This window comes from Streptomyces sp. Ru62, assembly GCF_002920615.1.
Lineage (GTDB): Bacteria > Actinomycetota > Actinomycetes > Streptomycetales > Streptomycetaceae > Streptomyces.
The window spans coordinates 344,037-394,770 of sequence record NZ_PQSU01000003.1; the positions used below are offsets into that span (position 1 = coordinate 344,037).

The 50,734-nt window shown below is 73.1% G+C and carries 45 protein-coding genes; 13 read left to right on the forward strand and 32 right to left on the reverse strand.

The genetic code is table 11. From position 1 onward, the window contains the following. The first annotated feature begins 65 nt into the window (after window positions 1–65). From C3492_RS05990 to C3492_RS06020, 7 genes are all read left to right on the forward strand, one after another. Entirely contained in the window at window positions 66–419 is a 354-nt protein-coding gene (locus C3492_RS05990; protein WP_258055518.1) for a hypothetical protein, read from the forward strand. A 116-nt stretch (window positions 420–535) separates the two neighbouring features. After that, on the forward strand, window positions 536–802 hold the full coding sequence (locus tag C3492_RS05995) for a DUF2630 family protein (protein ID WP_103810676.1): 267 nt from the start codon (window positions 536–538) through the stop codon (window positions 800–802). Between the two features lie 119 nt (window positions 803–921). Continuing rightward, window positions 922–2,817, forward strand: a complete 1,896-nt coding sequence (nhaA, locus tag C3492_RS06000; RefSeq protein ID WP_103810677.1) for a Na+/H+ antiporter NhaA — start codon at window positions 922–924, stop codon at window positions 2,815–2,817. Between the two features lie 93 nt (window positions 2,818–2,910). Then, on the forward strand, window positions 2,911–3,075 hold the full coding sequence (rpmG, locus tag C3492_RS06005) for a 50S ribosomal protein L33 (protein WP_103810678.1): 165 nt from the start codon (window positions 2,911–2,913) through the stop codon (window positions 3,073–3,075). Window positions 3,076–3,188: 113 nt separating this feature from the next. After that, entirely contained in the window at window positions 3,189–3,449 is a 261-nt protein-coding gene (locus tag C3492_RS06010) for a type B 50S ribosomal protein L31 (RefSeq protein ID WP_103810679.1), read from the forward strand. Between the two features lie 71 nt (window positions 3,450–3,520). Then, on the forward strand, window positions 3,521–3,643 hold the full coding sequence (gene ykgO / locus C3492_RS06015) for a type B 50S ribosomal protein L36 (protein ID WP_103810680.1): 123 nt from the start codon (window positions 3,521–3,523) through the stop codon (window positions 3,641–3,643). 107 nt (window positions 3,644–3,750) lie between these two features. Beyond that, window positions 3,751–4,209, forward strand: coding sequence for a GNAT family N-acetyltransferase (locus tag C3492_RS06020; RefSeq protein WP_103810681.1), 459 nt, complete (start codon window positions 3,751–3,753; stop codon window positions 4,207–4,209). Between the two features lie 319 nt (window positions 4,210–4,528). Here the strand turns inward: C3492_RS06020 and C3492_RS06025 are convergent, their stop codons facing one another. Next, the gene (locus tag C3492_RS06025) at window positions 4,529–5,173 is read right to left on the reverse strand and encodes a dihydrofolate reductase family protein (protein WP_103810739.1); all 645 of its coding nucleotides are present in this window, start codon (window positions 5,171–5,173) and stop codon (window positions 4,529–4,531) included. A gap of 206 nt (window positions 5,174–5,379) precedes the next feature. Here C3492_RS06025 and C3492_RS06030 point away from each other — a divergent pair, with 206 nt between their 5' ends. After that, window positions 5,380–5,601, forward strand: coding sequence for a phosphodiester glycosidase family protein (locus C3492_RS06030; protein ID WP_258055519.1), 222 nt, complete (start codon window positions 5,380–5,382; stop codon window positions 5,599–5,601). A 233-nt stretch (window positions 5,602–5,834) separates the two neighbouring features. On the opposite strand, the gene C3492_RS06035 is transcribed toward C3492_RS06030, so the two are convergent. After that, on the reverse strand, window positions 5,835–7,166 hold the full coding sequence (locus C3492_RS06035) for an MFS transporter (RefSeq protein ID WP_103810683.1): 1,332 nt from the start codon (window positions 7,164–7,166) through the stop codon (window positions 5,835–5,837). Window positions 7,167–7,273: 107 nt separating this feature from the next. Here C3492_RS06035 and C3492_RS06040 point away from each other — a divergent pair, with 107 nt between their 5' ends. Further along, window positions 7,274–7,768 (forward strand): helix-turn-helix domain-containing protein, encoded by a 495-nt coding sequence (locus C3492_RS06040; RefSeq protein ID WP_103810684.1) that lies wholly within the window; start codon window positions 7,274–7,276, stop codon window positions 7,766–7,768. A gap of 126 nt (window positions 7,769–7,894) precedes the next feature. On the opposite strand, the gene C3492_RS06045 is transcribed toward C3492_RS06040, so the two are convergent. Further along, window positions 7,895–9,583, reverse strand: coding sequence for a hypothetical protein (locus C3492_RS06045; RefSeq protein ID WP_103810685.1), 1,689 nt, complete (start codon window positions 9,581–9,583; stop codon window positions 7,895–7,897). Between the two features lie 413 nt (window positions 9,584–9,996). On the opposite strand from C3492_RS06045, the gene C3492_RS06055 reads away from it, so the two are divergent. Together C3492_RS06055 and C3492_RS06060 are read left to right on the forward strand one after the other, a co-directional pair. Then, window positions 9,997–10,410: a YciI family protein gene (locus C3492_RS06055; RefSeq protein ID WP_103810687.1), complete on the forward strand. Its 414-nt coding sequence runs from the start codon at window positions 9,997–9,999 to the stop codon at window positions 10,408–10,410. Further along, entirely contained in the window at window positions 10,410–11,555 is a 1,146-nt protein-coding gene (locus C3492_RS06060) for an RNA polymerase sigma factor (protein WP_103810688.1), read from the forward strand. Before C3492_RS06055 ends, C3492_RS06060 begins: the two co-directional genes overlap by 1 nt. Window positions 11,556–11,602: 47 nt before the next feature. On the opposite strand, the gene C3492_RS06065 is transcribed toward C3492_RS06060, so the two are convergent. Continuing rightward, window positions 11,603–12,667, reverse strand: coding sequence for a hypothetical protein (locus C3492_RS06065; protein ID WP_103810689.1), 1,065 nt, complete (start codon window positions 12,665–12,667; stop codon window positions 11,603–11,605). Between the two features lie 632 nt (window positions 12,668–13,299). On the opposite strand from C3492_RS06065, the gene C3492_RS06070 reads away from it, so the two are divergent. After that, window positions 13,300–14,133: a helix-turn-helix domain-containing protein gene (locus tag C3492_RS06070; protein WP_103810690.1), complete on the forward strand. Its 834-nt coding sequence runs from the start codon at window positions 13,300–13,302 to the stop codon at window positions 14,131–14,133. 117 nt (window positions 14,134–14,250) lie between these two features. Next, window positions 14,251–15,297 (forward strand): PhlD, encoded by a 1,047-nt coding sequence (locus C3492_RS06075; RefSeq protein WP_103810691.1) that lies wholly within the window; start codon window positions 14,251–14,253, stop codon window positions 15,295–15,297. 64 nt (window positions 15,298–15,361) lie between these two features. Here the strand turns inward: C3492_RS06075 and C3492_RS06080 are convergent, their stop codons facing one another. From C3492_RS06080 to C3492_RS06220, 28 genes are all read right to left on the reverse strand, one after another. Further along, on the reverse strand, window positions 15,362–16,513 hold the full coding sequence (locus C3492_RS06080; protein WP_103810692.1) for a sugar phosphate isomerase/epimerase: 1,152 nt from the start codon (window positions 16,511–16,513) through the stop codon (window positions 15,362–15,364). Continuing rightward, window positions 16,510–17,925, reverse strand: a complete 1,416-nt coding sequence (locus C3492_RS06085; RefSeq protein WP_103810693.1) for a nucleotide pyrophosphatase/phosphodiesterase family protein — start codon at window positions 17,923–17,925, stop codon at window positions 16,510–16,512. Before C3492_RS06085 ends, C3492_RS06080 begins: the two co-directional genes overlap by 4 nt. Next, on the reverse strand, window positions 17,922–19,091 hold the full coding sequence (gene eboE / locus C3492_RS06090) for a metabolite traffic protein EboE (RefSeq protein ID WP_103810694.1): 1,170 nt from the start codon (window positions 19,089–19,091) through the stop codon (window positions 17,922–17,924). The genes C3492_RS06085 and eboE overlap by 4 nt, the downstream gene beginning before the upstream one ends. A gap of 3 nt (window positions 19,092–19,094) precedes the next feature. Further along, the gene (locus C3492_RS06095) at window positions 19,095–19,943 is read right to left on the reverse strand and encodes a TatD family hydrolase (RefSeq protein ID WP_103810695.1); all 849 of its coding nucleotides are present in this window, start codon (window positions 19,941–19,943) and stop codon (window positions 19,095–19,097) included. Beyond that, on the reverse strand, window positions 19,943–20,587 hold the full coding sequence (locus C3492_RS06100) for an EboA domain-containing protein (RefSeq protein ID WP_103810696.1): 645 nt from the start codon (window positions 20,585–20,587) through the stop codon (window positions 19,943–19,945). The genes C3492_RS06095 and C3492_RS06100 overlap by 1 nt, the downstream gene beginning before the upstream one ends. Continuing rightward, window positions 20,584–21,468 carry a sugar phosphate isomerase/epimerase gene (locus C3492_RS06105; protein ID WP_103810697.1) on the reverse strand — a complete coding sequence of 295 codons (885 nt, stop codon included), beginning with the start codon at window positions 21,466–21,468 and terminating at the stop codon, window positions 20,584–20,586. Before C3492_RS06105 ends, C3492_RS06100 begins: the two co-directional genes overlap by 4 nt. Then, window positions 21,465–21,908, reverse strand: coding sequence for a hypothetical protein (locus C3492_RS06110; protein WP_103810698.1), 444 nt, complete (start codon window positions 21,906–21,908; stop codon window positions 21,465–21,467). Before C3492_RS06110 ends, C3492_RS06105 begins: the two co-directional genes overlap by 4 nt. Then, window positions 21,905–22,906, reverse strand: a complete 1,002-nt coding sequence (locus tag C3492_RS06115) for an SCO3242 family prenyltransferase (protein WP_103810699.1) — start codon at window positions 22,904–22,906, stop codon at window positions 21,905–21,907. Before C3492_RS06115 ends, C3492_RS06110 begins: the two co-directional genes overlap by 4 nt. Further along, window positions 22,903–24,027 carry an inositol-3-phosphate synthase gene (locus tag C3492_RS06120; protein ID WP_103810700.1) on the reverse strand — a complete coding sequence of 375 codons (1,125 nt, stop codon included), beginning with the start codon at window positions 24,025–24,027 and terminating at the stop codon, window positions 22,903–22,905. Before C3492_RS06120 ends, C3492_RS06115 begins: the two co-directional genes overlap by 4 nt. Before the next feature lie 123 nt (window positions 24,028–24,150). Then, a complete protein-coding gene (locus C3492_RS06125) occupies window positions 24,151–25,470 on the reverse strand; it encodes a ThuA domain-containing protein (RefSeq protein ID WP_103810701.1) in 1,320 nt (439 codons plus the stop codon). A gap of 12 nt (window positions 25,471–25,482) precedes the next feature. Continuing rightward, entirely contained in the window at window positions 25,483–27,969 is a 2,487-nt protein-coding gene (locus C3492_RS06130) for a PQQ-dependent sugar dehydrogenase (RefSeq protein WP_103810702.1), read from the reverse strand. A 94-nt stretch (window positions 27,970–28,063) separates the two neighbouring features. After that, complete coding sequence (locus C3492_RS06135) at window positions 28,064–29,062, reverse strand: sugar phosphate isomerase/epimerase (protein ID WP_103810703.1); 999 nt, start codon at window positions 29,060–29,062, stop codon at window positions 28,064–28,066. A gap of 13 nt (window positions 29,063–29,075) precedes the next feature. Then, a complete protein-coding gene (locus C3492_RS06140) occupies window positions 29,076–30,371 on the reverse strand; it encodes a Gfo/Idh/MocA family protein (protein WP_103810704.1) in 1,296 nt (431 codons plus the stop codon). Between the two features lie 67 nt (window positions 30,372–30,438). Then, on the reverse strand, window positions 30,439–31,479 hold the full coding sequence (locus C3492_RS06145; RefSeq protein WP_103810705.1) for a substrate-binding domain-containing protein: 1,041 nt from the start codon (window positions 31,477–31,479) through the stop codon (window positions 30,439–30,441). A gap of 17 nt (window positions 31,480–31,496) precedes the next feature. Beyond that, complete coding sequence (locus C3492_RS06150; protein ID WP_103810706.1) at window positions 31,497–32,513, reverse strand: ABC transporter permease; 1,017 nt, start codon at window positions 32,511–32,513, stop codon at window positions 31,497–31,499. Next, complete coding sequence (locus C3492_RS06155) at window positions 32,510–34,027, reverse strand: sugar ABC transporter ATP-binding protein (protein ID WP_103810707.1); 1,518 nt, start codon at window positions 34,025–34,027, stop codon at window positions 32,510–32,512. Before C3492_RS06155 ends, C3492_RS06150 begins: the two co-directional genes overlap by 4 nt. A 315-nt stretch (window positions 34,028–34,342) precedes the next feature. Further along, a complete protein-coding gene (locus C3492_RS06160) occupies window positions 34,343–35,524 on the reverse strand; it encodes an ROK family transcriptional regulator (protein ID WP_103810708.1) in 1,182 nt (393 codons plus the stop codon). Between the two features lie 265 nt (window positions 35,525–35,789). Beyond that, window positions 35,790–36,473: a TetR/AcrR family transcriptional regulator gene (locus C3492_RS06165; RefSeq protein WP_103810709.1), complete on the reverse strand. Its 684-nt coding sequence runs from the start codon at window positions 36,471–36,473 to the stop codon at window positions 35,790–35,792. Between the two features lie 36 nt (window positions 36,474–36,509). Further along, window positions 36,510–38,594, reverse strand: a complete 2,085-nt coding sequence (locus tag C3492_RS06175; RefSeq protein ID WP_258055521.1) for an allophanate hydrolase — start codon at window positions 38,592–38,594, stop codon at window positions 36,510–36,512. Beyond that, complete coding sequence (gene uca, locus C3492_RS06180) at window positions 38,591–42,247, reverse strand: urea carboxylase (protein ID WP_103810710.1); 3,657 nt, start codon at window positions 42,245–42,247, stop codon at window positions 38,591–38,593. Before uca ends, C3492_RS06175 begins: the two co-directional genes overlap by 4 nt. Beyond that, a complete protein-coding gene (locus C3492_RS06185) occupies window positions 42,244–43,119 on the reverse strand; it encodes an urea amidolyase associated protein UAAP2 (protein ID WP_308461125.1) in 876 nt (291 codons plus the stop codon). The genes uca and C3492_RS06185 overlap by 4 nt, the downstream gene beginning before the upstream one ends. Window position 43,120: 1 nt before the next feature. Continuing rightward, complete coding sequence (locus C3492_RS06190; protein WP_103810711.1) at window positions 43,121–44,032, reverse strand: urea amidolyase associated protein UAAP1; 912 nt, start codon at window positions 44,030–44,032, stop codon at window positions 43,121–43,123. 91 nt (window positions 44,033–44,123) lie between these two features. After that, window positions 44,124–45,728 carry an amino acid permease gene (locus C3492_RS06195; protein ID WP_103810712.1) on the reverse strand — a complete coding sequence of 535 codons (1,605 nt, stop codon included), beginning with the start codon at window positions 45,726–45,728 and terminating at the stop codon, window positions 44,124–44,126. A gap of 121 nt (window positions 45,729–45,849) precedes the next feature. Then, window positions 45,850–47,142: a phosphatase PAP2 family protein gene (locus tag C3492_RS06200; RefSeq protein ID WP_103810713.1), complete on the reverse strand. Its 1,293-nt coding sequence runs from the start codon at window positions 47,140–47,142 to the stop codon at window positions 45,850–45,852. A gap of 208 nt (window positions 47,143–47,350) precedes the next feature. Further along, a complete protein-coding gene (locus tag C3492_RS06205; RefSeq protein ID WP_103810714.1) occupies window positions 47,351–48,118 on the reverse strand; it encodes a restriction endonuclease in 768 nt (255 codons plus the stop codon). 190 nt (window positions 48,119–48,308) lie between these two features. Next, on the reverse strand, window positions 48,309–48,806 hold the full coding sequence (locus C3492_RS06210) for a MaoC family dehydratase (RefSeq protein ID WP_103810715.1): 498 nt from the start codon (window positions 48,804–48,806) through the stop codon (window positions 48,309–48,311). A gap of 47 nt (window positions 48,807–48,853) precedes the next feature. Next, on the reverse strand, window positions 48,854–49,858 hold the full coding sequence (locus tag C3492_RS06215; protein WP_103810716.1) for a hypothetical protein: 1,005 nt from the start codon (window positions 49,856–49,858) through the stop codon (window positions 48,854–48,856). Window positions 49,859–50,026: 168 nt separating this feature from the next. After that, window positions 50,027–50,617: an FMN reductase gene (locus C3492_RS06220; protein WP_181140223.1), complete on the reverse strand. Its 591-nt coding sequence runs from the start codon at window positions 50,615–50,617 to the stop codon at window positions 50,027–50,029. Between the last annotated feature and the right edge of the window lie 117 nt (window positions 50,618–50,734).

The window sequence follows — 50,734 nt, forward strand, 5'->3', positions numbered from 1 at the left end:
CCTCACAGGGCGTATGTGCCTGACATGTCCCGGCCTCGTTCGTCACCGCAAGGGAGACACCTGTGATGCGCTCGATCATGACGGGGACGGCGGCGGGCCTGCTGGGCGCCGCCGCGCTGTGCCTCGGAACCCCGGCCCCCTCGTTCGCCGGTACCGAGGGCGCCGCCCGGTCGTCGGTCACGTACTGCGGCGCGGACAAGGCGACCGGGCTGGCGGTCTGGGCCGAATCCGCCGGGTCCTGCGCCGCCGCCCTGGAGGTCGCGAGCGCCTACACCAAGGCCGCGTCCAGCAAGTCGGGCGCGCCCGCCACGATCAGTGTCGGGGAGACCACCTGGACGTGCCAGGAGCGTCAGGGCGACCCGAACCCCTACCGGGAGTGCGTCACCGACAGCGGAGGCCGGGTCGTTCTCACGTCGTGAGGCCGGCGCCCGGCAAGAACGATCACCGCTCACCCCGCCGTGGCGGACGGCTCGAACCTGCTGTTCAATACATGAATCGACCGATTGAGGTCGCATCACGGCTTGGGGAGAGAGACATGACGACGGGACCCGGCGCCGAGGCCGAGAAGCAGATCCTCGGACGCATCACGGAGATGATCAACCAGGAGAAGGACCTGCGGGACCGTCTGGCGGACCACGACATCGACCAGCCGACCGAGCAGGAACGCCTGGCGCGGCTGGAGACCGAGCTCGACCAGTGCTGGGACCTCCTCCGGCAGCGCCGGGCCCGCGTCGCCGCCGGTCAGGACCCCGAGGAGGCCCAGGTGCGCCCGGCGTCGCAGGTGGAGCGGTACCTGTCCTGACGACCGGCGTGTGCTCGTCCGCCCATGCCCTCACCCTGGAATGAACGCCCCACCCGCCGCTGTTGCCCCGGCAGTGCCGGCACGGCACGAAACCCTGCGCGAGGTGGAGATGAGCACGGATGAGCATGGCGTTCGCACCCGACGACCTCTCGGGCCAGACCGCCTGTTCTGGATCCCGCTCACCGCTGCGCCACTTCCTGCGGACCGAGACCGGTAGCGCCGCCGTCCTGGTGACGGCGGCGCTCGCCGCGTTGCTGTGGGCCAACGCGGCTCCCGCGGGCTACGCGTCGTTCTGGGAGACGCACCTGTCCGTCGGGATCGGCACCCACGGTCTGTCCCTCTCACTGCGGGAGTGGATCAACAGCGGACTGATGGCGCTGTTCTTCTTCGTCGTCGGACTGGAGGCGCGCCGCGAGTTCGACATGGGCGAGCTGCGCGACCGCCGGCGTCTGGCCCTGCCGCTCGCCGCCGGGATCAGCGGCATGGTCGTACCGGTCGCCCTCTTCCTCGCGGTCAACGCGGGGCACTCCTCCGCGCACGGCTGGGGCGCGGCGATGTCCACCGACACCGCCTTCGCCCTCGGCATGCTCGCCGTCGTCGGGCACCGGTTGCCGAGCGGACTGCGGATCTTCCTCCTGTCGATCACGGTGGTCGACGACTTCGTCGCCCTGGGCGTCATCGCCGTCGCCTACAGCGAGCACGTCGACGTAGCGGCGCTGCTGGTCGCGGTGGCGGTGTTCGGCGTCGTCCTGCTCGTCCGCGCGCTCGGGGTGCGCCGGGGCCTGGTCTACGCGCTGCTGGCGCTCGTCGCCTGGGTCGCGCTGCTGGAGTCGGGTGTCGATCCCGTGGTCATCGGCCTCGCCATGGGCCTGATCACCTACGCGTACCCGGCGGCACGCGCCGACCTGGAACACGCCACGGGCCTGTTCCGGATGTTCCGCGAGCAGCCGACGCCCGAGCTGGCACGCTCGGCGCAGGCCGGCCTGGCGTCCGCGATCTCGCCCAACGACCGGCTGCAGGGCCTGTACCACCCGTGGACCAGCTATCTCGTCGTCCCGCTGTTCGCCCTGGCCAACGCCGGTATCCCGCTGGATGCCGACCAGCTCGCGCGGGCGTTCACCTCGCCGGTCACGCTCGGCATCCTGCTCGCGTTCGTCGTCGGCAAGCCGCTGGGCATCCTCGGGGCGTCCGCGCTGGCGTACGGGGTCAGCCGGGGGCGGGTCCGGCCGCCGGTCGGCTGGGGAGCCGTCGCGGCGGGCGGGGCCCTGGCCGGGACGGGCTTCACCGTCTCGCTGCTCATCGCGACCCTCGCCTTCCGGGGGACACAGCTGGCGGACGCCAAGATCGGCATCCTCAGCGCGCTGGTCGGCTCCTTCCTGATCAGCCGGCTCCTCACCGCGGTCCTCGCGGTGCTGCCGGGCCGGCTGCGGCAGCGGGCGCTGCTCGGCGACGCCGAGACGCTCGTCGACCTGGCGGTGCCGGTCGATCCCGACCGCGACCACGTGCGGGGTCCGCGGCACGCGCCGGTGACCGTCGTGGAGTACGGCGACTACGAATGCCCGTACTGCGGACAGGCCGAACCGGTCGTCCGTGAGCTGCTCGGTGACTTCGGCGACGTGCGGTACGTGTGGCGGCACCTCCCCCTGACGGACGTGCACGTGCACGCCCAGCTGGCGGCCGAGGCGGCGGAGGCCGCGGCCGCGCAGGGCCGCTACTGGGAGATGCACGATCTGCTGCTCAGCCACCAGGGCGAGCTGCGCCTCGGGCATCTGCGCACGTACGCCGACGCCCTCGGGCTGGACGCCGAGCGCTTCGACCGGGATCTGCGGTCCCACCGGGGCGCGGCACGGATCGCCGAGGACGTGGAGTCGGCGGACCTGAGCCAGGTGGCGGGCACGCCGACGTTCTTCGTGAACGGGCGCCGGCACCACGGGGCGTACGACATCGGCAGCCTGTCGGCGGCGGTGCGGGCGGCCCGGGAGCGGGCGGCGATCGGGGCCCGCGGGGGGCGGTGAGGGCCGGGAATGCATCGCGGGGTGGTGGTGTTGAGAGAACCGTCTGACATGTTCGAGTCAACGGGCTCGGACGGTCGGCGGAAGGAGTCCCTCATGGCACGCAGCACCACACGCCCGGTCGTCAAGCTGAGGTCGACGGCCGGAACCGGAGTCACCTACGTGACCCGCAAGAACCGTCTGAACGACCCCGACCGGCTGGTCCTGCGCAAGTACGACCCGGTGGCCGGCGCGCACGTCCTGTTCCGCGAGGAGCGCTGACCCTCGCGGGGAGCGCTGACCCCCGCGGTGAGCGCTGACTCCCGCGGTGAGCGCTGACCCGCGCGCAACCCCGCCCTCCTGAAGAACGCACTTCCCCCGAGGAGGAACACCCCATGAGGAACGGCATCCACCCCGTCTCCCGTCCCGTCGTCTTCCGCGACCGCGCGGCAGGCTTCCAGCTGCTGACCCGCTCCACCATCGAGTCCCGGCGGACGGTCGAGTGGGAGGACGGCACCACGTACCCGGTCGTCGACGTCGAGATCTCGTCGGCGAGCCACCCGTTCTACACCGGCACCTCGCGCGTCGTGGACACCGCGGGCCGGGTGGAACGCTTCCAGCGGCGCTACGGCCGTACCACCGCCGACCGCCACTGACCTCACAACCCGTTCGACGGCACGACCCGCTTGACGGCACAACCCGTTCGACCTCCCGGGAGGAGACCGCGATGAAGGTACGCAAGTCCCTGCGCTCGTTGAAGGCCAAGCCGGGCGCCCAGGTGGTGCGCCGGCGGGGCAAGACCTTCGTGATCAACAAGAAGGACCCCCGCTTCAAGGCCCGCCAGGGCTGACGCCCCGCAACGCCGAGCATTCCACGGCCCGGCACCGCACACGCGGTGCCGGGCCGTTCCCGTTCCCGGCACCGTGAGGAGAGCCCCGCGGCGGTAATCTGGCGATCATGGGGGAGTGGAGGATCCGGCCGGCGTCGGGGACGGACGCCGAGGCGGTGGCGGAGTTGCGGGCCGTGGTGCTGCGGGCGGACCTGGAGCGGCTCGGGCGCTACGACGAGCGGCGGGTGCGGCAGCGACTGCGGGACGGGTTCGTCCCGGCGCACACCTGGGTGATCGAGGTGGGCGGCGCCTTCGCCGGCTGCGTGGCGCTGCGGCCGGCCGAGGACGCCCACTGGCTGGAGCACTTCTACCTGGCCCCGCACCTCCAGGGCAACGGCATCGGCGCGGCCGTGCTGCGCGGACTGCTGGAGCGGTGCGACCGCGACGGCATCCCGGTCCGGCTGAACGTGCTGCGGGGCAGCCCGGCCCGGCGCCTGTACGAGCGGCACGGATTCATCCTCCAAACCGAGGATCCCGTGGACGTCTTCATGGTGCGCGAGCCGGCCCCGGCCGCGCGTGACAGGTGATCACCCGCCGCTGTCGCACCGAGGCGGGCGGACGGCGGTAGACGCTGGCCAGGGCCGCGACCGTCCGCGCCCTCCGCGCCCGCGGCTCGGAGGGCGCCACCACCTCGGCCTCCGGGCCGAGCCGTAGCAGCGTGCCGACGGCGTGTCCGACGGACCCGGCGGGTGTCCGACGGACCCGACGGGGATGACGATCCGGACGCTGCCGTCGGGGCCCGGTGGCCCGGCGCTGTCCTGGGCGGCGGGCGCCACCGCGGGCTCCATGAGGTCGGGCAGCCGTGCCGCGAGCGCGGGTGACAGCCGAACTCGGGTGGCCCTCGCCTCACCTGCGCCAGAACAGGTGGTGCGTCACGCCGCTCGGGCTGGGCACGACTTCCAGGTGGAACCGGTCGAGCAGCTCATCGGGAGACTCCCAAAGACGTAGTCCGGACCCGAGCCTCACCGGCGAGACCGCCACATGCATGGTGTCGACGAGGCCGGCGTCGAGGAACTGCCGGATGGTGGTGACCCCGCCGCCGAGCCGGACGTCCTGGCCTTGCGCCGCTTCCCGCGCACGTTCGAGGACCGTGGCCGGGTCGCCGTCGACGAAGTGGAACGTGGTGTCGGAGAGCGTGAACGACGGACGTTCGTGGTGAGTCATGACGAACACCGGAGTGCGGAACGGGGGCTCCTCCCCCCACCAGCCGCGCCACTCATGGTCCTGCCAGGGCCCGCGCTGGGGGCCGAACTTGTTGCGGCCCATGATCTCGGCACCGATGCCGCGTGCGAAGTCCCGCGTGAAGTAGTCGTCGAGGCCACGGCTCCCACCGGGGTCCGTGCGCATGGGCCAACTCGCCGTGGCTCCGGCCCAGGCGAACAGCCTCTCGGGATGCTCGAAGCCGAACGGCCGCTCGAAACTCTGGTGCTCACCGGCACCGATTCCATCACTTGAGACATTGAAGTTCATGACTCTCAGCAACTGATCCACGTCTGTCCTCGTCAGGTCCTGTCGCGTCATCGTGCGGCGAGGCGCCGCACATCATGACGTCGAACGGGACGCGGCCGGATCGACAGCGGCCCGCAACTTTTTTCAGGGGCGCGTCAGGAAGCGGTCCCACCGCGGTCTGGCCGTGGCGGACACGGTGACCGCCGGGGACCACTCACATGAGCACTCCCTCAGTTCACACGGCCGTTGTGACGACGTGCATCCGCGAGGCGGTGGTTGTCGGACGACTCTTCACCCTCTACGAGGCCGCCGCCTTCATGAAGTCGCTCGGCGCCGTCCGGGCGATGAACCTCGACGACGGCGGCTCCACCGCGATGGCCGTGGCCGGCACGCTGGTCGACACCCCGTCCGACGTCACCGGCGAACGCCCGGTCGGGGACACCGTCCAGGTCGTGCCGGCGGCTCACTGACCGGGGGCACGGCTCTGCAACCGGCTGCGTCGGGCAGCCGGCCGGCCGCGAGGCGGTCCCCGAGGTCCGGCAGATCGGTCAGCGGCGGCACCCGCCCGCCGCACCCTGGCAGGGGACCTGAAACGGCCCGGTCCCGGCCGATGTCCCCCGGCCCGGCCGCCCGAACGCGGAGGGCATCCGGCGCGTCCCCCGCCGCCGGCCCCACGGCGGCCGCGAGGCGTGGTTCACGGGCTTCAGCCGCGCAGGCTCTCCGCGTCACGCGGAGGCGCCCCCGTGCGCCGGGTCGTCGCCCACAGGAGCAGGGCGGCGAGGCTGAAGGACGCGCCGAGGGCCGATACGGCCGGCCAGCCCGCCGTCGCGTAGGCGAGGGAGGAGCCGAGGGCGCCGAGGCTGCTCCCCGCCGAGTAGAAGACCATGTAGCCGCCGATGATCCTGCTGCCCGCGTCGGGCCGGACGGCGTGGATCAGGGTCTGGTTGGTGACGTGGACGGCCTGCACGGCGAAGTCCAGCACCACGGCGCCGATCGCCGGCGCCCACAGCGACCGCGGGGTCAGCGCGATCGGGAGCCAGGAGAGCGTCAGCAGGACCAGGCCGGCCCCGGTCGTGCGCTGGGCGAACCCCCGGTCGTTCCAGCGCCCGGCCGCCTGCGCGGCGACGGCCCCGGCAGCCCCGGCCAGCCCGAACGCGCCGATCGCGGTGTGCGACAGCGACCACGGCGGACCGCTCAGGGGCTGCGTCACACCGCTCCACAGGGTGCTGAAGGCGGCGAACACCAGCAGGGCGAGCCCGCCCCGGACCCGCAGCAGCGGATGGCGGACGAACAGGGTGACGGTCGAGGCCACCAGCCGTCCGTACGACACCGCGCGCACCCTCGGGGACGGCGCGCCCGGGGGCAGTACCCGGAGCAGCAGCAGGGCGAGGACGGCGGTGGCGCCCGCGGACGCCAGGTACACCGCCCGCCAGCCGGCGAGGTCGGCGAGGAGACCGGCGGCGGCGCGGGCCAGCAGAATGCCGGTGACGATGCCGCCCGTGACGGTGCCGACGGCGCGGCCACGCCGGGCGGGCGGGGTCAGGGCGGCGGCCGCCGCGACCATCGTCTGGGCGACTACGGCGAGCAGCCCGACCGCGGCGAGCGCACCGAGGAGCGCCGCCACGTCCGGCGCCAGCCCGGCGGCCAGCAGGGCGAGTGCCAGCAGGCCGAGCTGGCCGGTGACCAGCCGCCGATGGCCGAGCAGGTCGCCGAGCGGCACGAGCGTCAACAGGCCCAATGCGTATCCGAGTTGGGTCACGGTGACGATCGCGCCGAGCAGCCCCGCGCCGAGCGCGAACCGCTCGCCCAGGGTCACCAGCAGGGGCTGGGCGAAGTAGACGGTGGCGACGGAGCTGCCGCAGGCCAGTGCGAGCAGGGGGATGAGCCGGGTGGGTGGCGCGGTCTCGGACGCCGGAGCCGTGGGCGGCGCCGCGCCCGGCACCGTACCCGCGGTATGCGCCCCGTGGCCGCCGGTCCCCGTGGTTTCCCCGGTCCCGCCGCACCCGCCGGCCGTACCGGAGCACTGGATCGCCATGTCCTACACCCCTCCCGATCGGTTGCATCTTGCTACCTGTGTGACCGTAGCCGGGCGCGGTAGCATGTTGCAACCACGCCGCCCGGGGTGGAGGAGAGGAGCCACGGATGGTCGCCCGCACCCGTTTCGACGCCGACCCCTGTCCCGTCGCCCGGTCGGTGAACGCCATCGGCGACTGGTGGTCGCTGCTGATCGTGCGGGACGCCTTCGACGGCAGCCGCCGCTTCGGCGAGTTCCAGCGCAGCCTCGGCATCGCCAAGAACATCCTCGCGGCCCGACTGCGCGCGCTGGAGCAGGCCGGGGTGCTGCGCGGCGAGACCGCGCCGGACGCCGGATCCCGCCGCGAGTACGTCCTGACCGAGAAGGGCCGCGCCCTGTTCCCGGTGATCGTCGCCCTGCGCCAGTGGGGCGAGGACCAGTGCTTCACCTCCGGTGAGGACCACTCCCGGCTGCTGGACCGCCGGACCGGCCGCCCGCTGCGCCCTTTGCAGATCCGGGCGGCGGACGGACGGCTGGTGGGGCCGGAGGACACGGTCGTGCAGAAGGTGCGGGAGGCGGAGGGGGACGGGAAGGAGTCGGGGGAGGCCGACGAGGTGAGCTGAGCGCGGCCGTGGCGCGGTGCGGCCGGAACGGTGGCCTTGTCGTCGCAGCGGGTGTGTCAGCCGCGTCGTGGCGGGCGTGTCAGCGTGGGATCACCCAGCCCGGCGTCCATGTCCCGGCGGGGGTGATCACCCGCAGCAGCCGTCCTGGGGCGCGGAGCCCGCGGCGGCGGTCCGGAGGCGGCAGAAGCAGGACGCCTCGACCGGTACGTCCGCCAGCGCGGCGGCGATCTTGAGCTGCTGGGCCACGATCCGTGCCTCCCCCTCCTTGCCGAGCCGCACCAGGCACTCGTGGAGACCGTGCAACGCCCAGACGTTTCCCGGGTGTTGCAGCGGGCGGGGGAGCGTGTCGTCGAGTCCGAGGTCGGCACGGTAGACGGCCTCGGCCTCCGCGACCAGGCCCCGTTCGAGGAGCAGGGCGCCGTAGGCGTGGCGGGTGGGCTGCATCCAGCCCCACGGCTCGTCGTACGGCAGACCGTCGTCCAGCTCGATCGACCGGCGCAGCGCCGCGAACGCCGCCTCGTACCTCCCCTTGCGGAATTCCAGTTCGCCGTCCAGCATCTGTGCGGCGATCGCCAGGATGTCCGTACAGGTGTTGTTGAACAGCATCCGTGTCTCCGGCACCCGGGCGACGGCCTCGTGGAACAGCGCGCGTTCCGTGCCGGCCTCGCCGGTCCGGCCCGTGGCCGAGAGGGCGACCCCGCGCGCGTAGCGCAGCATCGCGGTCGTGACGCAGTAGAGGTGGGCGTCGGCGGGCAGCGGCAGGCGCAGGACGTCGTCCCAGCGGCCGAAGCGGATGAGCACGTGCACCCGCATCGCGAGGAAGCCCTCCAGCCAGTCCGCCATGGGCGGGCTCTCCACGCGCAGCAGCTCCTCGGGTACGGCGGCCTCCAGCCGGTCCGCCGTCTCGATCGCGTCCTGGAAGCGGCCGAGGAACATCGCACCGTAGATCTTGAAGTGGAGGTTGTGGCACCGGTACAGGGTGTAGAAGTTCATCTCGCCCGCCCTGGCACGGAACCTCTCGTCGGCAGCGATCGCCCCGGTGTTGTCGGAGACCACCCGGCGGTAGTCGCCGCAGAGCACTTCCAGGTGGGACGGCATGTGCTGGAGATGGCCCGCGTCCGGCACCAGACCGCGCAGCCGGTCACCCGCCGGCAGGGCGGCCTCGGGCGTCGGGGACATCTCCATCAGGTGGATGTACAGGTGGAGCAGCCCCGGGTGCCGTGCCCCGGCCCGGGTGGCGAGGGCCTTCTCCAGGACCGCCTTGGCCTCGGTGGTGCGCGCGTCCAGGGCCGGCCGGCCCGAGCGGATGTCCCAGAGCCGCCAGGGCGTGAGGTTCATCAGGGCGTCGGCGTACAGGGTGGCCACGTCGAGGTCGCCCTCGGCCAGTCGGTGGACGGCTCGCATGCGGTCGGCATAGGCGGCGTTCCACACGGAACAGTCTTCGGCGTCCGGGGCCCGGGACCGTGGATAACGGGCGCCCAGCGCACCGACGAGGGCCTGCTCGACCGGGGTGGCGCCGGCCGCCTTCGCGTGAGCGCGCCGTACGGCGGCGTGCGCCCGCTCCACGGTCCGCTCCAGGTCCTGTTCGTCGAAGAACTCCCAGGGCTTGTTGTAGTTCGGGCCGAGCGCGTAGGCCAGGCCCCAGTCGGCCATGGCACAGTCCGGGTCCGCCGCGGCGGCGGCCTCGAAGCAGCGGACGGCCTCCTCGTGGTTGAAGGCGTACGTCCAGTTCAGCCCGCGGTCGAACCAGGTCTGCGCCTCGTCGGACGACGTGGTCACGCGCCGGCGGTGGCTGCCGAGGTCGTAGTACTCCATGCCCGCGCCTCCCTCATAGGGGTTGTCAACGGGTCGCGCAGCGAAGGCTATCTTCCAGCGAACCGCATGTCGTCAACCACCGGCGGCCCGGGTGTTCGGGTTCAGCCGATCCACCCGCCTGGGAGCCGGAACGGCCGCCACCGCACAGGCCCGGTCGTGGTCGTCCCAAGCGGTCCCGGCTCCCGCCATGACCCCGGTCCGCCCGCATCCGCGCCATGCGCCCGACGCGGAGACCGTGTGACCGGGAGCCACCTGACGCGGCAGGGCCCCGCAGGCTCCTCGCGGGCTCGCTCAGGTTCCTCCACGAGAGCGTGGAAGAAACTTCGGGCGGCGATGTCGAGAACCCGTGACCGGCTCCGTCCCAGGGGTGAACGCGGCCACAATGGGTCGCACCAGCACCGAGGAGAACCACGATGGCCAAGTACCTGCTGCTCAAGCACTACCGCGGCGCTCCGGCAGCGGTCAACGACATCCCCATGGACCAGTGGACGCCGGAGGAGATCTCGGCGCACATCCAGTACATGCGGGACTTCGCGGCCCGGCTGGAGGAGACCGGCGAGTTCGTCGACGGTCAGGCGCTCGCCCCCGAGGGGACGTGGGTCCGGTACGACGGTGAGGGGCGCCCGCCGGTCACCGACGGCCCCTTCGCCGAGACCAAGGACCTCATCGCCGGCTGGATGGTGATCGACGTCGACACCTACGAGCGCGCCGTCGAGCTGGCCGGGGAGCTGTCGGCCGCCCCGGGCGCGGGCGGCAGGCCGATCCACGAGTGGCTGGAGCTGCGCCCGTTCCTGACCGCGACGCCCGACGTCACCGAGTGCCATTGATGGACGAGGCCCTGCTGAGGAGCCTCACGCCGAGCGTGCTCGCCCTCCTCGTCCGCCGCGGAGCAGACTTCGCGGCGGCCGAGGACGCCGTCCAGGAGGCGCTGGTCGAGGCGGTCCGCGTCTGGCCGGCCGACCCGCCGCGGGACCCGAAGGGCTGGCTGGTCACCGTGGCCTGGCGCAAGTTCCTCGACCAGACCCGGGCGGACACCGCGCGCCGCCGGCGCGAGGACCGTCTCGACGAGGAACCGGCCCCCGGACCGACATCCGCGGTGGACGACACGCTCCAGCTCTACTTCCTGTGCGCCCACCCGTCGCTGACGCCCTCGTCGGCGGTCGCGCTCACGCTGCGCGCCGTCGGCGGGCTCACCACCCGGCAGATCGCCCAGGCGTACCTGGTGCCCGAGGCGACCATGGCGCAGCGCATCAGCCGGGCCAAGCGCACCGTCTCCCAGGTGCGGTTCGACCAGCCCGGCGACGTCGCCACCGTGCTGCGCGTCCTCTACCTGGTCTTCAACGAGGGCTACTCCGGCGATGTCGACCTCGCCGCCGAGGCCATCCGGCTCACCCGGCAGCTCGCGGCCGGGATCGACCATCCCGAGGTGGCGGGGCTGCTCGCCCTGATGCTGCTCCACCATGCCCGGCGCGCCGGCCGGACGGCGCCCGACGGCAGCCTGGTGCCGCTCGCCGAGCAGGACCGCGCCCGCTGGGACACGCGCCTGATCGCCGAGGGCGTCGCGATCCTCCAGGCCGCCCTCGCCCGGGACCGGCTCGGCGAGTTCCAGGCGCAGGCCGCCATCGCCGCCCTCCACGCCGACGCGCCCACCGCCGAGGAGACCGACTGGGTGCAGATCGTGGAGTGGTACGACGAACTCCTGCGCCTGACCGACAATCCGGTCGTGCGGCTCAACCGTGCCGTGGCCGTCGGCGAGGCCGACGGCCCGCGCGCCGGCCTCGCGGCACTCGCCGAGCTGGACGACTCACTGCCCCGCCACACCGCCGTAGCGGCCTACCTGCACGAACGCGACGGCGACCTGGCGACGGCGGCGCGGCTGTACGCCGAAGCGGCCCACCAGGCCCTCAACCTCGCCGAACGCGACCACCTCACACGCCAGGCCGCCCGCCTCAACACCCGCCTGCGCCACTGAGGGGCCGCGCCCCAGCCTGCGTCCCGCCCCGGGGCCGGGCCGGGTCGCTACTGGATGCTCCAGCGGTGCGGATGCTCCGGATGCTCCGGGCAGGCGAACACGTTGAGTTCACCCCAGCGGCCCACGACGACCTCGGTGGGGGTGGCGGAGCGGCGGCCGGACCGGTCCTCCAGGGGGCGCCAGCTCCCGCTGCCGCCGTCCCACTCCGAGCTGTCGACGGTCAGGAGCAGGTGCATCGGGGCGCCGCACGCCGGGCAGTCCATGGGGTACGGGTCGGTGGCGTGCCAGGAGGCGAAGCCGCCGACGCGCCAGCCGGGCGGGATGGACAGGTCGTACTGGTAGCTCGGTGGCTCCACCGTGTCCCCGTCCTCTGTCTCCCCTGCCTGCCCGGTTCCCGCCTGCTCGCCTTCCGCCCGCTCGGCTTCGGCCTCGACGGCGTCCTCCCAGGCGTCGATCCGGGCGCACAGCTCCTCGGGGAGGAGGTCGGCGTACGGGTAGGTGAGCACCTGCTCCGGGTGCAGCACACAGGGTTCGGGCAGGAACCCGTCGGACCCGATGACCGGCGGCTGCGGCGGCGCGGTCAGCACCCGGCCGACCTCCCACGACCGACGCCAGCGCAGGTGCAGCTCCAGGCCGTGGCCGGTGGGGCCGTGTGCGCTGAAGGGGCACCAGAACGCCTGGAGCAGATCGCAGTCGTCCGGCCCCGCCGGGAGATCGGGGACATCGCGCCGGTAGAGCTGCGCCAGACCGATCATGGGCAGCGGGTCCGTCTCCGCGACCCCGGGCAGCCGGTGCTCGCGGTCCAGCTCGGCGAGCAGCTCCCGTTCCTCGTCCGTGGGGCCCGGGGCGTGTTCCCGGGCCCATGCGGCAGCCAGCACCCGCCGCCGACGGTGGATGTCCGCCGGACGCCGGCCGCGCCCGCGGGCATGGGCCTCGCCGCACACCGGCCAGGGCTCGTCCGCCGGCCACAGCAGGGGGCCACCGACGGAACTGTCCGCAGGGCCGGGGCTGCCCGGCCGGGGATGCAGCCGTGTCGTCGTCCCCCGGTGTGCGGCCAGTTCGGGAAAGAGCGTCTCGACATCGGGCGGGCGCGGCGGCGTGGTCCTCGGCATGGACGCGACCTTAGACGCGGGACGGCTCCGGCCGTCGGGAACCCCGGCGCACGGCGGCACCGAGGGGAGGCAGCCGCCCTTACGACTGGTGCCGCGGCCGTACTCGGGGATCGACCGCGGCACCAGCCGTCCAGGGCACTTCCGCGCACGGCACGAATGCCCCGCGCCGGCGTGCGTATGCGGCGCCGAACGGGTGAACCGCCAGGAATCCAGGGGCCGGTCGAGGGCTTCCGCGGCCGCCGGCCGGACGGCCGGTGCCGAGGCCCCTGGGGTGGGGCGAGGGGGCACCGGCCGTGGCCTGGCAGCCGGGCGCCGTACCGTGGAGTGCCGCGTCTCGGGCGCCGCACGTCTTCCCGCCGACGGGAAACGGCACCCGAAAACCGGTCGCCCTCCCGGTCCGTCCCGGTCCCCGCTCACGGACACCGGCCGGCGACGCGAGCGATGCCGATCGGTACCCGCGAGGGTGTCACCACGCGGTCACTGATCACCGCATCCGCAGGCCAGCGACCCCGCGCCACTGAGCATGCAGCACGCAACCAGTCGATATCTACGGTGAATCTTTTACATCAATACCGCGTGACACTAATTAAACTGAGCGGCAGTCAACGCCAGCCCCGGGGGACAAGCCACCAGTGAACCGCCAAGCATTGAAGAAACTCCTCAAAGACCGCCGCGCGCTCATATCCCCCGAAACGCACGGACTGACCCGCCCCACCGGCCGGGGGCGCCGCGCCCCCGGTCTGTCACAGGGTCAGGTCGACGAACTCCTCGGCTACTCCGAGCGCACCTATCAGCGTCTGGAATCCGGCAACTACCACCACCCCCCGGTCGACCTCCTCCGCGACGTCGCGCGCCTGTACGGCATGAACGAGCAGGAATGGATCAGCCTCTGCCGGTACGCCCGCGGCGAGGACCCGCCCGGCCCGCTGTACGACACCTCCGGCCACGCCCTGCCCGCCGCCTGGGCCGACGCCGTCGCCGGCATCACCCACCCCGCGTACGTCACCGACGCCTCCTGGAACCTCGTCACCTGCAACGACCGCTTCCACGCCCTGTTCGACAGCGGCCGGGCGCCGGCCAACACCATGCGGTGGATGCTCCTGGACGGGCGTGACCAACTCATCGACTGGGCCACGGCCTGGGCCCCGCTGGTGATGCCCCAGTTGCAGGCCGCGCTCGCCCAGCGCTCCGACGACAAGGTCTTGAGGCAGATCGAGGCCGACATCCTCGCCGACCCGCTCGCCCAGCCCCTGTACGAGAAGGGCGGGGCCTCCATCCACCCCGACGGCGACGAGCGGCCGATCCGTCACGCGGTCGAGGGGCCGGGGTGGGTGACGATGTGTGTGGCGCAGCCGCTCGCGGCGCCCGGGTCCCGGTGCATGATCCTCGTTTTCCGGCCTGGCCCGCGACGGACCGTCAGCCGACCGCGTATGTTGAAAGCCCAGGAGAACGGCATGAACGCCTGAATTTGCCCGTCTTTGGTGCGCGGCCAGGCAGTATTTCAGGGACGGCGAAGGAAACAAACCAGCCAATTTTGCCGTACCTTGACCTAATCAGGTCGCAGCGCCTTCAGGGGGGAACCCATGCCTGCTCATATCGCCCGCCCCACGACCGTCCTCGCCGCACACAAAATCACCACAACCGAGATAGCCGACGACATTCGCGCCCACCATCCGCACCATCCCCGGCTCGGCGCGATCCTCCGTGTCCTCGGCAACTGCGGCGTCGAGACCCGCTATTTCACCCAGCCCCTGGACTCGCCCACCATCAACGGCACGGCGGAGGTGGGCGACCGCGCCGCCCGCGCCTTCGCGGACGGCCTCACCATGGCCGAACAGGCCGCCCGCGCCACCCTCGACCGCTACGGGCTCCAGCCCGGCGACATCACCGGCCTCATCACCACCCACGCCACCGGCTGGGCCGTCCCGAACCTCGACGTCCACCTGGTGGAACGGCTCGGGCTGCGGCCCACCATCCGCCGCACCGCCCTGACGACCACCGCCTGCGCCGGGGGAGCCCACGCCCTGGTCCGAGCCGTGGAACAGGCCCTGCTGCACCCCGGGTCCCGCGTCCTGGTCGTCGCCGCCGAAGTGCTGTCCACCGCCTACAACCACGCCGACACCAAGATCGAGCACATGATCTACAAAGCGCTGTTCGGCGACAGCGCAGCCGCCACCGTCGTCTCCAGCGACCCCCTCGGCCCCGGACTCGCCGTCGACGCCGACGGGCTGTTCGAGTACGTCCTCCCGGACAGCCTCGCCCTGTACGCCGGCCGGATCGACAGCACGGGTCTGCACTTCGACAGCACCAAACAGGCGACCGGCGGCGCGAGACACGTCATGCCCGCCGTCACCGACTGGCTCGCCGGCCGCTCGGTCGACGTGCCCGTCATCCACCCCGGATCGAAGCCCATCATCCTCGACACGGCCGACGCCCTCGGTCTCACCGCGACCGACGCCCGCCACTCCCTCGACACCCTCTCCGAAGAGGGCAACCTCGGTGGCGTATCGGTTCTCCGGGTCCTCGAACGCACCCATGGCGAGCCCCCGGCCGACGGCGAGAGCGCGCTGGTGGTCGCCTACGGCCCGGGATTCTCCGTCTCCGCCCTCCGCGGCACCTGGCAGGACTAGCCGGCCGCCGGCGGCGCCGGCCGGGGCCCCACAGCGGGCCCCGGCCGGTGCGGGAGGGCGGGCATCAGCGGCGCAGTGCCGCCAGGTTGCGGTAGCCGATGGCCGCGTGCTCCAGGGACTGGGCCGGGTTGGCCGCGCTCGGGGCGTTGTCCTGCTCGACCATCGGGTTGTGGTAATTGCGGTGGCCCACGCGGGAGAAGAACGTCGTGTAGTCGATGACCCCGGTGCCGAACGGGACCATGTCGTACCCCATGCCGTTCGTGGTGTTCACGACGCCGTCCTTGGCGTGGAAGAGCGGGTACCGCTTGTCGTGGCAGGTGACCAGGCCCGCCGGGTCGAAGACGTCCGTGCGCGTGGAGCCGTCGTGGGCGGTGTAGGTGCGGAACTTGTACTGGGCGACGTGCGCCCAGAAGACGTCCATCTCCAGCCAGACCAGCTTCGGGTCGGTGACCGACAGGAAGTACTCCAGCTTGCGGATGCCGGAGCTGCGGGTCGGCCTGCCCTGGGCGTCCAGCGGGCCGCCGTCCAGCAAGAAGTCGTAGGCCGCGTCGTGATTGTGGGTGTACAGCTTCAGGCCGGCACGGCGGGCGATCTCCCCGAGGGCGTTCCACTTGTCGGCGGCCACGTCCCAGTCCGCCTTGTACCGGCTGTTGGTGGGGTCGGCGCCGGTGCCCATGTGCGCCATGCCGAGGATGTTCGCGATCTCCAGGTGCTTCTTGAAGGTGTCCAGATCGCCGCTGGTCAGCGGCCAGGAACCCGGGATGAAGCCGTGGTTGCCCTGGGCGCGCAGGCCGTTGTCGTCCAGCCAGCGGCGCAGCAGCTTCGCGCCCTGAACGGACTCCAGGCTCGCCCCGCCGGGCGCGTTCGCGTGCTGGCCGTAACCGGCGAACTCGACCTGGCGGTAGCCGAAGCGGGCGAGCTGCTCGAACACGGCGCGGAAGCCGGACGGCAGCGAGGTCGACAGCGGGTCCCGGCCGATGGCGTCACGGACGGTGTAGAGGATGATGCCGCGCTTGTCCGCGGGCACCAGGGCATGGCCCTCGCCGCCGGCCGCGGCCCGGGGAGCGGCCTGGGGGGCCGCCTGGACGGGGGCGGCGCCGAGGACCGGTGCGGCGACGGCGCCGGCCGCGACGGCGGTGCAGGTGCTCAGGAAGCGGCGGCGGCCGATGCCGAGGCTGCGGCGCAGGTCTTCGTCGGTGTGCTGGCTGATGTTCACGGGTGCCTCTCTCTGGACGGGTCGTCGGCGGTGAGACCGGCGAGGTGCAGCAGGAGCGGTTTCACGTCGGTGGCCGCGATGCGGTCGCCGACGGCGCGGGGGGTGGAGCACAACAGGAGCGGACCGTCGTCGTCGCTCGCGGGGAGGCGGCCGTGGCTGCCCCGGATCGGTGAGGGGTCGAGGGGGACGACCGCCATGCGGTAGCGCAGCCCGAGCTTCTTGCGGGCCAGCGCCGTCGCCGCCCTGACCTTCACATAGGGGTCCTCGGGGTCCATGAACAGCTCGACCGGGTCGTAGCCGGGCTTGCGGTGGATCTCCACGAGGCGCGCGAAGTCGGGGGCGCGGGCGTCGTCCAGCCAGTAGTAGTACGTGAACCAGGCGTCCGGTTCCGCGACGGCGACGAGTTCGCCGGAGCGCGGATGGTCCAGGCCGTTGGCCTTCTTGCCCTGGTCGTCCAGGAGTCGCTCGATCCCGGGCAGGCCGTCGAGGGCGGCGCGGGTGGCCGCCAGGTCCTCCGGGCGGCGGACGTACACATGGGCGATCTGGTGGTCGGCCACGGCGAAGGCGCGGGACGCCATCGGGTCCAGGTACTCCATGCCGTCCTGGGTGTGGACCTCCAGCAGGCCGGCGCGGCGCAGGGCGCGGTTGATGTCGACGGGCCGGCTCACCGGGGTGATGCCGTACTCGGACAGCACCACCACGGTACGGCCCTCCGCGCGGGCATCGTCCAGCAGCGGCGCCAGGGCCGCGTCGAGGTCGGCGGCGGCCTTCAGGGAGCGCGGGTCGTCCGGGCCGTGGCGCTGCAGGTCGTAGTCGAGATGCGGCAGGTAACAGAGGGTCAGGTCGGGCCGGCGGGTGCGCAGGACGTGCCGGGTGGCGTCGATGATCCACTGGCTGGAGACCAGGTCGGCGCCCGGACCCCAGAAGCGGAACAGCGGGAACGTGCCGAACCTGTCGGTGAGTTCGTCGTGCAGGGCCGGTGGCCGGGTGTAGCAGTCGGGTTCCTTGCGGCCGTCGGCGTAGTAGACGGGTCGCGGGGTGACGGTGATGTCGGTGTCGGCGCCCATGGCGTACCACCAGCAGATGTTGGCGACCGTGTAGCCGGGGTGGGCGCGGCGGGCGGCGTCCCACAGCTTGTCCCCGGCGACCAGGCCGTTGTGCTGGCGCCACAGCAGGACCTCGCCGAGCTCCCGGAAGTACCAGCCGTTGCCGACGATGCCGTGCTCGGCGGGGAGCGTGCCGGTGAGGAAGGTGGACTGGGCGGCACAGGTGACGGCCGGCAGCACGGTACCGAGGTGCGCCCGGGAACCCGCGGCGGCGAGGGCCTCCAGGTGGGGCATGTGGACGAGGAGACGGGGGGTGAGACCGACCACGTCGAGGACGAGCAGCGGGGTGGGGGTCCGCTCGGTCATGGCAGCTCCTTCAGGCCCAGATCGGTCAACAGGTCGCGGGCGAGGGCGAGTTCGGCGGCGATGCCGTCGGCGAGCCGGTCCCGGCCGCGCGGGCGCAGGCCGGGCGGGAGCGCCTGCCAGGTGTACGTCTCGACCTCCAGGTGCCGGGTGAGCGGGCGCGGCGCGCCGACGAGCCGGGCGAGGGCCGCGCGGAGCACGGGGAGCGTGCTGGTCAGCGGCGCGGTGGGGGACGCGTGCAGGGGGACGTGGAAGTGGGCGCGCCAGGGTGCGTCCGCCGGCAGCGGGCCGCCGGCCAGGGCCTCGGGCAGGTCGTCGGTGCCGCGCACCCCGGCGTCGGTGAGCGCGCGGGTCTGGTGCAGGAAGCGCGGCTCCGCGAAGGCGGCCAGGGCGGTGCGCACCTCCGGCCGGCCGGGGTGCTCGGCGTGCAGCGCGGCCGACAGCTGCGCCTTCACCACCGGTACCGGGGAGGCGGCCAGGGCGTCCAGCGCGGCCGTCGGGTCCTCGAACGAGGTCGCGAGATGGCAGGTGTCGACGCAGACGCCGACGCGGGGATGGCCGACGGAGCCGAGCGGTGCCAGGGCGTCCGCCGTGGTCTCCACGATGCAGCCCGGCTCCGGTTCCAGGCCGACGCGGACCGAGCGGCCGGTCAGCTCCGCCAGCGAGTCCAGGCGCTGCCCGAGCGTGCGCAGTGCCGCCCGGCCCGCTTCGGCGCGGTCGGCGGTCCAGGTGGTGCGCCAGCCGAGCGGCAGCGTGGAGACGCTGCCCTCGGTGACGTCGTCGGGCAGCAGCGCGGCCAGGATCCGGGCGAGCGCCGTGGTGTACTCCAGGCGCTCCCGGTCCGCCCAGTCGGGCTTGTAGACGCGGTACTTGACCTCGTCCGCGCCGAAGCCCTCGTACGGGAACCCGTTGAGGGTGACGACCTCCAGGCCGCGCCGGTCGAGTTCCCGCCGCAGGGCGCGCAGCGCGGCCGGGTCGGTGTCCACCGCGCGGGCCGCGTCATGGGCGAGCCACAGGCCGATGCCGAGCCGGTCGCGGCCGAGCCGGCGCCGGACGGGCTCGCAGTGGTCGCGCAGCTGGGCGAGGACGCCGTCGAGGGTCTCGGCGGGGTGGACGTTGGTGCAGTAGGCGAGGTGGACGGTCGTACCGTCCGGGTGGCGGAAGCGCATCGCTCACTCCCCGCCGCGCAGCAGGGAGTTGCCCTCGTGGGTGGCCTCGGGCGGTAGGACCTCCAGCTCCAGCCGGCCGCTCATGCCGTAGAACGCGACCGGGTTGCGCCACAGCACCCGGTCGACGTCGTCCTCGGTGAAGCCCTCGGCCAGCATCAGGTCGGCCACCCGGCGGGTCTTCAGCGGGTCGCTGCGGCCCCAGTCGGCGGCCGAGTTCACCAGCACCTTCTCGGGGCCGTAGGCGCGCAGGATCGCCACCATCCGGCGCTCGTCCATCTTGGTGTCGGGGTAGACGGAGAAACCGAGCCAGCAGCCGCTGTCCTTGGCGTCCCGCACGGTCGTCTCGTTGAGGTGGTCGACCAGGACCCGGTCGACGGGCAGCGCGGACTCGCGGACGACGTCGAGCGTGCGGTGCAGACCGGCGAGCTTGTCGCGGTGCGGGGTGTGCACGAGCGCGGGCAGGCCGTGGTCCGCGGCGAGCTGGAGCTGCGCGGCGAGGGCCTTGTCCTCGGCCGGGGTCATCGCGTCGTACCCGATCTCGCCCACCGCCACGACCTGGTCCTTGACGAGGTAGCGCGGCAGCTCGTCCAGGACGGGGGCGCAGCGCGGGTCGTTGGCCTCCTTCGGGTTGAGGGCGAGCGTGCAGTGGTGGGCGATGCCGTACTGGGCCGCGCGGAACGGCTCCCAGCCCAGGAGCGAGTCGAAGTAGTCCAGGAACGAGGCGGGGGAGGTGCGGGGCTGGCCCAGCCAGAACGACGGCTCGACCACCGCGCGGACGCCCGCGTCGCGCATGGCCTCGTAGTCGTCCGTGGTCCGGGACGTCATGTGGATGTGCGGGTCGAACAGACGCATCAGGTGGCCTCCTTGCCGGACTCCGCGCGGGCGAGGGCGAGCACGCGGTACAGACCGTCGGGGACGGGGCGGCCGGCGGCGGTGCGCTCGGCCGCGAAGTCGGTGAGCATCCGGGCGAGTTCGGCATCGTCGCGGGCCCGCTCGGCGAGACCGGCCACCGCTTCGACGGGGACGCCGGTGAACAGGCACTTCAGTACGGCCTGCCGCCAGCCGTGGGCGTCGAGGTGGCGTGCGGTGTAGGGGCCCACGGCGGCGGCGAGCAGCCGGGTGTCGTTCGTGCGCAGGGCGTCCTCGACGAGGGGGACCGCGTCGGGGCCGCGGACGAGGTGGGGCAGGGCGAGCAGCACGGCCCGGCGTTCGGCGGCGGTGCCCTGCCGGTAGACGCGGGTGAGGGCGGCGAGGTCGGCGCGGGCCGTGTGCAGGATCAGGACACGGGCGGCGTCCGCGTGCCGGCTGCCGCAGCGCCGGCCGGCCTCGGCCAGCCGCAGCTCCCAGGCGGAGATCGGGCCGTGTCCGCCCGGGTGGTCGGCGGCCTCGGCCAGTGCCCCTCGCAGCCAGGCGCGCGCGGGCGGGTCGAGGTGCGCGTCGAGATGCTCGCGCAGCGCGTCGGGCGAGGGCGCCGCGGCGGCGGTCGAACGGGTCACGGAGTACTCCCTTCGGGCACGGGGGCGGCCGGGGTACGGGTGGTGGCTCGGCGGAGGAACGGCAGGGAGGTGGCGGCGTGGTGGGGGCCGGCGTGGGAGTGGCGGGGCAGCTCCACGACCGTCAGGCCCCGGTAACCGGTGGCCGCGAGCGCCGCGAGGACGGGCGGGAAGTCGATCTCGCCCTCGCCGAACGGGAGGTGGTCGTGCACGCCCCGCCGCATGTCCTCGATCTGCACGTGCCGCAGCCAGGGCGCGGCGGCGCGTACGCAGTCGGCGGGCGGCAGCGGCTCCAGACACTGGCAGTGGCCGATGTCGAGGGTGAGGCCGAGCGCGGGCGGGTCGCCGAGGAGGCGGCGCAGGTGGTGGAAGTCGGCGAGGGTCGCGAGGAGGTGGCCGGGTTCGGGCTCGACGGCGAGGGGGACGCCGGCGGACTCGGCGGCGTCGAGGACGGGGGAGAGGGAGGCGGCGAGCCGATCCCACGCCGGCGCCGGGCCGGTATCGGTCGGCGGAACGATTCCGCTGAAGCAGTGCACGGCCGTGGCACCGAGGTCGGCGGCCACCCGCACCGCCCGCAGCAGCAGGTCCACGCGGCGGGCGCGGGCCTCGGGGTCGGGGTCGAGCAGCGAGGGACCGTGTTTGCGCCGCGGATCGAGGACATACCGCGCGCCGGTCTCCACGGCCACGTCGAGCCCCAGCCCGGCCAGGCGCCGGGCCACCCGCCGGGTACGGCCGGCGAGACCGGGGGCGAGCGGGTCGAGGTGCATGTGGTCGAGCGTCAGCCCGACACCGTCGTACCCGAGGTCGGCGAGCAGGGCGAGGGCGTCGTCCAGCCGGAGATCGGCGAGACCGTTGGTGCCGTAGCCGAAGCGCGGGGGGTTCACGCGGGGCTCCCTTCCCTGACGACCGGTTCCACGCGCCGCGCTCCTTCCTGACCGAGCGGGCCGGGGGTGGCGGTGAGCGCGGCGGTGGTTTCGGCTGCGGGCGTGTTGCCGGTCGAGCCGACGGCCGGTGGGCTGAGGGGTGCCGTCACCGGCGCGGTGGTGTGGGCTCGGGCGTGGGTGGTGGGCGTGTTGCGGGTCGAGTGGGTGGCTGGTGGGCCGGCGGATGCCGCGGTCGGGGCGGGGGCGTCGGTTCGGGTGCGGGCGTCGGTCACCGCGCGGGTGGTGGGCGGGCCGGGAGTTGCCGTGACCGGGACGGTGGAGGTGCTTGGGGCCGCGTGGGTGGTCGGCGAGCCGAGTGCTGCCGTGGCCGGGGCGGCGGTGCCGGTTCGGGTGTGGGCGGTGACGGCGTTGTCGCCGTGGCGGGCGCGGACCGGGTTCATGTGACGCTCACCCTTCTCGCCGCACGGGCGGCCAGTGGGCCGAGGGCCGCTGTGATCAGGGCGGTCGCACCGGCTCCGGCGCGCGCGGCGAGGGCGGCCTGGAGAGGGATGGTGGCGCGGATGCCGGCGCCGACCGCGCGCTGGGTGAGCGGGGGCGACGGGTTGAGGGACGCGTGGAGGTAGGGGCGGGCCGTGGTCCGGGCGTAGCCGAGGGCGAGCGCGGTGGTGAGCGGACGGTCGGGCAGCAGCCGGGTCACCGCACCGGTGGCGGCCAGCGCGGCGAGCGGGGCGAGCGGAGAGCCGCCGCGGGTCTCCTGGCGCGAGACGGCCGTGACCGCGAGCGTGTGGGTGCCGAGCAGGGCCGCCGACGACAGGGCCGGCCGGACCCGCCCGGCACCGGCGGCGGCGCCGAGCAGCAGGTCCAGGGCGCGGGCGGCGGCCATCGCGGCGGGGCCGGCCGGGGTCCGCTTGAGCAGGAGGTCGTACGACCACACCGTGGCCGCGAGCGGGGTGGCGACCGCCAGCGCCGGCCGCCCCGCGCGGGCGGCCAGGGCGAGCCCGGCGGCCGTGAGGGCACAGGCCGCGGTGAGGGCGGCGGCGGGCCGGATCCTGCCGGACGGCAGGGGCCGGTGCGGGCGCTCCACGGCGTCCTCGGCGCGGTCGGCCCAGTCGTTCAGCGCCATCCCGGCCTCGTACAGGCACACCGACGCACCGATGGCGAGCAGGCTCCCGCGCCCCGGCCGGGCGCCCACGGCCGCCGCTCCGGCGAGCGCGTCCCCGGGAACGGTGAACAGGGCGGGCAACCGCAGCAGTTCGGCCCACGCCCGTACCCGACCGCCGGGCCGCGAGCGACCGGGGGAGCACGCCACCCGGCTGCGCGACCTGCTCGGCGCCGGTCCGCCGGGTCCGTGGGGCGTGTGGCCGTGGGGTGCGCTCGGTGCCGGTCCGCCGGGCTTGTGCGGGACGTGGCTGTAGGTGTCGCTCGGTGCCGCGCTCACTCGGCGTCTCCCAGTTCGTGGGCGAAGTGCAGGAGCGCGGTGTACTGGTCGGCGAGGGCCGCCGGGGCGGTGCCCATCGGGTCCTTGAAGTAGAAGGACAGGGCGGTGAGCGGGCCGGTGCGGCCGGTCTCGTGGGCGCGGGCCGTCAGCCGGGCCAGGTCCAGGACCAGCGGTGCCGCCAGGGCAGAGTCGCAGCCCTGCCAGATGGTCTGCAGCACCATGCGGGTGCCGAGGAAGCCGTCGAAGGCGATGTGGTCCCACGCGGTCTTCCAGTCGCCGAGCGCCGGTACGTCGTCGATGTGGACCTCGCCCTCGGGGACCGTGCCGAGGGTGTCGGCGAGGACGCGCTCCTTGCCGGCGTTCTTCGCCGCCGCGGCGGCCGGGTCGGCGAGGGCGGCGCCGTCCCCGCCGCCGAGGAGATTCGTTCCGGACCAGGCCCGTACGTCCAGCGCCCGCTGGGCGAACATCGGCCCGAGGGCGGAACGCAGCAGCGTCTGCCCGGTCTTGCCGTCACGGCCGGCGTACGGCAGCCCGCTGGAGGCCGCGGGGCCGGCGAGCGCGGGGTGGTGCAGCCCGGTCGAGGGGGTGAAGTTGACGTACGGGCAGCCGGCGCGCAGGGCGGCCGCCGCGTAGAGGGAGCTGGGCGGGAGGTCCGTACCGGTCGCGGCCGGTTCCGTGGAGGCGACGTTCACCACCACCGCGCGGGCCAGACCGTGCCGTCGGACGAAGCCGCGCAGGTCCTCGGTGAAGGCGGCGATCAGTTCCTCGACGGTGCGGGTGTCGCCGGGGAGGGGACCACCGGTCCTGATCTCCCGGTCCGCGGCGGCGAGTTCGGCGGCGACGGCCGTGGGGAGGCCGGGCGGGAGGACCCCGCCGGCGGCGAGTTGTTCGGCGCGCTTGGGCAGCGGGCAGTCCGTGGTGTCATGGCCGCCGAAGACCAGGGACGACAACGCGGGCAGGCCGCTGCCGGCGAACGCCGGGCCCTCGGTGACCAGGCCCGTCGGCCGGTGCAGGCCCGCCGTCAGCGCGGCGCAGCCCGCGACCACGGTGGTGGCGACGGAGCCGCGGGCCCCGATCAGCCAGACGCCGACACGCGGGGAACGGGCGGGGGGCGCGGACATGGGCAGCCTCCTTGACGAGCGCGGACACCGGGAGCGGTGGGGGATGACGCCGTACGTGGGGGGTTCGGGCGTGCGGAGGTGGTGACGGCGGGCGGGAGTCCGGCGTCTCCCGCCCGCCGCCGTTCAGTGGCCCTTGGCGGGCAGTTCCCTGATCCGGATGTCGCGGAAGGACACCTCGTCACCGGCTCCGTGGTTCTGGATGCCGATGTGTCCGTCGGTGAGGCTCCGGGCCGGATCGGTGTTGGTGAAATCGTTGATCTTCACGCCGTTGAGCCAGATGCGGAGGCGTTCGCCCTCGACCCGGATCTCGTACGTGTTCCACTCCCCCGGCGGGTTCAGCGCACGGTCGCGCTTCTTCAGGTCGGCGGAGCGGAAGCCGTAGACGGACCCGGTGGTCTTCTCCGGGACGTCGGTGGCGTCGATCTGGATCTCGTAGCCGTTGTCCACGGCCGACCACGGGTCGTCCGAGGGCGGGAAGCCCACGAACACGCCCGAGTTGTCGTCACCGGACATCTTCCAGTCGAGCTTCAGGGAGTACGACCCGAAGCTCCGGCCGGCGTACCAGAGCAGGCCCATCCCGCCGGACGAGGTGAGCGTGCCGTCGTCGGACAGGGTGAAGGAGCCGGGGCCCGCCTGCCGCCAGCCGTCGAGCGAGTCACCGTCGAACAGGCTGGTGTATCCGCTCTCCGGCCGGCAGTCGGCCTGGACGGCGCCGATCGCGTACCGGATCCCGCCCAGCAGGTGCCGGCGGAACTCCGGGTCGGCGTACGACTCCTTGGTGTGGCCGCCGCCGGTGTAGAAGGCCCGGCCGCCCTGGTACTCCTGGCACCAGGCGATCGGATGGTCGCCGTTCATGGTGCCGCCGGTGTACGACGACTCGTCGAGCGAGGCGAGGACGTGGGCCCGGTCCCGGGGGTTGGAGCGGTAGTTGTACCACTCGTCGGTCCGGTTCCAGGTCCGCGCCAGCCCGGACGTCGCCGGGTGGGCGCGGTCCTCGACCCGCACGGTGGCCGGCTGGATCGCCGGGTGCGACTGGAAGTACGCGCCGGCGAGGCCGCCGTAGAACGCCCAGTCGTACTCGGTGTCTGCCGCCGCGTGGATGCCGACGTAGCCGCCGCCGTGGTGGACGTAGTCCTCGAACGCCGCCTGCTGGGCGCTGTCCAGGACGTCCCCGGTGGTCGACAGGAACACCACGGCGTCGTAGCGCCGCAGGGTGGACAGGGTGAACGCGCCCGCGTCCTCGGTGGCGTCGACCGCGAAGCCGCCGCTCTCGCCGAGCTGCCGTACCGCGGCGACGCCCTCGGGGATCGAGTCGTGCCGGAAGCCGGCCGTCTTGGAGAAGACCAGCACCCGCTTGCCGTCGTCCGTGTCGTGCGACGCGGCCGGTGCCGAGGCGCAGCCGAGGAGCAGCGCGGCCGTCGCGACGGCGGTCACTGTGCGCATGTGCCTCTCCTCTCAGCCGGTGGTGAAGGTGAAGTCGTCGACGTCGAACAGGGCTCCGCTGCCGCCCTTGAACACCAGGTAGAGGGTGGTGGTGCCGCGCGGGGCGCGGGACAGGTCGGCCTGGACGTCCTGGAAGGTCTCCCAGCCGCCGGTCACCGGCACGGTCGCCTTGCCGAGCAGGGTGCCGCTCGCCGAGCCGGCCCGGACCTCCAGGGTGCCGCCCGCGCCGCCGGAGGAGACGCGCGCGGTGATCTTCTTGGCGTTCTCCAGGACGTACGGCGTGAAGGAGATCCAGTCGCCGTTGTCGATGTCGCCGACGGTCCTGCCGCCGTGTGCCGTGTCCTTGGCGATCACCGAGACGCCGGAGCTGTTGCCGAAGTGCTCGGCCTGGCGGTGGCGGGGCTGGAGGACGCTCTGGTCGTGCGAGGTGAGCGCGGCCTGGCCGCCGCCCCCGTTGTCGGTGTACTCGGCGTTCAGCACGCCGAAGATGTTGGCGTCCTCGTCGTGGCCGCCGTCGGCGCTGGTCTGGATGGTGCCGGAGCAGCCGGTGGCCGAGGTGAGCGGGTGGCCGTGGGTGTCGTGGCCGAGGACGAAGGTGACCTTGACCTTGGCGCAGTCGATCCGGCGGCCGTCCTCGGGGTCGGTCACCTTCACCGTGAAGGGGACGGCGTCACCGAAGCTGAACAGCTGCCCGTCCTTCGGGGTCTGGAGCACCACGGTGGGCGCGGTGTTGCCGACGACGATCTGCACGCTGGCGCCGCCGGTGCGGCCCGAGGGGTCCTTCGCGGTCACGGTCGCCGTGTAGGTGCCGTTCTTGCGGTAGGTGTGCGCGGGGTTCGCGTCGGTCGACCGCGTCCCGTCGCCGAAGTCCCAGCTGTAGGTGAGAGCGTCGCCGTCCTGGTCGCTCGTGCCCGCCGAGGAGAACTGGACCTTCAGCGGCGCCTGGCCGGAGGTGCGGCTCGCCGCGGCCTGGGCGACGGGCGAGTGGCCGTCGGTGGCGTTCTCGATGCGGTACAGCGCCGAGTTCTCGTCGCCGCCGAACCAGGAGACGCCGTAGTCGAGGACGTACAGCGCGCCGTCGGGGCCGAACGCCATGTCCATCACCTGGGTGCCGGTCCAGGGCACGTCGTTGATGGACTGCACGGTGCCGTCCGCGTCGCTGCTGATGCGCTTGATCCAGCGGCGGCCGAACTCACCGGCGAAGAAATCGCCGTCGTAGGCCTCGGGGAACTTGACCGGCGAGTCGAGCGCGGGGTCGTAGTGGTAGACCGGGCCGCCCATCGGGGACTCGGAGCCGTCACCGAACTCGGGCACGGAGGGACCGTTGTACGGGATCCAGGCGGGCTGGGCCGGCGGCAGGTCGGTCAGGCCGGTGTTGTGCGGGGAGGTGTTCTTCGGAGCCGAGCAGTCGAAGGAGGCACCGGACGTCTTGGTCGCGAAGTCGTAGTCGACGTAGGCGTCGTTGGCGCCGGTGCAGTACGGCCAGCCGAAGTTGCCCGGCTTGGTCACCCGGGCGAACTCGACCTGTCCGGCCGGGCCGCGCCCCGGGTCGGCGGCGCCGGCGTCGGGGCCGTAGTCGCCGACGTAGAGGATGCCGGTCTCCTTGTCGACGCTGAACCGGAACGGGTTGCGGAAGCCCATCGCGTAGATCTCGGGCCGGGTCTTGTCCGTGCCGGGCGGGAAGAGGTTGCCGTCGGGGATGGAGTAGGAGCCGTCGGCGTCGACCTTGATGCGCAGGATCTTGCCGCGCAGGTCGTTGGTGTTGCCGGAGGTGCGCTGGGCGTCGAAGCCCGGGTTGCGGTCCGCGCGCTCGTCGATCGGGGTGTAGCCGTCCGACTGGAAGGGGTTGGTGTCGTCGCCCGTCGACAGGTAGAGGTTGCCGGCCGCGTCGAAGTCGATGTCACCGCCGACGTGGCAGCACAGGCCGCGGGTGGTGGGCACGTCCAGGATCTTCTTCTCGCTGGCCGTGTCCAGGGTGCCGTCGGTGTTGAGCACGAACCGGGAGAGGCGGTTGACGCCGTCGAAGGGGGCGAAGTCGGCGGCGGTGCCGGTCTCGGGCGCGTCACCCGCCGGGGTGTTCAGCGGGGGCGCGTAGTAGAGGTAGATGAACCGGTTCGTCGCGAAGTCGGGGTCGACGCCGACGCCTTGCAGGCCCTCCTCGTCGTGGGAGTACACGGCGAGCTTGCCGGCGATCTTGGTGTTGCCGGCCGCGTCCGTCAGACGCAGCTCGCCGTCGCGGGAGGTGTGCAGGACCGAGCGGTCCGGGAGGACGGCGAGCGACATCGGCTCCCCGGTCTCCGCCTCGCCCTTGGCGAGGGTGACCTGCTGGAAGTCCTCGGCCGCCGCGGCCGGGTCCTGGTCGGCGACGGCTGCGCCGGCCTGGGGAGAGGTGAGGGTGAGGGTGGCGCCCGCGAGGAGGGCGCCGCCGAACAGGGCGAGCGCCTTGCGCAGGCGTGGTCTGCGGGTTCCGATGCGGGTGGTGCGGTCGTTCCCGTGCACGAAAGGCCTCCAGAGTGGGGCTGGTTGTACGGGGCGGGTGGGTACGCCGGGACGCGCCGTCGTCCCGGAGTGGTGAACCGACCGGTGTGAGAGGTCAGTTGGAGAACGCCGCGTCGAACGAGGCCGACGGCGGCTCGAAGTCGTAGGTCTTCAGGCGGGCCAGGGCCTCGGGTGCGCCCTGGAGCCGGTCCATGCCGGCGTCCTCCCACTCCACGGAGACGGGTCCGCCGTAGTCGATGAAGCGCAGCATCCGGAAGACGTCCTCCCAGGGCACGTCACCGTGTCCGGCGGAGACGAAGTCCCAGCCGCGGCGGGGGTCCCCCCAGGGCAGGTGGGAGCCGAGGCGCCCGTTGCGGCCGTCGAGCCGCTTGCGGGCCTCCTTGCAGTCCACGTGGTAGATCCGGTCGCGGAAGTCCCACAGGAAGCCGACCGGGTCGAGGTCCTGCCACACGAAGTGGGAGGGGTCGAAGTTCAGCCCGAAGGCGGGGCGGTGGCCGACCGCCTCCAGGGCGCGGTGGGTGGTCCAGTAGTCGTAGGCGATCTCGCTGGGGTGGACCTCGTGCGCGAACCGTACGCCCTCGGCGTCGAAGACGTCGAGGATCGGGTTCCAGCGGTCGGCGAAGTCCTGGTAGCCGCGCTCGATCATCGATTCGGGCGCGGGCGGGAACATGGCGACCAGGTGCCAGATCGCCGACCCGGTGAAGCCGATGACGGTGTCGACGCCGAAGGCCGCCGCGGCACGCGCGGTGTCCTTCATCCGGTCGGCCGCGCGCCGCCGTACGCCCTCCGGGTCGCCGTCGGCCCAGACCGCGTCCGGCAGGATGGCCCGGTGCCGCTCGTCGATGATGGCGTCGCAGACCGCCTGGCCGACGAGGTGGTTGGAGATCGCCCAGCACTTCAGGCCGTAGGAGTCGAGGAGCTGGTGCCGGGACTTCACGTACCCGGGGTCGGCGAGGGCCTTGTCGACCTCGAAGTGGTCGCCCCAGCAGGCGAGTTCGAGGCCGTCGTAGCCGAAGTCCCGGGCGAGCCGGCAGACCTCCTCCAGGGGCAGGTCGGCCCACTGGCCGGTGAACAACGTGAACGGGCGCGGCATGGGGCGGCCTCCTTCAGCCCGCGACGGGCGTGTAGACGGAGTTCTTCTCGGCGCTCTCCTCCACCGCCGCCAGGACGCGCTGCACCTGCAGTCCGTCGGCGAAGGAGGGGTCGGGGCGGGTGCCCGCGGCGATGGCGTGGACCAGGTCGCGGGCCTGGTGGACGAAGGTGTGCTCGTAGCCGAGGCCGTGGCCCGGCGGCCACCAGGCGTCCAGGTACGGGTGCTCCGGCTCGGTGACGAGGACGCGGCGGAAGCCCGCCTCGGCGCCGGGCCCGGTGGCGTCGTGGAACCACAGCTCGTTCAGCCGCTCCAGGTCGAAGGCGAGCGAACCGCGCTCCCCGTTGAGCTCGATGCGCAGGGCGTTCTTGCGGCCGGTGGCGTACCGGGTGGCCTCGAAGGCGGCGAGGGCACCGGAGGCGAACCGGCCGGTGAACACGGCGGCGTCGTCCACGGTGACCGTGCCGGTGCTCACGCCGGGGGTGCCCGTCGCGGACCCCGCCGCCAGACCGCGGCTCGGGCCGCCGGGCAGCGGGCGCTCCCGGACGAAGGTCTCCGTGAGCGCCGACACCCCGGCCAGCGGCTCGCCCGCCAGGTACTGGGCGAGGTCCACGATGTGCGCGCCCAGGTCCCCGAGCGCACCGGAACCGGCGTGTTCCCTGCGCAGCCGCCAGGTCAGCGGGAAGGCGGGGTCGGCCAGCCAGTCCTGGAGGTACGTGACCCGGACGTGCCGCAGGGTGCCGAGCCGGCCGTCGGCGATCACCCGGCGCGCGAGCGCGGTCGCGGGCACCCGGCGGTAGTTGAAGCCGACCATCGCCACCTGCCCGCGCCCGTACGCCTCCTCGGCGGCGCGCGTCATGGCCTCCGCCTCGGCGACGGTGTTCGCGAGGGGCTTCTCGCACAGCACGTGCTTGCCGGCGGCGAGCGCGGCGACGGCGATCTCGGCATGGCTGTCACCAGGGGTGCAGATGTCCACGAGGTCGATGTCGTCCCGGGCGATCAGCGCGCGCCAGTCGGTCTCCACGGCGCCCCAGCCGTGCCGCTCGGCCGCCGCCCGGACGGCGGCGCCGTCCCGTCCGCAGAGCACGGCCAGCACCGGCCTGCGGGGCAGCTCGAAGACGTGGCCCACGGTACGCCAGCCCTGGGAGTGGGCGGCGCCCATGAAGGCGTAACCGACCATGCCGACGCGCAGCGGTGGTCTCCCGGCTCCGGGTGCCGCGTCCGGTGCCGTCCCCGGTGCCGCGTCCGGTGCGGCCCCGGGTGCCGTCTCCGGTGCGGCCTCGGGGCCGGCTGACTGCTGCGGCTGTTCCATGCGCTCGTCCTCCTCGTCGTCGGGGCGCGTTCGTCGTGGCGCGGTGGGGGGTGCGGGCGGGGCCGGCTCAGCGGAAGCCGGTGGACATGTACCGGTCGACGTTGGTCTTGTCGACCACGGCCGAGTAGAGGGTGAGGGACGCCGGGATCTCGAACTCGGCGAGACCGCCGATGCCCTTGCCCTGGCCCAGGGCGCGGGCCAGGTCGATGGCGGAGGCCGCCATCGTCGGCGGGTACAGGACGGTCGCCTTGAGCACGCCGTCGTCCTGCTTGATGGCCTGGAACGCGGAGAGGGCGCCCGCGCCGCCGACCATCAGGAAGTCGTCCCGCCCGGCCTGCTGGATGGCGCGCAGCGCGCCCACGCCCTGGTCGTCGTCGTGGTTCCACAGGGCGTCGAACTTCCGCTGCGCCTGCAGCAGTTGAGCCATCTTGGCCTGGCCGGACTCGACGGTGAACTCGGCCGCCTGCCGGGCCACCTTCTTGATGTTCGGGTAGTTCTTCAAGGCGTCGTCGAAGCCCTGGGTGCGCTGCTTGGTCAGCTCCAGGTTGTCCAGGCCGGCGAGTTCGACGACCCGGGCGTCCGGCTTGTCCTTGAGCTTCTCGCCGATGTAGTGCCCGGCGTTGAGGCCCATGCCGTAGTTGTCGCCGCCGATCCAGCAGCGGTAGGCCTGCGCCGAGTCGAAGATGCGGTCCAGGTTGACGACCGGGATGCCGGCGCGCATCGCCTTGAGACCGACCTGGGTGAGGGCCTTGCCGTCGGCGGGCAGCACGACCAGGACGTCGACCTTCTTGTTGATCAGGGTCTCGATCTGGCCGATCTGCTGGGCGGTGTCGTTGGAGCCCTCGGTGATCTCCAGGGTGACGTCGGAGTACTTCTTCGCCCGGTTCTTGGCGTTGTCGTTGATGGCGTTCAGCCAGCCGTGGTCGGCCTGCGGTCCGGCGAAGCCGATGGTGACGTGCTTGCCGGGCTTGTCGTCGGCGGCCGGCTGCTCGTTCGCGGCCGTCTTCTCGTCCTTCGTCTCGTTGCTCGTGCAACCTGCGAGGAAGGCACCGGCGGAGACGGCGGCGGTCCCGAAGAGCAGTCCTCTGCGGCTCGTCAGCTGTGACATGGTGGTGAACCCTTTCCTCAGGTCGTGCTCGCGGTACGGCGCTGGACCAGGACGGCGGCGACGATGATCGCGCCCTTGGCGATCTGCTGGACGTCGCTCTGGAGGTTGTTCAGGGCGAAGATGTTCGTGATCGTCGTGAAGATCAGCACGCCGAGCACGGAGCCGGTGACGGTGCCGCGGCCGCCGCTGAGCAGGGTCCCGCCGATGATGGCGGCCGCGATGGCGTCGAGTTCGTACAGGTTGCCGTTGGTGTTCTGGCCGGAGCCGGAGAGCACGATCAGCAGGAAGGCGGCGATGCCGCAGCACAGCCCGGACAGCAGGTACAGGTAGAGCCGCTGGCGGCGGACGTCGATGCCGGCGAGCCGGGCGGCCTCGGCGTTGCCGCCGACGGCGACGGTGCGCCTGCCGAAGGTGGTGCGGTTGAGCAGCAGCCAACCGAGGACCGTCACACTCGCGAACACCAGGACCAGCGGCGGGATGCCGAGCACATAGGAGTCGCGCTCACCGAGGTTCAGGATGCCGTCGACGGTCACGATCTGCGTCTTGCCGTCGGTGAGCTGCAGGGCGAGTCCGCGCGCCGACGCCAGCATGGCGAGGGTGGCGATGAAGGGGACCATCCCGCCGTACGCGATGAGCAGGCCGTTGACGAGCCCGCAGCCGAGGCCGACGACCACCGCCGTGAAGAGGATCCCCGCGAAGCCGTACTCCTGCGTGGCGACGGTGGTCGCCCACACGGAGGCGAGGGCGACGATGGCGCCGACCGACAGGTCGATGCCGCCCGAGGTGATGACGAAGGTCATGCCGACGGTGACCACGCCGATCACCGACGCCTGGGTCAGCACCAGTTGGAGGTTGCGGGTGTCGAGGAACTCGTCGGGCTTGGTGACGCCGCCGATGACGACCAGCGCGGCGAGCACCCCGAGCAGGGAGAGGGTACGGAGGTCGGCGCGGGCCGGCAGGCCGCGCCAGACGGGGAGCCGGGCCGGCGGTGTCGGGCCGGCGGTGTCCCGGGGCGGGGAGACGTGCTGCGTCATGACGCCGGGCTTCCTTCCATGACGAGGTCGAGGACTCGGTGTTCATCCAGCTCCTGGGCGGGCGCCGTGTGCACGACACGGCCCTCGCGGAGCACCAGTACGCGGTCGGCGAGGCCCAGCACCTCGGGCACCTCGCTGGAGACCAGCAGGACGGCGAGGCCCTCGTCCGCCAGCCGGCGCACCACCGCGTACAGTTCGGCGCGGGCGCCGACGTCGACGCCGCGGGTGGGCTCGTCCAGCAGCAGCACCCGGCAGCCGCGCAGCAGCCAGCGGGCGAGCACGGCCTTCTGCTGGTTGCCGCCGGACAGGGTGCGCACGGGCACGTCCGGGTTGTCGGGGCGCAGCGACAGCTCCCGGGTCGCGGCCCGGGCGGCGCCGCGCTCGCCACGCCGGTCGATCCAGCCGCCCCGGGAGAAGCGGGACAGGGAGGACACCGACACGTTCCGCGTGACGGACTCCAGCATCAGCAGGGCCTGCGCCTTGCGCTCCTCGGGCGCGAGCCCTATCCCGGCGCGCACGGCGGCACGGACGCTCCCGGTGCGCAACCGGCGGCCGTCGACGACGACATGGCCCGCGGTGGGCCGGCGCGCCCCGTAGACGGTCTCCAGGATCTCCGAGCGCCCGGAGCCGACCAGTCCGGCGAGCCCCACGATCTCACCCGGGCGCAGATCGAGGTCGAGCGGCGCGAACTCACCGTCCCGGGCGAGGCCCCGCACCTGGAGGACGGGCTCGGCCTGAGGCGTCCGGGCGGGCCGCTCGGGGAAGACGTACTCCACGTTGCGGCCCGTCATCAGGGCGACGACGTCCCGGGTCGGGGTGGTCTTCGCGGGCAGTCCGCCGGCGACGGCCCGGCCGTCCTTGAGCACGGTCACCCGGTCGCCGATGCGCCGGATCTCCTCCAGCCGGTGCGAGATGTAGACGACGGCGACCCCGTCGGCGGTGAGATCGCCGACGATCCGGAAGAGGTTGTCGACCTCGTCGGGGTCGAGCGCGGCGGACGGCTCGTCCATCACGATGAGCCGTACGTCGTGGGAGAGGGCCCGCGCCATGGACACGATCTGCTGCTGCGCCGCCGACAACTCCCCGACCAGGCGGGCCGGATCGATCTCGGGATGCCCGAGCCGCTTCAGCAGCGCGGCCGTCGCGGCGCGGGCGGCCTTCCCGCGGACGACGAACCCGGCGGCCGTCGGCTCGTGGCCGAGGTGGACGTTCTCCGCCACCGACAGGTGTTCCACCAGGTCGAGTTCCTGGTAGATGGTGGCGATGCCCAGGCGCATGGCGGCGATCGGGGAGCGCAGGGTGACCGGCTCGCCGCGCCAGTGGATGCTGCCGCCGTCCGGCTGGTGGGCGCCGGCCAGCACCTTGATGAGCGTGGACTTACCGGCGCCGTTCTGGCCGAGCAGGCAGTGCACCTCCCCGGCCTGGACGTCGAGGTCGACGCCGTCCAGAGCGCGGACTCCGGGGAACGACTTGGTGATTCCGGACATGCTGAGCAGCGGTGGTTCTGGTGCCATGTGAGTCCCCTCGGCGGGCGTGCGGACCGGTGTCAGGGCGTAGCGGGGCGAGCGCCCTGCGGCCAGGGAGCGGCGTTACACGAGTAAGCGGGGTGGTGCGGGAAAGGTCGCTGATGAGGATGGGGGCGCGTGGGCGGGCGGAACGGTGGTCGCTTGCGCGGGCGGAACGGTGACGGCTTCCGCGGCAGGGCGGTGGTCGCTTGCGCGGGTGGGACGGGTGTGGACTTGCGCCGGCGGACGGGGGTTCGCTTGCGCGGGCGGGGCGGGCGGTTCGCTTGCGCGGGTGGAACGGGTTTGCTTGTGCGGGCGGTGCGTCTACGCGGGTGAGAAGAGGTGGTCGCTGATCAGCCGGGCGGCGCCGATGACACCGGCGCTCGGTCCCAACTCCCCGAGGACGATGGGCAGGTTGCCGGTGGCCAGCGGCAGTGACTGGCGGTAGACCTGGGTGCGGATCGCGGCGAGCAGGGTGTGGCCGAGGCCGGTCACCCCGCCGCCGATCACCACCAGGCCCGGGTTGAAGAAGGACACGAGTCCGGCGATGACCTGGCCGACCCGGGTGCCGCCCTCACGGATCAGTTCGAGCGCGGTGGCGTCACCCGCGGCGGCAGCGGCGGCGACGTCCACGGCGGTGAGGGTGCCGTTCGCCTCCAGCCGGGCCGCGAGTTCGGCGGACAGGCCCTGCCCGGCCGCCTGCAGCGCGTCCCGGGCCAGGGCCGCGCCGCTGAAGTGGGCTTCCAGGCAGCCCCGGTTGCCGCAGGCACAGGGCCGGCCGTCGGGCACCGCCTGGATGTGGCCGATGTCGCCGGCGCTCCCGGTGGTGCCCCGGTGCACCCGGCCGCCCGCGACGATGCCGCAGCCGATCCCGGTGCCGATCTTGACGCAGAGGAAGTCGGCCGTGGTACGGGCGACTCCCGCGTGCTGCTCTCCCATCGCCATGAGGTTCACGTCGTTGTCGACCATGACCGGGCAGCCGAGTTCCTGGCTGAGCGCCTCCCGGACGGGGAAGCCGTCCCAGCCGGGCATGATCGGCGGAGCGACCGGTACGCCCTCGGGGAAGCGGACCGGTCCGGGGACGCCGATGCCGGCGCCGTCGAAGCCCTCGGCGAGTCCCGCGGCCTTCAACTTGCCGGCCAGGTCCAGGACTTGCTCGAAGACGGCGACGGGCCCCTCGCGCACGTCCATGGGCTGGTTGAGATGGCCGAGGATCTCCAGTTCCGGGGTGGTGACGGCGACGTCGACCGAGGTCGCGCCGATGTCGACACCGAGGAACCTGAGGTCCGGATTGAGCCGGACGTTGTGGGAGCGCCGGCCGCCGCGCGAGGCGGCGAGTCCGTCGGCCACCACCAGGCCCGTCTCCAGGAGCCGGTCCACCTCCACGGCCAGCTTGGACCGGGACAGGTCGACCTGGTCGCCGAGCTGGGCCCGGGAGTTGGGGCCCCCGTCACGCAGCAGCTTCAGCAGGCGGGCCTGGTGCGCGTTAGCCGGTCGAGCCGTCATGCGTCTCACGTGCCCCTCCCCGCCATTTTCGGCCACCAGTGTCGGGCTTTCGACAGGGAACGTAGCAGTGGCCGCCGGGCCTGGGAAGAAGTTGTGCATGGATTCCTGTGAACTTCTTCCACTGAGAGGACAAAGATCGGGGCCGGTCACCGCTCGCGCGGTGCGTTCAACCGGGGCGGACATCCTCGGCGTTGACATCCTGGAGCCGGATGTCGGGCAAGTGTCCGGCAAGCGCCGGTGTCGCGAGCCGGCGGAGCTCCGGTGGTCACGCCAGGAGGCTCATCAGGCTCCGGGCCTCGTCACGGGCGGCGGTCACCGCCGACTCGTCCAGCCCGCACAACCGTAGGCACGAGGACGCGATGGCCTCCGTGTCGGCCGCCTCCGGCTCACGGGAGCGGCGGATCTGGATGACGACCTCGACCAGCTGGATCAGCAGTTCGCCGAGCTGCTCGGCGGTCATGCCGCGGGCGACGCCCTCGCTCGCGGCCAGCGCGCCGAGGGCGCCGTAACTCGCCTGCAAGCGGCCCCGCTCGGCGCGGAAGGCGTCGAACCGCTCGGCCCGCACCTCCGGCAGCAGATAGAGCGTGCCGATGTTGTACGGGGTGCGGGAGAGGGTGTCCACGTCCATGGCGGCCACCGCGTAGAGCGCGGCGGCCGGACGAGCCCGCTCGGGCACCAGCTCCCGGACGCGGTCCACCATGTGCAGGCTGGGCCGCACCGAGGTGGCCAGCAGCTCGGCGAGGATCTCCTCCTTGGTGGGGAAGTGGTAGTACAGCGAGGCCTGTCTGATGCCCACCCGCTCCGCGATCATCCGGGTGCTGGTGCCGGCGATCCCGCGTTCGACGAAGAGGGCCCCGGCTGCGTCCAGGATCTGGTCCCGGGCGGACGTACCCGGGTCGGACGGCGGTGTGTGCCGGGGCCTGCCTTGGCGGGGACGCGTCATGCTCATGGTCCCATGCTGCCACCTCTCGTCCCTCGCCCGCTCTCACCCGGACGCCAGGTACGCCCGCCAGCCGCCGAAGCGTGTGATGTCGGGCGCGCCCTCGACGGCGTACGGCTCCACCAGGAAACCGCTGACGTGCCGCCCGTCGGCGAGTTCGACGGTGCCGATGGCCATCGGCGCGGGAACGCCCGCGACGAACACCCCGAACCCGGCGGCCGACAGCCGCCAGACCTCACCTTCGATACCGGCTCCGGCAGGGTTGCCGGCTTCGGCGGGGGCGGGGGCTTCGGCGGGGGCGTCGGCTTCGGTTGGGTTGACCGGTTCGGCAGGGACGCCGGCTTCGACAGGAACGCCGGCTTCGGCAGGAACGCCGGCTTCGGCAGGGGCGCCGGCTCCAGTTGGGCTGACCGCTCTGGCAGGGGCGCCGGCCTCGGCAAGGTTGCTCGCTCGCGCGGGGTTGGTTGCCGCCACGGCGTCGCAGCCCCGGGCGGGGTTGCCCGCCTGCGCAGGTCGGCTCGCTCCCGAGTCCCGGCCCACTCCCGCAAGGCCGCCCACTCCCGCAAGGCCGCCCACTCCCGCAAGGCCGCCCGCTCCCGCGGCACCGCCCACTCCCGCGCCCCGGTCCGTCCCCGCGTCAGCGCCCGGTCCGCCCCCGGTGGCCCGCCGTAGGCCCGGTCCGCCTCCGGTGGTTCGCAGCAGGCCCGGTTTGGGTGGGGTGGTGTCCAGGGCGTACAGGCGGTAGTCGGGGGTGGTGTGTGCCGGGCCCAGCAGGGTGCCGCCCGCCTGTACGAGCTGGGCGTTGAGCGGTTGCCCGGTGAGGTGGGCGCCGACCACGAACAGGTCGAGGGGCGGGGCGGCCAGCCGTTCGGCCAGGGCGGCCAGGGCGCGGTCGGAGAAGGCCGGGCCGGTGAGCATCACACCGAAGGGCAGGCCGTCCACGAACCCGGCCGGGACGGCGAGCGAAGCGCAGTCCAGCAGGTTGGCGAAGTTGGTGAAGCGGCCCATCCGGGCGTTGGCACCGACGGGGTCGGCCGCCACTTCCGCGAGGGTGGGGTGCCAGGTGGTGGTCGGGGTCAGGAGCGCCGCGCAGCCGTCGAGCGCGGCGCGTCCGGCGGCGCCCAGCGCGGCGAGCCGGGCGGTGTCGGCGGCCCAGTCGGCGGCGGTCTTCTCCCGGCCGGCCAGCACGATGGAGGCCACGGTGGCGTCGAGTCCCGTACCGATCAGGTCGCGGTGTTCTTCCACGTGGCGGCCCACGGCGGCGTACCGCTCGGCGACGAAGGCCCCGCCGTACAGCAGGTCCGCGGCCTCCAGCAGCGGGGTGACGTCGACCCGGACGATCTCCGCGCCGGTGCCGGCCAGGCGGGCGACCACGGCGTCGAAGGCCGCGCGCCAGCCGTCGGCCATGCCGTCCAGGTGCTCCGGGGCCGGTACGGCGATCCGGGGGCGCGCGGGCGGCGGCGGGAGCTGGGTGCCGGTGCGGGAGAGCGGGTCGGCCGGGTCGGGGCCCTCGACGATCTCCGCCGCGGTACGGGCGAGCCACAGGTCGCGGGCGAAGACGGTGACGCAGTCGAGGGTGTAGCAGGCGGGGACCACCCCGGTCACGGGCACCAGGCCCTTGGTGGGCTTGACCCCGACGATGCCGTTGAGGGCGGCGGGCACCCGCCCGGAGCCGGCCGTGTCGGTGCCGAGCGCGATGTCGGCGATGCCGAGGGCGACCGCGACGGCCGAACCGGAGGACGACCCACCCGAGACGCGGGCCGGGTCCCAGGCGTTGCGCACCGCGCCGTAGGGACTGCGGGTGCCGACCAGGCCGGTGGCGAACTGGTCCAGGTTCGTCTTCCCGAGCACCACCGCGCCGGCCGCGCGCAGCCGCGCCACCGCGGGCGCGTCGGCGCGCGGCCGGTAGGCGTACGACGGGGCGCCCGCGGTCGTGGGCAGGCCGGCCACGTCGATGTTGTCCTTGACGGCCAGGACCAGACCGGCCAGGGGCAGCGCCGGGTCGATGCCGGCGGCCTCGGTGAGCACCTCCTCACGGGGGCGGAGGTGGATCCAGATCTCGGGCCGGCCGGCGCTGCGGAGACGGTCGTAGGCGGCCTCGACGCGGGCGACCGGCGTGCCGGCGTTCATGCCCGTACCGCCGCGAGGACCTGGCCGGGGGCGACCTGTTCGCCGGGCCTGACGTAGATCTCCAGCAGTGTCCCGGCGGCGGGGGCGCTCACCCTGGACTCCATCTTCATCGCCTCCAGGGAGAGGATCGGGTCGCCCTCGGCGACGGCGGTGCCGGGCTCGGCGACGGTCTGCCAGACGGTCGCGGTGAACGGCGCGGTGACCGGCACCGCTCCGTCCGGGACGGTGACGCCACCCGGACCGGCGCCGGTGACCGCCGGCTGGTGAGCGTCGTCCCGGTCGAACTCGCCCGCCGCCCGCCAGCGTTCCTTCTCCGCCTCGAACGCGGCGTTCTGCCGATCGCGGAAGGCGGCGATCGAGTCGGCTTCGGCGGCCAGGAAGGCCTGGTGCTCGGCGATCGAGAAGGTGCCCTCCTCGGTCGCGAAGTCACCACGGCCGGCGTCCGTCTCGGCGCGCAGTTCCAGCAGTTCCTCCGCCGTGACGGGGTACCACTCGATGCGGTCGAAGAAGCGCAGCGCCCAGGGCGAGTCCCGGAACAGACCGCCGGTGCGGAAGCGGTTCCAGATCTGCACGGTGCGGCCGACGAACTGGTAACCGCCGGGGCCCTCCATGCCGTAGACGCACAGGTAGGCGCCGCCGATGCCGACGGAGTTCTCCGCGGTCCAGGTGCGGGCCGGGTTGTACTTGGTGGTCACCAGGCGGTGGCGTGGGTCGAGGGGGGTGGCGACGGGCGCGCCGAGGTAGACGTCGCCGAGGCCGAGCACCAGGTAGGAGGCGTCGAAGACGGTGCGGTAGACGTCGTCGGCGGTCTCCAGGCCGTTGACCCGGCGGATGAACTCGATGTTCGAGGGGCACCACGGGGCGTCGTCGCGCACCCCGGCCATGTACCGCTCGATCGCCAGACGGGTCGCCGGATCGTCCCAGCTGAGCGGCAGGCGCACGGTGCGGGAGGGGACCACCAGCTCGTCGGTGGGCGGCACCTCGTCCTCCAGCTCGCGCAGCAGGACGGCGAGGTCACGGGGTTTCAGCCGGCGGGCGTCGGTGTGGATCTGCAGGGAGCGGATGCCCGGGGTGACGTCGAGGATGCCGGCGGGTGCGTGCGCGGCGAGGGTCTCCTGGAGCGCGTGCACCCGCATCCGCAGGCCGAGGTCGAGCGTCATGGGGCCGTACTCGACCAGGAGATTGGCGTCGCCGTCGCGGCGGTAGGTGACGCCGGGGCGGGTGTCGGTGGCGGCCAGGCGGCCGAGCACGCCGTCGTCACCGTCGCCGCCGCCGCTGATCAGCGTGGGGGAGGCGCGGCGGGCTTCGAGGCCGGCCGTCTCGGCCTCCCGGACCGGTACAAAGCGGACGGTGTCGCCGGGGCGGAGCTGGCCCAGCTTCCACAGCTCGCCGCCCGCGACCACGGCGGGGCAGACGAACCCGCCCAGCGACGGCCCGTCCGGGCCCAGGATGATCGGGGTGTCACCGGTGAAGTCCAGGGCGCCCACCGCGTACGGCGTGTCGTGGATGTTGGACGGGTGCAGCCCGGCCTCGCCGCCGTCCTGACGGGCCCACCGGGGCCGGGGTCCGAGCAGGCGGATGCCGGTGCGGGCCGAGTTGTGGTGGACCGTGTAGTCGGTGGCGTAGAGGGTGTCGATGTCCTCGCGGGTGAAGAACTCGGGTGCGGCGTGGGGGCCTTCGGTGACGGCGATCCGCCAGTGCGAGGTGAGGGCGGGGCGGCGCTCGGGCGGGGTGGGGCCGCCGCCGGTGAGGGTCGTGCCGGTGCCGGTGCCGGTGCCGGTGCCGGTGCCGGCGTCGGCGGCCGGGGTGTCGGCCTTGGGCCGCAGGACGTCTCCGGCGACGAGGGCCCGGCCGCCGTGGCCGCCGAAGCCGCCGAGGGTGAAGGTGGAGGCGCTGCCCAGGTACGCGGGTACGTCGATGCCGCCCCGGACGGCCAGGTAACTGCGCAGGCCGGGCCCCTGGCAGGCGCCGAGGACCAGGGTGGCGCCGGCCGGGACCGGCACCGGCTCCCACAGGGCCGCCGTGGTGCCGTCCACCGTGACCGGGACGGGGGCGCCGGTGACGGCGATCACGGTGGCGTCGGAGAAGCGCAGGGTCAGCCCGCCCGCGGTGACCTCCAGCGCGGGCGCCCCGGCCGCGTTGCCGACGGCCAGGTTGGCCTCGGCGAAGGAGACGGCGTCGAAGGGGCCGCTCGGTGGAACGCCCACGTGCCAGTGGCCGAGCCGGCCGGGCAGGTCCTGGACGGTCGTCATCGCGCCCGGCACCAGCACGTCGATGCGCGGCTCGGGATCGGTGGCGGTGTCGAGAGTGCCGGTGCTGTGCACGGCCGCGCGCACCTCCTCCCGCACGGTCAGCGACCGCAGCAGGCCCAGGTTGGTGACGACACCGTCGACCTTGCAGGCGGCCAGGGCCCGGCCCAGCACGTCGAAGGCGGCGTCCCGGCCGGGGCCGTGGGCGATCACCTTGGCCAGCATGGGGTCGTAGTGGGGGGAGACCTCCAGGCCGGTCTCGGCGAAGCCGTCGACGCGGACGCCGGGCATCTCCTCGGCGCCCTGGCCGGGGAACACCGCCCGGGTGATCAGGCCCGGGGACGGCTGTGAGTCCCGGCCGGGGTCCTCGGCGTAGACGCGTGCCTCCACGGCGTGCCCGGTGGGCGTCCACTCCCGCTCGAACACCGCGTCGTCGACCGCGCCGTCCCGGGCCAGGGTGAGCATGAGGGCGACGAGGTCGACCCCGTACGCCTCCTCCGTCACCGGGTGTTCGACCTGGAGCCGGGTGTTGACCTCCAGGAAGGCGGCCTCCTCGCGCACCGGGTCGTAGACGAACTCCACCGTTCCCGCGCCCCGGTATCCGACCGACGCCAGCAGCCGCCGCGACGAGTCGTGCAGCAGCGCGCGGACGGCGGCGGGCAGGGCCGGGGCCGGGGCCTCCTCGATCACCTTCTGGTTGCGGCGCTGCAGCGAGCAGTCCCGGTCGCCGATGACGGCGATCCGGCCGGTGCCGTCGCCGAAGACCTGCACCTCGACATGGCGGGCGGGGCGCACCAGGCGTTCCAGGAAGACGCCGGCCGACCCGAAGTGGGACTCGGCGAGGGCCGCGACGCCGGCGAAGGCCTCGCGCACCTCTCCCGCGGTGGCGCAGGCCCGCATGCCGATGCCGCCGCCACCGCCGGTGGCCTTGACCATCACGGGCAGCCCGATCGACTCGGCGGCGGTGACGGCCTCCCCGGCGCTCGCGAGCAGTTCCGTCCCGGCCAGCAGGGGAACCCCGGCCGCCTTGGCCAGGGCGCGGGCGGTGTGCTTCTCGCCGAAGGCGGTGATCTGGTCGGCGGTCGGTCCGGCGAACCGCAGACCGGCCTCCTCCACGGCACGCGCGAAGGCGGTGTTCTCGGAGAGGAAGCCGTAGCCCGGGTGGACGATTCCGGCGCCGTGCGCGAGCGCGGCCTCGATGATCGCGTCGCCGCGCAGGTACGAGTCCCGGGCGGGCGCCGGGCCCAGGCGGACCGCGTGATCGGCCTCGCGGACGTGCGGGGCGGCCCGGTCGGCGTCGGAGAAGACGGCGACGGTGCCCAGGCCCAGCTTCCTGGCGGTACGGATGACGCGGCGGGCTATCTCACCGCGGTTGGCGACGAGTACGGCGGTGGGGCGGGTCACGCGGCATCCTCCGGGGTACGGGCGGGCTGCGCGGACCTTGCGGCGTCCGCGCCGGGGCTGTGCGTGTCGCGGACGTCCGGGCCTGTGGCGGCCCGGCCCCGCCCCGGGTCCACGACGATCATGCGCAGGGGCGTCGGGTTGAAGTCGTTGCACGGGTTGTTCATCTGCGGGCAGTTGGACACCACGACCAGGACGTCCATCTCGGCGCGCACCGCGACCCGGCGGCCGGGCGCCGACATGCCGTCCACGATCCCCAGCGCGCCGTCCGCCTCGACGGGCACGTTCATGAACCAGTTGAGGTTGGAGACGATGTCCCGCACGCCGAGGCCGTGCCGGCCGGCCTCGGCGAGGAAGTTCTCGCGGCAGCCGTGCTGGAACATCACATGGTGGCCGTAGCGCAGCGTGTTGGACTCCTTGCCGCAGGCGCCGCCGATGGTGTCCTGCCGGCCGAGTTCGTCGGCGACGACGGTCATCAGCGGGCGGCCCTCCCCGCTGCGCAGCACGGTGCCGGTGCGCACATAGGCGTTGCCCTGCCAGGCCAGGGTGTCGGGGACGCTGTAACGCTCCTCGGGATCGCGGGCGTTGTAGAGCAGGCAGTCGGCCGACTGGTTGCCGCCGACGTCGACGATCGTCAGGACGTGCCCCTTCGCCACCACCGCCGACCACGGCGCGTTAGGGGCCACCACCTCGTCCAGGACGACGGCGCCCTCGACCAGGCTCGTTCCCCAGTCCAGGGCGGAACCCTCCGCGTACACGGCGCCGACGGGGACGGTGGAGGCGACGGTGCCGCCCGCGACGGTCGGCCACATGGTCGGTGTGCTCTCGGTCACCGGGTTCTCGGTCACCGTCTGCTCGGTCCGCGTGGTCGCCATGTCACAGCCCCCTGGCTTCGCAGTAGTCGGCGGTGTTCAGGTACGCCCGGTGCAGTTCCGGCGTGGCGGTGAAGCGCGGCTCGTCCGGGCCGGTCGGCAGCCCTCGCCAGGCGTGCACCCGCAGCGGTCCGACGACGTAACCGGGGCGCGGGTCCAGCGGATGGGCGACGTTCGCGACCAGCACCAGCAGCGGCATCTCCGCGACGAGTTCGACGTGCGTGCCGGGACCGGCGCCGCCCCGCCAGACGAGCGCGCCGTCCGCCTCGACGCGTACGCCCTGGAAGAAGGACACGCCGGGCGGCAGATCGCGGCGGCCCAGGCCGTGCTTGGCGGCCGCCTTCAGGAAGAGCCCGCGCCCGGACGGGGACGGTCCCTCGGGGCGGGCGTCACCGTACTTGCGCTCGTTCCAGGCGTCGGTGGTGGTACCGCAGAAGGCGTCGTGCCGGCCGGAGGAGTCAGCGCTGATGACGGCCAGGACCCGGCCGTCACCGGACAGCAACGGATGGTTCTCGCCCAGGTAGGCCTGCCACGGGACCTTCTGGGTGTCGGCGACGTTGAGCCGCTCGACCGGCTCCAGCGCGTTGAAGAGCAACAGGTGGGCGCAGGCGTCACCGGTCGGGTCGTCGAAGCGCAGCCGGGTGCCGCGGGCGAGGACCTTGTGGGTGTAGCCGCCGGGGGCCACCGTCTCCGCCCACACCAGGGCGGCCGGGTCCACCCCCGGCGGGCGGTACGGGCTGCCGGACGCCGGGAGGTACGGCATCCACGCCCCGGCCCGCCCGGCCTGGGCGCGGGCGTCGTCCCGGGCACTGCGGACACTGTCGGTCAGGTGCTGGTCCCGCACCCGGGCACCGGCCTGTTCGCCGGAGTGCCGGTCGTACGGCGCGCGGGCCGTCGATCCTTCGGTCCTGGTCATGATGTCCCGCCGTCCTCTCGTCGCTACGTCGGTACGTGGTGGGTGCGCGGTCCGGCGCCGGGGGAGGGCGCCGCGGGAACCGCCGGACCCGTCAGGCGGGTTCGCCGACCGTCCGGGCCGGGGCGGCCGGCTCGACGTGGGTGTGGGGCACGGGCCGCAGCGCGATACGGCGGTGCAGCCGGCGCGCCGCGAAGTAGCCGGCGCCGGCCGCCAGGCTCAGCCCGATGAAGAGCAGCGCGCTCCACCGCAGCCACCACGTGCCGCCGGTGAGGTCGTAGATCTCCGCGCGAGGCCAGACCAGGTTGACCGTCATGCCGGTCTGGAAGAGCACGGCGAGCGCGTTGACCGCCACCCCCCACCGGCCCAGCGAGAACAACGGCCGGCCCGTCTCGTCGACGCCGCCGGGGAGTCCGCCGGTGTCCCGGTGCCGGATCCGGACGGCCAGCAGTGGCACCGTCACGCCCAGATAGGCCAGGTACAGCAGCGCGATGCAGAGGCTGGACAGGGCGGTGAAGACCGCCGACTGGCCGACGTTCAGCAGCAGCGCGACCGCGGCGCCCACGCCCACCACGACCGACGTGACGACCGGGGTGCCGGTGCGGGGCGAGACCCTGCGCAGGTGCCGGTGGAACGGCAGGGCACCCTCGCGCGCCATCGAGTACATCATCCGGGCGCCGGAGGTCTGGACGGCCAGGGTGCAGGCGAACACCGCCACCGCGACGCAGCACAGCAGCAGGCGTCCCAGGACCCCTCCGAGCCGGTCGGTGAGCACCCAGGACAGACCGCCGGCGGCCAGCTCGCCGTCCGTCAGGCTGCTCGCGGCCGTCAGCCCCGCGAGGATCAGCAGCGCGCCGCCGAGCCCGGAGGTGATCAGCGCCCGCAGGATCGTACGGGGCGTGGTCCGGCGCGGGCTGTGGGTCTCCTCCGCCAGTTCACCCGCGGAGTCGAAGCCGACCATGACGTACGCCGCCATCAGCGAGGACGCGAGGAAGGCACCGGCGTAGCCGCCGTGGCCCGCCCAGCCGGTGTGCTGGGCCACCACCTGCGGGCCGCGCTCGGGCAGGAAGAAGAGCACCAGCACCAGCGCGATCACGCCGATGATCTCGACCGCGACGCCGACGCTGGTGGCGGCGGCCATCTGGCGGACGCCCAGGACGTTGACCACCGTGGTGACGACCAGCAGCAGGCAGCCCAGCAGAACCGCGTTCCGCGCACCGGTCGGCGAACCCACCGACGGATCGGCGCCCGGACCGCCGACGATCTGGAAGCCGGACCAGATGCCCGGCAGCACGGCCTGCGCCGCGATGGCCGCCGCCGCCACGGTGAGGATCTGCCCGAGGATCATGATCCAGCCGGCGAACCAGCCCGTCGTGGTGCCGGCCAGCCGGCTCGACCACTGGTAGATCGCCCCCGAGATCGGCCAGCGGGCCGCCAGTTCGGCGAAGCAGAGGGCGACCAGCAACTGGCCCGCGAAGACCAGGGGCCAGGTCCAGAAGAACGACGCCCCGCCGAGGCCGAAGCCGAGGCCGAAGAGCTGGAAGACGGTGGTGAGGACGGACACGAAGGAGAATCCGGCGGCGAACGACGCGAAGCCGCCCACCCCGCGGCGGAGCTCCTGCTGGTAGCCGGCGCCGGGGGGACTGGTCGTGACACCACCGTCAGGGCTCTGCCCGAAGACGGGTTCGGGTCGGCTCATCACCGCACCTCCGATCGGTCGCGAATACCTGTCACTTGACAGGTATGGCGATCGTCGGCCGCACCGGTCTCACCCCCGAGTCGGGGGAGTTAACTTCGTGTGTCCCACGCCCGGGGCGCTGCTAAGGGACGACTCCCAGTTCCGGCTGGGGTTCCGGTTGCGGTACCGGCGGGGCCTTCGGTTCCCACAGCGCGGTGGTCCGTACGAAGCCGTGGACCACGGAGAGCATCGCCAGGAGGAGAAGGGGGCCGAACAGCCACGGATGCGCGGCCATCTGCACCGGCAGAAAACGGTAGGACAGCAGGAGCGCCGTGAATACGGCCGCGCCATGGGCGACCAATTGGATTCCGGACCGCTCCCAGCCCCGGTCGAACGCGCGGAGCGCTGCCTCGATCGTGAGCGTGAACACCACACCGGCGACGAGATCGGCGCCGTAGTGGTAGCCGAATCCGAGTGTGGCGGTGAGCGTGGCGATCAGCCAGAACGTGCCCGCGTGGCGCAGGAACCGCGGTCCCTTGCGGGAGTGGACGAAAATCGCGGTGGCCCACGCCGTGTGCAGGCTGGGCATGCAGTTGCGCGGGGTGATCTCGTCGAACGGTATGTGCTGCGGGCCGACGATCGGCGTGGGCGTGTCCGGCCACAGGTCGGCGACCGCCCAGTGCCCGCCGTCGGCGCCGTAGGCGAAGACCGGCCCGACCACCGGGAAGATCATGTAGATGGCCGGCCCGAGGAGGCCGATGACCAGGAACGTGCGCACCAGATGATGGCGCGGGAAACGGCGCTCGGTCGCCACGTGGCGCAGCTGGTACATCGCGACGACGACCGCGGCCACCGCGAGCTGGGCGTAGACGTAGTCGAGAGCGTGGGCGCCGATCGTACCGGTGGCCCGGACGATCCGGCCCACCACCCACGACGGGTTGCCCAGCGCGTGATCGGCGGTCGCCACGTACGGGTCGAGCACCGTCGGGCGGGTCTTCGACGTGATGAGGAGCCAGGTGTCGCCCGTCTTGCGGCCGGCCACCAACAGCAGGCCCAGTCCGACGCCTTTGAGCAGCAGGAGGCGTTCCCGGCCGGTGCGGCGCGTGACCGCGATGACCGCACAGCCCACGATGACCCACAACGCGCCGTTGCCGAAGGGATGGCCGTCGGTCAGGTCGGCGCCGGCCGCCCACCGCGCCAGCAGGAAGACGATGTCGATGCCGATCGCGACGCCGATCGCGATGAACCGTTCCCGCCAGGTGAGGACCACCATCGTCAACGCCATGCTGGCGTACAGCAGAAACCCTGATTTAGGCGGAAATACCAGCTCTCGTACCTGATAGGTGACCGGCCCCGGCAGACCGTAATGACGCGCGGTGATCTCCAGCGCGACGAGGAATGCGAGGGTCACCACACCGGCCGCGGCCCACAGCACCGTCCGGGGCCGGCGCCATGCGGCGAACGAATTTCTGCTCTTTGACGGCGGAATGACCCGCGTTGCTCTAGGTATCAATTGTTTGGCCGATGTGTTGGGTGTTGTTTGGTTTTCCGACGAGGTCGGGCAATGAGGGCGTGCTTGTCGTGAGTTCGATCATGTTATCGGAGCGTCGGCACATTGTGGATGGGGAAGTGCCCGCGCACGGTCAGCACTCGATGCCCGTTCCGTCCCACGGACTCGGCCCCGTACCGTGGCACCAGGCGTCCAGGGCGCGGCCGTCCACGCACACGATGCCGCACTGGCGCGCGTACTCAAGGGCGGGCGCGGTGAAGTCGCTCGTCGTCACGACCGCCGCGACATCGGCCTCGTGAATGGTGAAGCAGGTTCCCCCGAACCGCTGGAGGTCCTGCGAGCCGACCTTGTTGGCCGCACCGTACTGCTTGCACTGGATCACCACGCGCCGTCCGTCCGGGGTGACCGCGGTGACATCCGCCCCCAAGTCGCCGGCGCCTCCCACCACCTCCACCTCCTGACAGCCGTCACGGGCGCACAGGTCGGCTATGGCCTCCTCGAAACCATCGGGCTCAAGCTCGGCGCAGTCCACCACACCGCCGGGGAACGCGGTCGTCTCCTCGTCGGCCGGCCGCGACGGAACGGACGCCTCCGCGGTCGGCCGCGGAGCAACGGCGGCCTCCTCGGCCGGATGCAGCGGAACGGCTGCCTCCGCGGCCGCTTCCTCCAGTGCCCGGGCGGCCCGGCGCGCGTACGTCGCGGCGGAGAAGCGGCGCCACCTGGACCGGCACAGCACAGCGGCCGCGATGCCGAGCACCGCCAGGACCCCGGCCCACAGCGGGCGCCGCTCGACCATGCCCGCGGCCGTCCGCACCACCAGTGCGAGGAGGCACAGGAGCACCGCGAGCAGCAGGAAGAACAGGGCGGTCGTGCGCAGATCGAAACGTCGGTCGTTCCGCACACGTCGAACGGGGCGCAGAGGTACGGACACGCGGGTTCCCTCCCGGACGGCGACGACAAGGGCCGGTCCTCTCCGGATGCCCGAGATCACCGAAAGATCGCACACCGCTCATGGCTCAGCCCTGGCCGGCGACCTCGCCGACCAGGGCTGTCCTCGGTACCGGGAGCCGGGGAGCCCCTCCGCGCGGTGTCTATCCGCGCCGGAGCAGGTACTTGTGCTGTCCGGACAGCACCAGCTCGCCGCGCTGGTTGTGGATGGTGGCCTCCGTCACCACGACACCCTCCTCGCCGCGCGGTTCCAGACCGGTGATGGTGAGCGCCGGGTACAGGGTGTCCCCGGAGTGCACCTCGGCCAGGAACGTGCAGGACAGCTCCAGGAAGCTGATGAACACCTCGCCGATGAAGTGGGGGAACAGCGTGGCGCCCGGCGCGGTGAACGCCAGTACCTGCAGACCGTGCACCACCGGCGCGGAGTGCCCGTGCCGGCGCGCCCACTCGGCGTCGTAGTGCACCGGGTGGTTGTCCGCGGAGACCGTCTGGAAGGCCGCCGCGTGGGCGTCGGTCAGGGTGCGGCTGGGGGCCCGGAACACCTCGCCGACGCGCAGGTCCTCGAAGGTCCTGGGCGGGACGACGAGGAACGCGTCCGGGTCGAACCCGGTCGCCGGCGCCGGCGTGTCCCGTGTGTCCATCGTGCTGTCCTCTCGCTCGTCTCTCGTCGTGCGCGTCACGTCCGTGCCTACTTGCCGGGGGCGGGGGCGGGGGCGATCCGGGCGGTCAGGAGGTTGGGGTCCTCGTCGGTGAAGTAGGCGGCGCTGGCGACGTACGCCGTGCGGCCGCGTACGGCGAGGGAGGTCGGACCCTCAAGTCCGTCGGCGGCGGTGAGCACGACGGTGTGTCGGCCGCCGGGTTCGACCCGGGCCACCTCGTTGTCCTTGTTGATCGCGGCCAGCAGGGTGTCTCCGCGGCCGGTGAACGCGAAGTCGTCGATGTCCACCAGGCCGGTGGCCCGGGTCGAGACGGGGCCGGCCGCGCCGTGGCGGGTGACCGGTATGCGCAGCACGGTGCCCCGGTCCAGGTTCGACACCCAGACCGCGCCGTGGTGCACCTTGATGCCGTTGGCGCCCAGGAACCCGTCGGCGGCCAGCTCGGGTGCCGTGGACCACGCGGTGGCGGTCCCGCCGGTCAGCGGCACGCGCCAGACCGTGCCCAGGACCGAGTCCGCCGCGTACAGCAGACCGGCCTGCTCGTCCAGCGCCAGGCCGTTGGGCAGACCGTCGGCCGGGAGGGCGGCGATGCGGTGCGGTGTCCCGCCCGGCCGCAGGCGCCACAGGCCGGTCAGGTCCTTGCTGCCGGTGGCGTACAGGAAGTACAGCGTCCCGTCGTGCGTGCGGACGATCCCGCCGAGGAACGGCGAGGTGAGGGCCGGGGTGACGGAGCCGGCGGGCGGCTCGGGCAGCCTCGCCAGGACGTGCACCCGGCCGTCGGGGGTGACACGGGCGACCTGGCGGCTGTAGGCGAAGGTGACGACCGCGCTGCCGCCGGGCTCCAGGGTGATGTTCTCCGGTCGCTGGCCTTCGCTGACGTCAAGGTGCGCGAGGAAGCGCGTGGGGGAGGCCGGGCCGACCGAGCTGGTGGATGCCGGGGCGGCCGTGGCCGGACCGGTCGCCGTGACAGCGAGGGCCGCGACCACCGCCGTGGCCAGGAGACCGGTGCGCGTCCGCGTCGTCATAGGGCTGGTCATGTCGTTCCTACTCTGTGAGGTGGACAAGCGGTACTTGAGGGTGCGGTGGGGTGAAGAAGGGCGCGCTCGGAAGGGTGCCGGCCGACGGTGAGCCCCGTCACATGACTCCGGTCGTCGGCCTCGGGCACCTGGCAGGCGGGCCGGTGCGGGGCGTGCTGCCGGACCTGGTCACCGGCCCCTCGTGGTCGGAGCTGCGGGCGCGGGCGGGCGGAACTCGAAGGCCGGCTGGGCGGGTCGGGCGATGACGGGCGGTCCGGTCATCAGCGCGACGAGTTCTCCCGCGGCCCGGTCGGTCCGTTCGGCGAGTCCTTCGGCGCCCCAGTCCTCGGAGGCGGCGTAGACCCCGGTGGGGACGACGACGGCCCGCAGGTAGGCGAACAGCGGCCGCAGCGCGTGTTCCAGCACCAGCGAGTGCCGCCCGGTCCCGCCGGTGGCACCGATCAGCACCGGCTTGCCCGCCAGCGCGTCCTTGTCCAGCACGTCGAAGAAGGACTTGAACAGCCCGCTGTAGGAGGCGCTGAACACCGGGGTGACCACGATCAGCCCGTCCGCCCGCGTCACCGCGTCCTGCGCGGCGGCCAGCGCCTTCCCGGCGAACCCGTTGGTGAAGTTGTGCGCGATCTCCACGGCGAGGTCACGCAGCTCGACCACCTCGACGTCCACCGGCGTCGTACGGTTCACCGCGGCGGCGAGCCGGTCGGCGAGCAGCCGGGTGGAGGAGGGAACGCTCAGCCCCGCCGACACCACGACCACCTTCATACGCTCGGTCATACGCTGCTCTCCTCCTTCTTCTCCTGCGTGTTCTGTCCGTTCTTCTGCTGGGTGTTCTTCGCGGCGAGCAGTGACTGGTGCGTCGGTGCCTCGGGCACGTCGGCT

Excerpts from the sequence above, each read along its gene's own strand:
- C3492_RS06035 (WP_103810683.1), bottom strand. The coding sequence starts at position 7,166 with ATGGCGATCCAGTGCTCCGGTACGGCCGGCGGGTGCGGCGGGACCGGG.
- C3492_RS06055 (WP_103810687.1), top strand. The coding sequence starts at position 9,997 with ATGGCCAAGTACCTGCTGCTCAAGCACTACCGCGGCGCTCCGGCAGCG.
- C3492_RS06010 (WP_103810679.1), top strand. The coding sequence starts at position 3,189 with ATGAGGAACGGCATCCACCCCGTCTCCCGTCCCGTCGTCTTCCGCGAC.
- C3492_RS06145 (WP_103810705.1), bottom strand. The coding sequence starts at position 31,479 with ATGTCACAGCTGACGAGCCGCAGAGGACTGCTCTTCGGGACCGCCGCC.
- C3492_RS06045 (WP_103810685.1), bottom strand. The coding sequence starts at position 9,583 with ATGGAGTACTACGACCTCGGCAGCCACCGCCGGCGCGTGACCACGTCG.
- C3492_RS06155 (WP_103810707.1), bottom strand. The coding sequence starts at position 34,027 with ATGGCACCAGAACCACCGCTGCTCAGCATGTCCGGAATCACCAAGTCG.
- C3492_RS06150 (WP_103810706.1), bottom strand. The coding sequence starts at position 32,513 with ATGACGCAGCACGTCTCCCCGCCCCGGGACACCGCCGGCCCGACACCG.
- C3492_RS06075 (WP_103810691.1), top strand. The coding sequence starts at position 14,251 with ATGCCTGCTCATATCGCCCGCCCCACGACCGTCCTCGCCGCACACAAA.
- C3492_RS06220 (WP_181140223.1), bottom strand. The coding sequence starts at position 50,617 with ATGAAGGTGGTCGTGGTGTCGGCGGGGCTGAGCGTTCCCTCCTCCACC.
- nhaA (WP_103810677.1), top strand. The coding sequence starts at position 922 with ATGAGCATGGCGTTCGCACCCGACGACCTCTCGGGCCAGACCGCCTGT.
- C3492_RS06195 (WP_103810712.1), bottom strand. The coding sequence starts at position 45,728 with ATGAGCCGACCCGAACCCGTCTTCGGGCAGAGCCCTGACGGTGGTGTC.
- C3492_RS06125 (WP_103810701.1), bottom strand. The coding sequence starts at position 25,470 with ATGCGCACAGTGACCGCCGTCGCGACGGCCGCGCTGCTCCTCGGCTGC.
- C3492_RS06110 (WP_103810698.1), bottom strand. The coding sequence starts at position 21,908 with ATGAACCCGGTCCGCGCCCGCCACGGCGACAACGCCGTCACCGCCCAC.
- C3492_RS06175 (WP_258055521.1), bottom strand. The coding sequence starts at position 38,594 with ATGAACGCCGGCACGCCGGTCGCCCGCGTCGAGGCCGCCTACGACCGT.
- C3492_RS06215 (WP_103810716.1), bottom strand. The coding sequence starts at position 49,858 with ATGACCAGCCCTATGACGACGCGGACGCGCACCGGTCTCCTGGCCACG.
- C3492_RS06210 (WP_103810715.1), bottom strand. The coding sequence starts at position 48,806 with ATGGACACACGGGACACGCCGGCGCCGGCGACCGGGTTCGACCCGGAC.
- C3492_RS06140 (WP_103810704.1), bottom strand. The coding sequence starts at position 30,371 with ATGGAACAGCCGCAGCAGTCAGCCGGCCCCGAGGCCGCACCGGAGACG.
- C3492_RS05990 (WP_258055518.1), top strand. The coding sequence starts at position 66 with ATGCGCTCGATCATGACGGGGACGGCGGCGGGCCTGCTGGGCGCCGCC.
- C3492_RS06020 (WP_103810681.1), top strand. The coding sequence starts at position 3,751 with ATGGGGGAGTGGAGGATCCGGCCGGCGTCGGGGACGGACGCCGAGGCG.
- rpmG (WP_103810678.1), top strand. The coding sequence starts at position 2,911 with ATGGCACGCAGCACCACACGCCCGGTCGTCAAGCTGAGGTCGACGGCC.
- C3492_RS06120 (WP_103810700.1), bottom strand. The coding sequence starts at position 24,027 with ATGTCCGCGCCCCCCGCCCGTTCCCCGCGTGTCGGCGTCTGGCTGATC.
- C3492_RS06060 (WP_103810688.1), top strand. The coding sequence starts at position 10,410 with ATGGACGAGGCCCTGCTGAGGAGCCTCACGCCGAGCGTGCTCGCCCTC.
- ykgO (WP_103810680.1), top strand. The coding sequence starts at position 3,521 with ATGAAGGTACGCAAGTCCCTGCGCTCGTTGAAGGCCAAGCCGGGCGCC.
- C3492_RS06185 (WP_308461125.1), bottom strand. The coding sequence starts at position 43,119 with ATGGCGACCACGCGGACCGAGCAGACGGTGACCGAGAACCCGGTGACC.
- eboE (WP_103810694.1), bottom strand. The coding sequence starts at position 19,091 with ATGCGCTTCCGCCACCCGGACGGTACGACCGTCCACCTCGCCTACTGC.
- C3492_RS06135 (WP_103810703.1), bottom strand. The coding sequence starts at position 29,062 with ATGCCGCGCCCGTTCACGTTGTTCACCGGCCAGTGGGCCGACCTGCCC.
- C3492_RS06190 (WP_103810711.1), bottom strand. The coding sequence starts at position 44,032 with ATGACCAGGACCGAAGGATCGACGGCCCGCGCGCCGTACGACCGGCAC.
- C3492_RS05995 (WP_103810676.1), top strand. The coding sequence starts at position 536 with ATGACGACGGGACCCGGCGCCGAGGCCGAGAAGCAGATCCTCGGACGC.
- C3492_RS06160 (WP_103810708.1), bottom strand. The coding sequence starts at position 35,524 with ATGACGGCTCGACCGGCTAACGCGCACCAGGCCCGCCTGCTGAAGCTG.
- C3492_RS06095 (WP_103810695.1), bottom strand. The coding sequence starts at position 19,943 with ATGCGTCTGTTCGACCCGCACATCCACATGACGTCCCGGACCACGGAC.
- C3492_RS06085 (WP_103810693.1), bottom strand. The coding sequence starts at position 17,925 with ATGACCGAGCGGACCCCCACCCCGCTGCTCGTCCTCGACGTGGTCGGT.
- C3492_RS06065 (WP_103810689.1), bottom strand. The coding sequence starts at position 12,667 with ATGCCGAGGACCACGCCGCCGCGCCCGCCCGATGTCGAGACGCTCTTT.
- C3492_RS06040 (WP_103810684.1), top strand. The coding sequence starts at position 7,274 with ATGGTCGCCCGCACCCGTTTCGACGCCGACCCCTGTCCCGTCGCCCGG.
- C3492_RS06165 (WP_103810709.1), bottom strand. The coding sequence starts at position 36,473 with ATGAGCATGACGCGTCCCCGCCAAGGCAGGCCCCGGCACACACCGCCG.